48 protein-coding genes and 1 tRNA gene are annotated in these 47,310 nt (G+C 64.5%); 28 read left to right on the plus strand and 21 right to left on the minus strand.

Annotation, left to right across the window (positions count from 1 at the left end; all coding sequences use genetic code 11):
• Nucleotides 1–101 precede the first annotated feature (101 nt).
• Complete coding sequence (locus AC0L3A_RS17555; RefSeq protein WP_007599309.1) at nucleotides 102–734, minus strand: hypothetical protein; 633 nt, start codon at nucleotides 732–734, stop codon at nucleotides 102–104.
• Between the two features lie 208 nt (nucleotides 735–942).
• On the opposite strand from AC0L3A_RS17555, the gene AC0L3A_RS17560 reads away from it, so the two are divergent.
• The 8 genes from AC0L3A_RS17560 to AC0L3A_RS17595 all read left to right on the plus strand — a co-directional run bounded on the left by AC0L3A_RS17560 (nucleotide 943) and on the right by AC0L3A_RS17595 (nucleotide 7,995).
• Complete coding sequence (locus AC0L3A_RS17560) at nucleotides 943–2,460, plus strand: AMP-binding protein (protein ID WP_473254844.1); 1,518 nt, start codon at nucleotides 943–945, stop codon at nucleotides 2,458–2,460.
• Nucleotides 2,461–2,486: 26 nt separating this feature from the next.
• Nucleotides 2,487–3,125: an RraA family protein gene (locus AC0L3A_RS17565; protein ID WP_473254845.1), complete on the plus strand. Its 639-nt coding sequence runs from the start codon at nucleotides 2,487–2,489 to the stop codon at nucleotides 3,123–3,125.
• Nucleotides 3,126–3,260: 135 nt separating this feature from the next.
• Nucleotides 3,261–4,184 carry a hypothetical protein gene (locus tag AC0L3A_RS17570; protein ID WP_354200564.1) on the plus strand — a complete coding sequence of 308 codons (924 nt, stop codon included), beginning with the start codon at nucleotides 3,261–3,263 and terminating at the stop codon, nucleotides 4,182–4,184.
• A gap of 20 nt (nucleotides 4,185–4,204) precedes the next feature.
• Entirely contained in the window at nucleotides 4,205–4,576 is a 372-nt protein-coding gene (locus tag AC0L3A_RS17575; RefSeq protein ID WP_007599315.1) for a dimethylsulfonioproprionate lyase family protein, read from the plus strand.
• A gap of 46 nt (nucleotides 4,577–4,622) precedes the next feature.
• Entirely contained in the window at nucleotides 4,623–5,579 is a 957-nt protein-coding gene (locus AC0L3A_RS17580; protein ID WP_473254846.1) for a tripartite tricarboxylate transporter substrate-binding protein, read from the plus strand.
• A 97-nt stretch (nucleotides 5,580–5,676) separates the two neighbouring features.
• Nucleotides 5,677–5,753: transfer RNA gene (locus AC0L3A_RS17585), tRNA-Arg, on the plus strand.
• A gap of 117 nt (nucleotides 5,754–5,870) precedes the next feature.
• Nucleotides 5,871–6,593: a DUF2569 family protein gene (locus AC0L3A_RS17590; protein ID WP_354200562.1), complete on the plus strand. Its 723-nt coding sequence runs from the start codon at nucleotides 5,871–5,873 to the stop codon at nucleotides 6,591–6,593.
• 262 nt (nucleotides 6,594–6,855) lie between these two features.
• Nucleotides 6,856–7,995 carry an amidohydrolase/deacetylase family metallohydrolase gene (locus tag AC0L3A_RS17595; protein ID WP_473254855.1) on the plus strand — a complete coding sequence of 380 codons (1,140 nt, stop codon included), beginning with the start codon at nucleotides 6,856–6,858 and terminating at the stop codon, nucleotides 7,993–7,995.
• Between the two features lie 7 nt (nucleotides 7,996–8,002).
• Here the strand turns inward: AC0L3A_RS17595 and AC0L3A_RS17600 are convergent, their stop codons facing one another.
• From AC0L3A_RS17600 to AC0L3A_RS17610, 3 genes are read right to left on the minus strand one after another with little or no spacing between them, the layout of a single operon-like run.
• The gene (locus AC0L3A_RS17600; RefSeq protein WP_473254847.1) at nucleotides 8,003–8,599 is read right to left on the minus strand and encodes a TlpA family protein disulfide reductase; all 597 of its coding nucleotides are present in this window, start codon (nucleotides 8,597–8,599) and stop codon (nucleotides 8,003–8,005) included.
• Entirely contained in the window at nucleotides 8,592–9,053 is a 462-nt protein-coding gene (locus tag AC0L3A_RS17605; RefSeq protein WP_219684545.1) for a DsrE family protein, read from the minus strand. Before AC0L3A_RS17605 ends, AC0L3A_RS17600 begins: the two co-directional genes overlap by 8 nt.
• 19 nt (nucleotides 9,054–9,072) lie before the next feature.
• Complete coding sequence (locus tag AC0L3A_RS17610; protein WP_473254848.1) at nucleotides 9,073–9,537, minus strand: DoxX family protein; 465 nt, start codon at nucleotides 9,535–9,537, stop codon at nucleotides 9,073–9,075.
• A 70-nt stretch (nucleotides 9,538–9,607) separates the two neighbouring features.
• Here AC0L3A_RS17610 and AC0L3A_RS17615 point away from each other — a divergent pair, with 70 nt between their 5' ends.
• A complete protein-coding gene (locus AC0L3A_RS17615) occupies nucleotides 9,608–10,492 on the plus strand; it encodes a LysR family transcriptional regulator (RefSeq protein ID WP_473254849.1) in 885 nt (294 codons plus the stop codon).
• An 18-nt stretch (nucleotides 10,493–10,510) separates the two neighbouring features.
• Here AC0L3A_RS17615 and AC0L3A_RS17620 read toward each other — a convergent pair whose 3' ends face one another.
• Nucleotides 10,511–11,656 (minus strand): acyl-CoA dehydrogenase family protein, encoded by a 1,146-nt coding sequence (locus AC0L3A_RS17620; RefSeq protein WP_007604639.1) that lies wholly within the window; start codon nucleotides 11,654–11,656, stop codon nucleotides 10,511–10,513.
• Nucleotides 11,657–11,782: 126 nt separating this feature from the next.
• Here AC0L3A_RS17620 and AC0L3A_RS17625 point away from each other — a divergent pair, with 126 nt between their 5' ends.
• A complete protein-coding gene (locus AC0L3A_RS17625) occupies nucleotides 11,783–12,460 on the plus strand; it encodes an alpha/beta hydrolase family protein (protein ID WP_219684547.1) in 678 nt (225 codons plus the stop codon).
• Between the two features lie 4 nt (nucleotides 12,461–12,464).
• Here AC0L3A_RS17625 and AC0L3A_RS17630 read toward each other — a convergent pair whose 3' ends face one another.
• A complete protein-coding gene (locus AC0L3A_RS17630; protein ID WP_473254850.1) occupies nucleotides 12,465–13,439 on the minus strand; it encodes a ketopantoate reductase family protein in 975 nt (324 codons plus the stop codon).
• Nucleotides 13,440–13,593: 154 nt separating this feature from the next.
• On the opposite strand from AC0L3A_RS17630, the gene AC0L3A_RS17635 reads away from it, so the two are divergent.
• The 3 genes from AC0L3A_RS17635 (at nucleotide 13,594) to AC0L3A_RS17645 (ending at nucleotide 17,596) form a co-directional block, all read left to right on the plus strand.
• Nucleotides 13,594–14,397, plus strand: coding sequence for an enoyl-CoA hydratase-related protein (locus AC0L3A_RS17635; RefSeq protein WP_473254851.1), 804 nt, complete (start codon nucleotides 13,594–13,596; stop codon nucleotides 14,395–14,397).
• A 162-nt stretch (nucleotides 14,398–14,559) separates the two neighbouring features.
• Entirely contained in the window at nucleotides 14,560–15,543 is a 984-nt protein-coding gene (locus AC0L3A_RS17640) for a TRAP transporter substrate-binding protein (protein ID WP_354200560.1), read from the plus strand.
• A gap of 16 nt (nucleotides 15,544–15,559) precedes the next feature.
• Complete coding sequence (locus tag AC0L3A_RS17645) at nucleotides 15,560–17,596, plus strand: methyl-accepting chemotaxis protein (protein ID WP_007599343.1); 2,037 nt, start codon at nucleotides 15,560–15,562, stop codon at nucleotides 17,594–17,596.
• 45 nt (nucleotides 17,597–17,641) lie between these two features.
• On the opposite strand, the gene AC0L3A_RS17650 is transcribed toward AC0L3A_RS17645, so the two are convergent.
• Nucleotides 17,642–18,526 carry a LysR family transcriptional regulator gene (locus AC0L3A_RS17650; protein WP_007599344.1) on the minus strand — a complete coding sequence of 295 codons (885 nt, stop codon included), beginning with the start codon at nucleotides 18,524–18,526 and terminating at the stop codon, nucleotides 17,642–17,644.
• 113 nt (nucleotides 18,527–18,639) lie between these two features.
• On the opposite strand from AC0L3A_RS17650, the gene AC0L3A_RS17655 reads away from it, so the two are divergent.
• From AC0L3A_RS17655 to AC0L3A_RS17670, 4 genes are read left to right on the plus strand one after another with little or no spacing between them, the layout of a single operon-like run.
• The gene (locus AC0L3A_RS17655) at nucleotides 18,640–20,004 is read left to right on the plus strand and encodes an FAD-dependent oxidoreductase (RefSeq protein ID WP_007599345.1); all 1,365 of its coding nucleotides are present in this window, start codon (nucleotides 18,640–18,642) and stop codon (nucleotides 20,002–20,004) included.
• A gap of 33 nt (nucleotides 20,005–20,037) precedes the next feature.
• Nucleotides 20,038–21,042: an ABC transporter substrate-binding protein gene (locus tag AC0L3A_RS17660; RefSeq protein ID WP_007599346.1), complete on the plus strand. Its 1,005-nt coding sequence runs from the start codon at nucleotides 20,038–20,040 to the stop codon at nucleotides 21,040–21,042.
• 16 nt (nucleotides 21,043–21,058) lie between these two features.
• Nucleotides 21,059–21,832 (plus strand): ABC transporter ATP-binding protein, encoded by a 774-nt coding sequence (locus AC0L3A_RS17665; RefSeq protein ID WP_007599347.1) that lies wholly within the window; start codon nucleotides 21,059–21,061, stop codon nucleotides 21,830–21,832.
• The gene (locus AC0L3A_RS17670) at nucleotides 21,825–22,649 is read left to right on the plus strand and encodes an ABC transporter permease (RefSeq protein ID WP_007599348.1); all 825 of its coding nucleotides are present in this window, start codon (nucleotides 21,825–21,827) and stop codon (nucleotides 22,647–22,649) included. Before AC0L3A_RS17665 ends, AC0L3A_RS17670 begins: the two co-directional genes overlap by 8 nt.
• A gap of 111 nt (nucleotides 22,650–22,760) precedes the next feature.
• On the opposite strand, the gene gtdA is transcribed toward AC0L3A_RS17670, so the two are convergent.
• Nucleotides 22,761–23,801: a gentisate 1,2-dioxygenase gene (gtdA, locus tag AC0L3A_RS17675; RefSeq protein ID WP_007599349.1), complete on the minus strand. Its 1,041-nt coding sequence runs from the start codon at nucleotides 23,799–23,801 to the stop codon at nucleotides 22,761–22,763.
• A gap of 90 nt (nucleotides 23,802–23,891) precedes the next feature.
• On the opposite strand from gtdA, the gene maiA reads away from it, so the two are divergent.
• The gene (maiA, locus tag AC0L3A_RS17680) at nucleotides 23,892–24,524 is read left to right on the plus strand and encodes a maleylacetoacetate isomerase (RefSeq protein ID WP_007599350.1); all 633 of its coding nucleotides are present in this window, start codon (nucleotides 23,892–23,894) and stop codon (nucleotides 24,522–24,524) included.
• Entirely contained in the window at nucleotides 24,514–25,023 is a 510-nt protein-coding gene (locus AC0L3A_RS17685) for a MarR family winged helix-turn-helix transcriptional regulator (protein ID WP_007599351.1), read from the plus strand. Before maiA ends, AC0L3A_RS17685 begins: the two co-directional genes overlap by 11 nt.
• A gap of 115 nt (nucleotides 25,024–25,138) precedes the next feature.
• Here AC0L3A_RS17685 and AC0L3A_RS17690 read toward each other — a convergent pair whose 3' ends face one another.
• The 4 genes from AC0L3A_RS17690 to AC0L3A_RS17705 all read right to left on the minus strand — a co-directional run bounded on the left by AC0L3A_RS17690 (nucleotide 25,139) and on the right by AC0L3A_RS17705 (nucleotide 30,165).
• A complete protein-coding gene (locus AC0L3A_RS17690) occupies nucleotides 25,139–26,752 on the minus strand; it encodes a benzoate-CoA ligase family protein (RefSeq protein ID WP_007599352.1) in 1,614 nt (537 codons plus the stop codon).
• Nucleotides 26,749–27,888 carry an FAD-dependent monooxygenase gene (locus AC0L3A_RS17695; RefSeq protein WP_007599353.1) on the minus strand — a complete coding sequence of 380 codons (1,140 nt, stop codon included), beginning with the start codon at nucleotides 27,886–27,888 and terminating at the stop codon, nucleotides 26,749–26,751. Before AC0L3A_RS17695 ends, AC0L3A_RS17690 begins: the two co-directional genes overlap by 4 nt.
• A 269-nt stretch (nucleotides 27,889–28,157) precedes the next feature.
• Nucleotides 28,158–29,012 (minus strand): cysteine rich repeat-containing protein, encoded by an 855-nt coding sequence (locus tag AC0L3A_RS17700; RefSeq protein ID WP_007599354.1) that lies wholly within the window; start codon nucleotides 29,010–29,012, stop codon nucleotides 28,158–28,160.
• A 151-nt stretch (nucleotides 29,013–29,163) separates the two neighbouring features.
• A complete protein-coding gene (locus tag AC0L3A_RS17705) occupies nucleotides 29,164–30,165 on the minus strand; it encodes an NADP-dependent oxidoreductase (protein ID WP_007599355.1) in 1,002 nt (333 codons plus the stop codon).
• A 207-nt stretch (nucleotides 30,166–30,372) separates the two neighbouring features.
• Between AC0L3A_RS17705 and AC0L3A_RS17710 the strand changes: the two genes are divergently transcribed.
• Together AC0L3A_RS17710 and AC0L3A_RS17715 are read left to right on the plus strand one after the other, a co-directional pair.
• Nucleotides 30,373–31,668: a dicarboxylate/amino acid:cation symporter gene (locus AC0L3A_RS17710; protein WP_007599356.1), complete on the plus strand. Its 1,296-nt coding sequence runs from the start codon at nucleotides 30,373–30,375 to the stop codon at nucleotides 31,666–31,668.
• 12 nt (nucleotides 31,669–31,680) lie between these two features.
• Nucleotides 31,681–32,601, plus strand: a complete 921-nt coding sequence (locus AC0L3A_RS17715) for an amino acid ABC transporter substrate-binding protein (protein ID WP_007599357.1) — start codon at nucleotides 31,681–31,683, stop codon at nucleotides 32,599–32,601.
• A 372-nt stretch (nucleotides 32,602–32,973) separates the two neighbouring features.
• On the opposite strand, the gene AC0L3A_RS17720 is transcribed toward AC0L3A_RS17715, so the two are convergent.
• The 4 genes from AC0L3A_RS17720 to AC0L3A_RS17735 form a co-directional block, all read right to left on the minus strand.
• Nucleotides 32,974–33,339: a nuclear transport factor 2 family protein gene (locus AC0L3A_RS17720; RefSeq protein WP_007599358.1), complete on the minus strand. Its 366-nt coding sequence runs from the start codon at nucleotides 33,337–33,339 to the stop codon at nucleotides 32,974–32,976.
• Nucleotides 33,340–33,505: 166 nt separating this feature from the next.
• Complete coding sequence (locus tag AC0L3A_RS17725; protein ID WP_007599359.1) at nucleotides 33,506–33,856, minus strand: RidA family protein; 351 nt, start codon at nucleotides 33,854–33,856, stop codon at nucleotides 33,506–33,508.
• Nucleotides 33,857–33,971: 115 nt separating this feature from the next.
• On the minus strand, nucleotides 33,972–34,892 hold the full coding sequence (locus tag AC0L3A_RS17730; RefSeq protein WP_219684562.1) for an extracellular catalytic domain type 1 short-chain-length polyhydroxyalkanoate depolymerase: 921 nt from the start codon (nucleotides 34,890–34,892) through the stop codon (nucleotides 33,972–33,974).
• Nucleotides 34,893–36,551 carry an FAD-binding dehydrogenase gene (locus tag AC0L3A_RS17735; protein ID WP_035995413.1) on the minus strand — a complete coding sequence of 553 codons (1,659 nt, stop codon included), beginning with the start codon at nucleotides 36,549–36,551 and terminating at the stop codon, nucleotides 34,893–34,895.
• A gap of 292 nt (nucleotides 36,552–36,843) precedes the next feature.
• On the opposite strand from AC0L3A_RS17735, the gene AC0L3A_RS17740 reads away from it, so the two are divergent.
• From AC0L3A_RS17740 to AC0L3A_RS17760, 5 genes are all read left to right on the plus strand, one after another.
• Entirely contained in the window at nucleotides 36,844–37,365 is a 522-nt protein-coding gene (locus AC0L3A_RS17740) for a hypothetical protein (protein WP_473254852.1), read from the plus strand.
• Between the two features lie 109 nt (nucleotides 37,366–37,474).
• Nucleotides 37,475–37,669, plus strand: coding sequence for a hypothetical protein (locus tag AC0L3A_RS17745; RefSeq protein ID WP_007599363.1), 195 nt, complete (start codon nucleotides 37,475–37,477; stop codon nucleotides 37,667–37,669).
• Nucleotides 37,670–37,693: 24 nt separating this feature from the next.
• A complete protein-coding gene (locus AC0L3A_RS17750) occupies nucleotides 37,694–38,284 on the plus strand; it encodes an SCO family protein (RefSeq protein WP_007599364.1) in 591 nt (196 codons plus the stop codon).
• A gap of 91 nt (nucleotides 38,285–38,375) precedes the next feature.
• Complete coding sequence (locus AC0L3A_RS17755; RefSeq protein ID WP_007599365.1) at nucleotides 38,376–39,311, plus strand: transporter substrate-binding domain-containing protein; 936 nt, start codon at nucleotides 38,376–38,378, stop codon at nucleotides 39,309–39,311.
• A 180-nt stretch (nucleotides 39,312–39,491) separates the two neighbouring features.
• A complete protein-coding gene (locus AC0L3A_RS17760) occupies nucleotides 39,492–41,135 on the plus strand; it encodes a lysine--tRNA ligase (RefSeq protein WP_007599366.1) in 1,644 nt (547 codons plus the stop codon).
• A gap of 124 nt (nucleotides 41,136–41,259) precedes the next feature.
• Here the strand turns inward: AC0L3A_RS17760 and AC0L3A_RS17765 are convergent, their stop codons facing one another.
• Nucleotides 41,260–42,006, minus strand: coding sequence for a carbonic anhydrase (locus AC0L3A_RS17765; protein WP_007599367.1), 747 nt, complete (start codon nucleotides 42,004–42,006; stop codon nucleotides 41,260–41,262).
• 138 nt (nucleotides 42,007–42,144) lie between these two features.
• Complete coding sequence (locus AC0L3A_RS17770) at nucleotides 42,145–42,798, minus strand: S24 family peptidase (protein ID WP_007599368.1); 654 nt, start codon at nucleotides 42,796–42,798, stop codon at nucleotides 42,145–42,147.
• A gap of 290 nt (nucleotides 42,799–43,088) precedes the next feature.
• On the opposite strand from AC0L3A_RS17770, the gene AC0L3A_RS17775 reads away from it, so the two are divergent.
• Nucleotides 43,089–43,433, plus strand: a complete 345-nt coding sequence (locus tag AC0L3A_RS17775) for a DUF952 domain-containing protein (protein ID WP_473254853.1) — start codon at nucleotides 43,089–43,091, stop codon at nucleotides 43,431–43,433.
• Complete coding sequence (locus AC0L3A_RS17780) at nucleotides 43,430–44,527, plus strand: quinone-dependent dihydroorotate dehydrogenase (protein ID WP_007599377.1); 1,098 nt, start codon at nucleotides 43,430–43,432, stop codon at nucleotides 44,525–44,527. The genes AC0L3A_RS17775 and AC0L3A_RS17780 overlap by 4 nt, the downstream gene beginning before the upstream one ends.
• Nucleotides 44,528–44,627: 100 nt before the next feature.
• Here the strand turns inward: AC0L3A_RS17780 and AC0L3A_RS17785 are convergent, their stop codons facing one another.
• The 3 genes from AC0L3A_RS17785 to AC0L3A_RS17795 all read right to left on the minus strand — a co-directional run bounded on the left by AC0L3A_RS17785 (nucleotide 44,628) and on the right by AC0L3A_RS17795 (nucleotide 47,076).
• On the minus strand, nucleotides 44,628–45,959 hold the full coding sequence (locus tag AC0L3A_RS17785) for an MATE family efflux transporter (RefSeq protein WP_473254854.1): 1,332 nt from the start codon (nucleotides 45,957–45,959) through the stop codon (nucleotides 44,628–44,630).
• Nucleotide 45,960: 1 nt separating this feature from the next.
• A complete protein-coding gene (locus AC0L3A_RS17790; RefSeq protein ID WP_219684569.1) occupies nucleotides 45,961–46,695 on the minus strand; it encodes an MBL fold metallo-hydrolase in 735 nt (244 codons plus the stop codon).
• Nucleotides 46,696–46,773: 78 nt separating this feature from the next.
• Nucleotides 46,774–47,076 (minus strand): DUF6460 domain-containing protein, encoded by a 303-nt coding sequence (locus AC0L3A_RS17795; RefSeq protein WP_219684570.1) that lies wholly within the window; start codon nucleotides 47,074–47,076, stop codon nucleotides 46,774–46,776.
• Between the last annotated feature and the right edge of the window lie 234 nt (nucleotides 47,077–47,310).

Below are 47,310 nucleotides of genomic sequence, written 5' to 3' on the forward strand. Positions count from 1 at the left end.
CCCACCCCCCCCCCTGCGCGCCCCCCCGCACAAAAACCCCAAACCCCCCCCCCCCCCCCCCCCCGCCGCGCGGGCCCCCCCCCCCCCCCCACGGCGGTGACTCAGCCCTTCTTCGCGGGCTTGCTCGGCGTCGGGCTGAACAGCTTTTTGATGTCGTTCAATCCATCCGACAGCCGCGGCCATTCGCAGGAGAACGAGCCCTTGGTGCACGGGGCGCCTTTCGGCCGCGGTCGCGCGTCGCCGATGGCGGCCTGCTGGACCTTGGGCCGCTCGACCGGCACCGGCACGCGCTCGACCTCGGTTCGCAACGCGACCCGCTGGAGCTGCTGCACCTGTTGTTCCTGCTGCTCGCGCTGCTGGCGCGCGGTGGCCTGCGCGGCTTCATTGCTGCGGCGCTGATTTGCGAGATAGGCGGTGTAGGCTTCGTCGATCTTCTTCTGCTCCTCCGGTGTCGGATTGGGGCCGGCGATGTCGAAGGTGCGGTCCTGGAGGAAGTCGTAATAGGAATAGCCGCCGCCTGCCTTGCGCCGGCCGGCGAATTTGGCGTTGCAGTCTGCAAGCGCAGCCGTCTTCTCGGATTTGGTCGTCGCTTTCTCGGCGGCGTCGGCGCAGGCCTCGAAGTCAACAGGCGCGCGCTTCCACCATTGTGCCTGGGCATGCGACGGCGCCAGCAGGAAAAATCCTGCTGCGGCAACGACAAGCGCCGCACGACGCGATGCAACTACGTCCGACATTCTACGAGAGCATTCCTTGCAAAACTCAACCCGAACTGAGTCGGGCTGATTTTTGCCCCTTTATGGCCGGCTTGTCACCCATGGAACCCGGGATTTTCATGGCTGTGATGCTGACATTTTTTGCTTGACGTGGCGCAGGAGTCACAGCGTCACTTCATCCTGCGTTCGCCTCATTGGCGACGCCAAGAAAACGAAGTGGAAACGCCTGATGTTGCTGCCCCTGTCCGATGTGCCGCGCTGGTACGCCGAGCGCAAACCGCAAGGCACGATCGCCGTGCGTCACGGGCAGGATACGCTGACATGGGACGCGCTCGAACGCGGCGCCAATCGGCGCGCGCGGGCGTTCATGGCCAAGGGCGTCAAGCCCGGCGACTTCGTCGCAATCGGTTTGTCCAACGGCAATGCGTTCTTCGAGACTTCCTTTGCGGTGTGGAAATGCGGAGCGACGCCGACTTCGCTGTCATGGCGGCTGCCGCGCGGCGAAGCCGCCGCGGTGCTCGACATCCTGAAGCCGGCGCTGGTGGTCGGCGGCGAAGCCGACTGGAACGCACCGAACCGCCTGCCCGCGGATTTCGTGCCGGAAGGATTTTCGGACGAGCCGCTCGCCGCACCGGTGGCGCGCTATTGGAAAGCCATGACCAGCGGCGGATCGACCGGCCGCCCGAAGGTGATCCTCGATCACCAGCCTGCGGTGATCGACACGGTCGCCCCGCCGCCGCTCAACATCCCCTTCGGGGTCTCGCTGCTCAATCCCGGTCCGCTCTATCACAACGCGCCGTTCATCGTGTCGCACTATGCGCTGTTCACCGGCGGTCAGCTCACCGGCCTCGTCAAATTTGATGCCGAGGAGGCGCTGCGGCAGATTGCGCGCGAGCGCGTGCAATGGGTCAATTTCGTGCCGACCATGATGCACCGGATCTGGGCGCTGCCGGAGCACGTGCGCAACGCCTACGACGTGTCGAGCCTGCAAACCGTCTTCCACATGGCCGCTCCGATGCCACCTTGGCTGAAGGAGAACTGGATCGCCTGGCTTGGGCCTGAGCGGATCTGGGAGCTCTATGGCGGTACCGAGCGGCAAGGCTCCTGCATCATCTCCGGCACGGAATGGCTGACGCACAAGGGTTCGGTCGGCAAGATCGGCGAGATGGCGCGCTTGCGCATCATCGGCGAAGACGGCAACGACGTCGCGCCCGGTGAGACCGGCGAGATCTATTTCCTCAACAATGACGGCAGGGATGCCACCTATCACTATCTCGGCGCCGAGCCGAAGCGCCGCGCCGACGGCTGGGAATCGCTCGGCGATATCGGCAGGCTGGATGCGGAGGGCTACCTTTATCTCGGCGACCGCCTCGCCGACATGGTGCTGCGCGGCGGCGCCAACATCTATCCCGCCGAGGTCGAAGCCGCCGTCTCCGAGAGCCCCGGCGTGCGCTCCTGCGTTGTGGTGGGATTGCCCGATCCTGAACTGGGCCAGCGCGTGCACGCCATCATCGAGCCGGAGGGCGATGCGGACGGCCAGGCCATAGCCGACGGCATGGCGGATTTTTTGAAGGACCGGCTCAGCCGCTACAAGCATCCAGAAACTTTTGAGATCGTCACCGCCCCGCCGCGCGACGATTCCGGAAAAGTTCGCCGCACGCTGTTGCGCGACGAGCGCGCAGCATGGATGAAAGAGGGGCGCGCCTTCCGGATCTGGCCGGCGAAGGCGCGGACGCACGCCGAGTAAGAGAATTCACGGGAAGGACTGAGATTATGACCATCACCATTGCTGCGAACGCTGTGCCGAAGCCGCCGGCTGAGATCATCGAGGGTTTTCGCGGTGCGCCGACCTCGGTCATTTCGGACAATCTCGGCCGGCTGCCGGGCGCGGTGGGACTCAAGCCCTATCATCGCGGCGCCAAGCTGGTGGGCACGGCCTTCACGGTCCGCACCCGTCCCGGCGACAATCTCGCCATCCACCGCGCGCTCGAGCTGGTGGGCCCCGGCGACGTCATCGTGGTCGATGGCGGCGGCGATGAGACCCGCGCTCTGGTCGGCGAGATCATGAAGAACATCGCGCAGTGGCGCAAAGCTGAAGGCTATGTCATCGACGGCGCGATCCGCGACGTTGCGGCGTTCGCGGCCGATGACTTTCCCTGCTACGCCCGCGCGGTGATCCACCGCGGCCCCTACAAGAACGGCCCCGGCGAGATCAACGTGCCTGTTTCGATCGGCGGCAGCGTGATCTCGCCCGGCGACATCGTCGTCGGCGACGAGGACGGCGTGGTGTCGTTTGCCGCCGCCGGTGCCGCTGCGCTGCTGGACGCCGTGCGGGCCCAGGTCGCGCGCGAGGAGGCGACGCTGAAGGCGATCCGCGAGGGCCGTTATCAGGGCTCGTATGGAAAGTCCTGATCAACGCGAGGCTTAAGTCAAGCAATGGTCGGCTCGATCGCACGTCGATGTTGGCCATTGCCTCTTCAAAAGTGATCCCACAACTTTGTTTCGGTCAGACTTGCTTCATGCTTTTTGCTGCTGGGGATACTTCACGTGACGAGGAATTACGCGATCGTTCTGCCTAGCTTCTTCGTTCTGCTGGTCTCTGGCAGCAACGAGGTTGGTTCGTGGAAGATGCCGCCTATTGGCTCCGGTCGCGGGGCAGCGCCCATTTTCAATCGCGATCGCGTCACTGATAGTCATCTGGCAGTCGAGGCCGCTTCGACCGAGACAGAGCGACGACTAACTGAAGGGGTTTACGCAAAGGCCAACGGTCTCCCCCCAGGTGAGGTGGAAAAGCGCTTTGCGGCAAGTGGAGTCCTGCGATGTCCTGGTGGAGATAGCAGCGCTCAAGTGACTGGAGCGCGGGACGTGATTACCACGGCGGCTCACGCGTTTCGGGACCTTTGCAAACCGCATACGTCACCTGACAAGTGTATCTTCGAGTACTATCTCGGAGCCGAGAGGCGTACCATTCCTCTGTCAGCGACCCTATGGATGGGCACATGCGTTGAGAGTGCGCCCAAGGCGATTGTCAACGATTGGGCAGTCGCAAAGCTCGAGTCTGCCGCGGAAGTGACGCCTTACGAGATCAATGAACGGACTGAAATTGTGGTCGAGCTGGAGCGTGTCCTGGCGGTCGTCGGTTACGACATCGAAGCCTCGGGAAAGAGGGACAGGTACGGCCCCTTCAACAAGACGATTCAGGAGTGCCAGATACGCGACGTAAGGGATTGGTCGATATTCGAAACGAGCTGCGAGTTCACAGTAGGGGCATCAGGTAGCGCTTTGTTTCGTCTGTTGGACGGTCGAATGACTCTGTTCGGCGTCCTTAATGGAGACTATCACGACAAAGAATATTGCCCACGAGGCAGCTGCGAGTTCAAGAGCCGCCATTGGTCGAGCGTGTATGTTACCGTCAAGGGTGAGTTCAAGGACCGCCTTCTGGCTGCCGTGAGCCAGTCTGCTGCAAAATAAAGCGTAAAAGGGAGGATGGCGTGAGCCAGAAGGACGAATTCCACAATCTCGACGATACCGGCGACGGATTGTTTCGCGAGCTCGCGGCAGGGGTGACCACGCGCATCTTCTCCGGCGAACAGGCGATGCTGTCGGTGGTGACGCTGGCGCCGCATGCGCAAGGCACGCTGCATCATCATCCAGAGGAGCAATGGGGCGTGCTGCTCGACGGCTCCGCCATCCGCGTCCAGGGCAGTGAGGAGATTGCCGTGAAGAAGGGCGATTTCTGGCGCACGCCCGGCAACGTGCCGCACACCATGCGCGCCGGCCCCGACGGCGCCCGCGTGCTGGACATTTTCAGCCCGCCGCGGCCAGAATACAGAAAAGCGGGATCCGGTTTCGGAACGACTTAAAGCGCCAAGAGCAAAAGCCGGGCGCGAGAAAACAGGGGAGGGGACCATGACGATCACACGACGCGCGCTGCTCGCAGCGCCGGCTATTCTCGCGATGACGCCGGCATTGGCGCAGGCCTCAAAAATCACGCTGGTGGTGCCGTTTCCGCCGGGCGGATCGACCGATGCGATGGCGCGGCTGCTCCAGAGCCATCTGCAGACCAAGCTCAACCGCATCGTCATTGTCGAGAACAAGTCGGGCGCCGCCGGCGCGCTCGGCGCGGCGCAGGTCGCCAAGAGCCCGCCTGATGGCTCGACGTTCCTGGTCACCTTCGATTCACACGCGGTGATCCCCTCCATCCTCGACAAGCCGCCCGTCGATGTCGAGCGCGAGCTGATGCCGGTGTTGCTGGTCGGCACTGCGCCTTACGTGATCGCCGCCGGTGCCGGCCGTCCCTACAAGAGCTTTGCCGACGTGGTGGCGGCCTGCAAGGCGACGCCCGGCGCGGTGAAATATGCCTCCGTCGGCATCGGCACGCTCGGCCATCTCGCCATGACTGTGCTCGGCAACAAGGCCGGCGTCGAGATCATGCACGTGCCCTATCGCGGCGGCGGCCCCGCGATGAACGACGTGCTCGGTGGCCATGTCGACCTGATCGCGGGATCGGCGGCGCTGGTCGCAGCCCAGCTCGGCACCAACATGCTGCGTCCGATCCTGCAGCTCGGCCGCGAGCGGCTGCCCGGCCTGCCGGATACGCCAACCGCGATCGAGGCCGGCTTCCCGGATTTCGAGACGCTGGCCTGGTGGGGCATCTTCGCGCCCACGGGCACGCCGCCGGACATCGTCGCGGGCCTCGCGGCGGCGTCCAAGGAGATACTGAGCGAGCCCGCGACCGCCGCCCAGCTCAAGGAGACGCAGCAGATGACGCTGCTGCTCGAGGACGGTCCCGCCTTCAAGACCTTCTTCGACAAGCAGGTTGCCACTTGGGGCAAGGTGGTCCGGGACAACAATATCCGGGCGTAAGATGACCGGCAGCCCTCCGCATTGAGCAACGCGTAGGGCTTCCGATCTCCCCTCCGCTTTGATATGAAGCCCCGGTAGCCCGCTCTGCGGGTTCCGCGGTCCCGTAGCTCAGCCGGATAGAGCGACGGTTTCCTAAACCGTAGGTCGGAAGTTCGAGTCTTCCCGGGATCGCCATTTTCTCGAGAGCTAAGCGCCGCGACGGCCGCGGTACTGGTCGCCCCTCCAATTACTTTCTATCGTGACGTGTGTCGATCGCCGGCTAGGATATGGCGGGTGCAGGGGGGCGTTCGCATGGCGGATTCGTGGTTCTACGCGGAAGGTGGGCAGAAACGCGGTCCGATGCCGATATCGGAGCTCCTTCCGCTACTGGCTCGCATCGCAGATTCACCGCGCGTGTTGGTCTGGCGGGAGGGCTGGGAGAGCTGGAAGCCGGTCGCGGAGGTGCGTGAGATCACGGAGCACCTCTTTCGAACGCAGTCGCCGATGCCGGCACCGCAACCGGTCAACGCCACGCGGGAGCCGTCCGTTCCCGCAGAAGACGCTGCTGCCTTCAAGAACGTCCAACCCGAGATGACCGGTATCAGCGGTTGGCTCGCGCTACTCGCGTTCGGCCAAGTGATGGGCATTCTGCGCCTGATCTTCAACGTCGGACAATACGTGCAGTCGATCACCGACGAAACCTGGACTTACTTTCCGACGGTGATCTGGAGCGAAATGCTGATAAATGCCGCCATGATAGGCTTCTCGGTCTGGACAACGGTGCTCCTGTTCAGACACTCCCACAGATTTCCCGCCTTTTTCATCGTGCAAATGATCTGCGCTGTGCTGATGCCGCTCGTCGATCTCCTCTGCGTCGCATCGTTTTTTTCCGCCGCGCTGAACCGACCTTTCAGCGATTTTTTCATCATTGAAACGCGACAGGTCGGACAAACGGTTGTCGGTGTGATGAGTGCCGCGGTTTGGATAACGTACGTGCTTCGCTCCCGCAGAGTCGCGAATACGTTCACGAAATAAGCCGCGTTTGTGGTCCGCGTTGCGTCGGGCCTGATCCCGACCGCGATGCTGAGCTCGATGTCCGGCCGAATGATGCCGGATGCACTGGAGCGGCTGAAGGACGAGGCGCCGCGCGGATCGCAAGCCCAACGGGCACCGACTGCGGCCGATTTGCTTCGGCGGCGCGAAAATTGCTAACAGAGGTGACCAGGCTGGAAGTCTGCCTTCCAGCCTGGTCTGTTTCCCGCCTCTCACGATGCCTCAGCGATATCCGGAGACCATGATGCCTTTCGACTTGATCCTGCGCGGCGGCCGTGTGGTCGACCCGTCCCAGAAGCTCGATGCCGTGGCCGATGTCGCCTTTGCGGGTGGCAAGGTCGCTGCGATCGGCAGCGGGCTCAAGGCGGATCCGGGCACTGACGTGCGCGACGTCTCGAAGTTCATGGTGACCCCGGGGCTGATCGATCTCCACACCCATGTCTATTGGGGCGGTACGTCGCTCGGCATCGATGCCGAGGAATTCTGCCGTCTCTCCGGCGTCACCACCGCGGTCGATACCGGCAGCGCGGGGCCCGGCAATTTCGCCGGATTCCGCAAGCACGTGATCGAGCCGAGCCAGGTCCGCATTCTCGCTTATCTGCACGTCTCGCATGCCGGCATTTTCGGCTTCTCGCACCGGATCATGGTCGGCGAGAGCGAGGAGCTGCGGCTGATGAATCCGATCGAGGCGGCCAAGGTGGCCGATGCCAACCGCGACCTCATCGTCGGCATCAAGGTGCGCGTGGGGCTGCACTCCTCGGGCACGTCGGGCGTCGTGCCGCTCGACATCGCGCTCGAGGTCGCGAACGAGGTCGGCATGCCCCTGATGGCGCATATCGATCATCCGCCGCCGAGCTACGAGGAGGTGCTGGGCCGCCTGCGCCCCGGCGACGTGCTCACCCATGCGTTCCGGCCCTTCCCCAACACGCCCGCGACCGCGCAGGGCACGGTGAAGCGGGCGGTGCTGGACGCCCGCGAGCGCGGCGTGCTGTTCGATATCGGCCACGGCAAGGGCTCGTTCGCGTTCAAGACCGCGCGCGCCATGCTCGCCAACGGCTTCTATCCGGACACCATCTCGTCCGACATTCATCAACTGTGCATCGACGGCCCGGCCTTCGACCAGGTCACGACCCTGTCGAAATTCCTGTGCATGGGCATGCCGCTGTCCGACGTCATCGCAACCTCGACGGTCAACGCGGCGATGGCGCTGCGGCGGCCCGAACTCGGCAGCCTCAAGCCAGGCAGCGTCGGCGACGCCACGCTGATCTCGGTGAGGGAAGGCCAGTTCGACTATGAGGACGTGGTCGGCGAGCACCTGATCGGCGACCGCAAGATCGTCTCCGAGTGTGTCGTGATCGGCGGCCGCTGGTGGCATCCGAATTGATGCGGCGCTAGCCCCGCTCGCGATAGAATTGCAGCAGCTGCGCGCCTGCCGGAGAAAGCCAGTCGGGCGCACCGGCGATGTAGCCCTCGACGTGACCGCTCGTTCCGACGAGATAGGTGATGGGCATGCCGACGAGGGAGAATATCGCGGTCGATGCTTCTGCCGCTGCGCCATAGGCGTCGACATAGCAAGCGAGGTTCTGCACGGCGAGGCCGCTGAGAAACGTGCGGATCTTGCGCAGGTCTTTGGTATCCGTGCAGATCGCGACAACATCGAGCCGGTCCGACCGTGATCCCGCGAGACTTGCGAGCACAGGCAGATCGAGCCGGCAGGCCGCGCACCAGGTGGCCCAGAAATTGACGAGGGTGATGCGGCCCGGCTTCGCGCTCAACGCGACCTCCTTCCCGCCAATGTCTTGAAGCCTGAGCATTGGCATCGACGCGCGCGGCTGCACCAGCGTGAACTGACTGCGGCCGGCCTCGAACACCGGCGGCCAGTCTTCCTGCGCATGGGCCGCGCGGAAGGAGGCAACAAGCGCCGGCGCGGCCATCATGATCGATCGCCGCGACGGCAATGCACCGCTTTCGCGCGCGGTCTCACGCATGAATGTAGGCCCAGCCCTTGAGTTGCAGATCGACCACGCGGCCGATGCCGAACGGCACGAGGCTGGCACCTGCTATCAGCGGAATCGGGACCTGCTCCTTGGCTTCGGCGATCGCTTTTGACGATGCGCACATGCTGTAGGCGAGGTTGGGCAGCGACTGCCGCAGCGCCGCGAGCGGCTCGACCAGCGGACTCCTGTCCGCCCGGAAGACGTCGATGCCCTTACCATTGGCGACGACCTCGATCAGCAATCGCGCGCCCCTGTCCGCAAAGTGCTTCGAGAGGTTGGCCGAGTAGCTGATCGCGTGTCCCATGACATAGGGCTCGTTGCTGTCGATCAGGATCACGACGCCGTCGGCGAGACGATCCTCCTTGGCCGCGGCGGTGCCGCCGGCCGTGAGGATCGCGGTGCCGGCGAGCAGGCCCCTGCGGGACCATCCGTTGGCAGAAATCATGGCTGCGGCGTTCAGCTGTTCAGAACTGACGCGGCGCGATCGGCGCCTTGCGGTCGCGCCCCCACAGCACGAACAGGCTGAGCGCGAGCAGAACGACGTTGAGCGGCGTGACCGGCGCCTCGCCGCGCGAGATGTGGAAGACGAGCGCCAACACCTGCAACATGGAGCAGCCCAGCGCGGCCAGCACCGTCAGCCGGGGCAGGACCCGCGTCAGTGCCGGCAGCAGGATGCCGGTTCCGCCGGCGAGATCGACCAGCCCGATGAACCGGACGAACGTTGCGGAATACTGCCCGGCCCAGGGCATCATCGCGGCAAGCTCTGGAATCGGCGTCAGCAGCTTGACTAGCCCGGCTGCGGTGAAAACGAAAAAGAGCAGGGCCTGTGCGACCCAAAGGCCGATACGAATGGCGCGGCCGGGGGAGGCAGTCTCGAAGGCGGTGGTGGACACGGGTGGTTCTCCAAAAAAGGTGACGGTCGCCACCATTTGATAGTTTCCTCATATTTGATCATTATGCGTCCCGGGATTAGTTCATTTCCTGGGTGTTGATGATTTCATGGATTCCTTAGTCAGCATGAGGTTGTTCTGCCTTGTGGCCGAGCTGAAGAGCTTCGCGACCGCGGCGCAGCGCCTGCGCATCTCGCCCGCGATGGCGAGCAAGCATGTGATGCAGCTCGAGAAGCGGCTGGGCACGCGGCTGCTCAACCGCACCAGTCGGCGCGTCAGCCTGAGCGAAAGCGGAGCGCTCTATTTCGAGCAGGCGCGGCAGATGCTGGACTCCCTCGACGAGGTCGAAGCCGCCGTCAGCAATGCGACGGTCGTTCCGCGCGGCACGCTGCGGCTGACCGCGCCGGTGTGGATGGCGAACACGATCTTCGCGGGCGTGCTGGCGGACTACCAGGCGCGCTATCCGGAGGTGCGCCTCGACGTCGATCTCAGCGGACGGATGGTCAATCTGGTCGAGGAGGGATTCGATCTCGCCCTTCGCGCGACCGCCGCGCCCGACGAGGCGCTGATCGCGCGGCCCATCACCAAGGTTGCGTTCCATATGGTCGGCGCGCCCGCTTATCTCGATCGCGCGGGGCGCCCGACCAAACTTGCCGATCTCGCCGGCCAGGCGATGCTGCACTACGCGCTGTACCCGGGTGAAACCTTCTCCTTCGAGGGCGAGCACGGCACCGAGACCGTCAAGCTCAATCCGGTCCTGCGCAGCGGCAATGAAACGCTGCTGCACATGGCGGCGCTCGAAGGCATGGGCCTCGCCTTCCTGCCGAAATGGCTGGTCGCGGAGGATATCACCGCCGGCCGCCTCGAGCACGTCATGCCCGGGCAGGTCCTGTTCGAGGGCAAGCTATTCGCGGTCTATCCCAGCCGCAAATACCTTTCTGCCAAGGTCCGGACGTTCATCGACTTCGTCGCGGCCAACAAGCGGATGAGATAGCCGGCTATAGCGAGCTGATTAGAGCGACCTCGCGATCAACAGCTTCATGATCTCGTTCGTGCCGCCATAGATCTTCTGGATGCGGGAATCGATGAAGATGCGCGAGATCGGATATTCCTGCATGTAGCCGTAGCCGCCGAACAGCTGGAGGCATTCGTCGGCGGTCTCGACCTGCTTCTCCGAGCACCAGTATTTCGCCATCGACGCGGTCACGGTGTCGAGGTCCTTTGCGACCAGCCGCTCGATGCACCAGTCGACGAAGACGCGCGCGATCATCGCTTCGGTCTTGCGCTCGGCGAGCTTGAAGGCGGTGTTCTGGAAATCCATCAGCGGCTTGCCGAACGCTTTCCGCTCCTTGGTGTAGTCGACGGTGAGTTTTATGGCGCGCTCCATCGCGGCGACCGCGCCGACCGCGAGCGCGAGGCGCTCCTGCGGCAATTGCTGCATCAGCTGCACGAAGCCCTGGCCTTCTTCGCCGCCGAGCAAATTGTCCGGCGGGACCGTGACGTTGTCGAAGAACAGCTCTGAGGTGTCGGAAGCATGCAGGCCGATCTTGTCGAGGTTGCGCCCGCGCTTGTATCCATCCGCGCCTGAGGTTTCGACCACGATCAGCGAAATGCCCTTGGCGCCGACATCGCCGGTGCGCGCGACCACGATGACGAGATCGGCGGCCTGGCCGTTGGTGATGAAAGTCTTCTGTCCGTTGATGACGTAGGAATTGCCCTGCTTCCTGGCGGTGGTCTTGACGGCCTGCAAATCCGAGCCGGTGCCGGGCTCGGTCATGGCGATGGCGCCGACCATCTCGCCCGAGGCCATCTTCGGCAGCCAGCGCTTCTTCTGCTCCTCGGAGCCGTAATTGAGGATGTAGTGCGCGACGATGGCGCTGTGCACGGACACGCCGGTCGTCAGCTCCGGCACCGTGCTTTCGAGGTCGTCGAGTACGGCGGCATCATAGGCGAAGGTCGCGCCGAGGCCGCCATATTCCTCCGGCACGCTTGCCAGCAGCGCGCCCATCTCACCGAGCCCGCGCCAGGCGAAGCGGTCGACCATCTTCTGCTCGCGCCATTTTTCGGCATGCGGGGCCAGATCCTTGGCAAGATACTTCCGGAACTGATCGCGGAAGATTTCGAGCTCTTCGGTCATCCAGGAGGAGCGGTAGGACATGGTCACCTCGGTCAATGCGGCTTGCCGGCTTGGTAGGCCAGCCTTCGGCGGCAATTATTGTGTTTTCAGGCTGCGCCGGTGACGCTACCAAGGCGACCGGAAACGCGTCTTTCGGGATGGTTGATTGTGGCTGTCAAAACTCAAGAGCTCAAGCTCGACATCGCGCGCATCGGCACGGTGTCAGCGATCCTGACGCAGCCGGACAAGGCGCGCTCCTGCTACGTTCTGGCGCATGGTGCCGGTGCAGGGATGCGGCACGCATCGATGGACAAGATTGCGGAGGGGCTCGCGAACCGCGGCATCGCGACGTTCCGCTTCAATTTTCCCTACATGGAAAACAAACAGGGCCGTCCCGACCAGCCGGTGGTCGCCCATGCCACGATCCGCGCGGCAGTCGAGGAAGCCGCGCGGCTCTGCCCCGGTGTGATGCTCGTTGCGGGCGGAAAATCCTTCGGCGGGCGCATGACGTCGCAGGCGCAGTCGAAGACGCCGCTGCCTGATGTCAAAGGGCTCGCCTTCCTCGGCTTTCCCCTGCACGCCGACAAGAAGCCATCGACCGAGCGTGCCGAGCACCTCGCCCGTGTCGAGATCCCGATGCTGTTCCTGCAAGGCACCCGCGATGGGCTCGCCGATCTCGGCCTCCTCAAGCCCGTCATCGCCGCTCTTGCCCCGAAGGCGACGCTGCACGAGATCGAGGGCGGCGATCACTCCTTCGCGGTGCTGAAAAAGTCCGGTCGCAGCAACGAAGAGGCGCTTGCGGAGGTGCTCGACACGCTCGCGGACTGGATCGACAAGCTCGCCTGAAATCTCACGCCGAATATAGCCCCTTGTCGCGCGCCTTCTGGATCGCGAGCGCGGCAATGAGATCGAGGGTCGGCGTCGACAGGCCGGCGGTGCGCGCGAAGGCTTGGGGCGCCTTCACCAGGACGTCGATCTCCATGGCGCGGCCGAGCTCGTAGTCCTGCAGCAGCGACGGCTTGTGATTGGGCGCGGGACCACTGCGGCTCACGCGCTTGACCTCGGGGATGAAGTGCTGGGCGATCTCGTTGGCCTCGTTCAGCATCCGCGGGATGACCTCGGCGAATGCAGGATCGTCGCGCACGCCGCGCGCGGTCTGGCCGGTGAGCAGGCACAGCACCGACAGCGACATGTTGGTCAGCAGCTTTGACCAGATCGCCTCGCGGATCTCGGCGACCGGTGGCGATTCCAGCCGCGCGTCGGTGAAGACACTGCGGAGCGTCGTGATGCGCTGGCAATTGCGGTCGTCGCATTCGCCGATCAGCAGGCGGTTGCGGTCCGGCGTCAGGTTCTGCACCACGCCGGGTGCGATCACCTCGTTGGAGGAGAAGACCACGCCGCCGACGATCCGCTCTTTCGGGATGCAGGCCCGCAAGCGCCCGCCCGGGTCGAGGAAGGAGATGTCCGGCGGGGTCGGGTGCCGCGGCGGCAGGCCGATCCCGTACCACCAGGGAATGCCGTTCTGCGCGAACACAATCGCGGTGTCGTCCTGCAGCAGCGGCTTGAGGCTGGAGACCAGCCCGGTCAACGCGGTTGCCTTCAAGGTGCTGATCACGACGTCCTGGGGGCCGAGTTGGGCCGGATCGCCCGAGGCGTTCACCTTGGCGGAGACCTCGGAATCGCCGACGCGCAGCTTGAGGCCGTTGGCCCGTACCGCCTCCAGGTGCGCGCCGCGCATTACGCACGAGACCTCGTGGCCGGCGCGGGCCAGCCTGACCGCGAGATGGCTGCCGACGGCGCCCGCGCCGAAAATGCAGATGCGCATGTGATGTCCGTCCCTGATCCCTTGATGCCGCCCCGCGACAGCATGACACAAGCCGCCATGCGATGGACGCGGCTGCCCTACGCTCGAAAGATATGGATCAAGGTGCGGAGCCTCGGCCATAGTACGCGCCAAACAAACGAGCGGAGGAACACCGATGACCGACAGCCCCGTCCTGTGGACCCTGGATGCGCGTGGGGTTGCGACCGTCACGTTGAACCGGCCCGAAGTGAACAATGCCTATGACGGTGCATTGATCGCGGGCGTGCTCGCGGCCATGGACGATCTCGGTAGCAAGCCCAACCTTCGCTTGGTCGTGCTCAAGGGCACCGGCAAGCATTTCCAGGCCGGCGCCGACCTCAAATGGATCAACGGCGTGCGGCCGCAATCGACTGATGCGAATGAGGCCGCGTCGCGTGCGACGTTCGAGGCCGTGCAGCGGCTCAACACGCTGCCCATTCCGACGGTCGCGCTGGTGCAGGGCGGCTGCTTTGGCGGCGGCACCGGCGTGATCGCGGCCTGCGATGTCGTGATCGCGGCCGACAACGCCCTGTTCTCGATCACCGAAGTGCGCTGGGGCCTGACCGCGGCCATCATCATCCCGCAGCTCTGCGATGCCATCGGTGTACGGCAAGTCCGCCGCTACGCGCTGACAGGGGAACGTTTCGGCGCCGAGGATGCTCGCCGCATCGGCCTCGTCCACGAGGTGGTGCCGCTCGCCGATCTCGACGCCGCCGGCGCCAAGGTGGTCGAGCAGTTGCTCGCCAACGGACCGGAGGCGATGGCCGAGACCAAGCGGCTGGCACTGGAGAGCTCGTTCGGCGGAATGGCGGTGGACGATGCCGCCTACAAGCGGCTCGTGCACCTGCATTCGGTCAAGCGCCAGAGTGCGGAAGCTGCGGAGGGGCTGGCGTCGTTCGCGGAGAAGCGCGCGGCGAATTGGAGTGGCGGCAAGGCCTGAGCGCGCCGCCCAGCAGCAACCCGATACGATCTGCGTCGTGCACCATCCCCAAACCCTGGCCGCGGGACCGATTCGAATCCCCGTAATTCCGCGGGCCCGTCCTTAAGAGTTCAATCATTCCCGGCCATTATGGTTACGACAATTGTCACGCCATGGTGTCGAATGCACAGAGTTCTGGGGTTTTGGAAGGCTGGATCGATCGTCGCGGCGGCAACGCTGCTGGTCCTGCATCCGGTTGCCGCTTCACCTCGACTGGTCTCTCTGGCGTTCAATTCCCAGCTGGGGAGCCCGCAGCAGATCGGGGCGGATGAGTTTCGCCAGAAGCTGGTGGCATTGCCCGGCAAGCCCATCGTGATCGACCAGCGCGCCACCAATGCAGTCGGTAGCGAGAACGCCATTCTCGCCGCGACGCAGGCCGGCGCCGTCGATATGGCGGTGCTGTCGGGTTCGGTGGTCAGTGCGGTCGTCCCCGAACTCGGCGTGTTCGACATTCCCTTCCTGTTTCGCGATACGGCTCACGCCAAAGCCGTGGCGCAAGGTCCGGCAGGCGCCGCAATCGCCGCCAAATTCGGCGATAAGGGGCTGACCTTGCTGGCGATTGGCCGACAGGGCTTCCGCAACGTCACGAATTCCAAGCGGCCCGTTCGCAGCCCCGACGATATCAAGGGTCTGAAGATTCGTGTGATCCCGAACCCGATCTATCAGATGACGTTCAAGGCGCTCGGTGCCGAAGTGGTCCCGATGGAATTTCCGCTGGTCTATACCGCGCTCAAGGACGGCCGGCTCGATGGGCAGGAAAATCCCGTGCCGACCATTGCCGGCTCCCGCCTCTATGAAGTCCAGAAATACCTCACATTGACCGGCCACTTCTTCGCGCCGATCGTGTTCATCGCCAACCGTGCCATGTTCGAGCAGCTCACTCCGGCCGACCAGGCAACACTGATCGCGCAGGCAAAAGCGGGGGCGGAGGCGACATGGCAGGCGAAGCTCGATGCCGCGGCGCTCGAGCAGGTGCGCAGCGGCGGCATGGACGTGATCGAGAAATTCGATCGCCAACCCTTCGTCGACGCGGTCAAGCCGCTCGATCAGGAATTCGAGAAGCGGTTCGGCAAGGATCTGCTCGCCACCATCCGGTCCACCCAGTAAGAATTTCGGGATTCCCATGAAATTATCGCACATGATGTCCCGGGTCGGTGTCCGTCCGCGCGTGTTCGGCGGTTTCGCGCTGGTTCTCAGCTTTCTGGTCCTGCTCGCGGGCTTCGCCGTGGTTCAGGTCGAGCGGATCGGCGGAACGGTCAATGACCTCGTGACCAGCGCGGCTGGCGACGCCGGCATGTCGCAGGCGCGTGCCGCGCTCTTGGAAGCGAACTCGGCGGTCGAGAAATTCATCCGGACCTGGAATGTCGGCGACAAGGATGCCGCAGCCAAGGCGATCGACGGCGTGGGCAAACTGGCCGATCAGGCCGATCGGCAATTCGGCAAACTGCAAGCGATCGCGGAAGGCATCGGCCCGGTCAAGACGGCGCTGGAAACCTATCGTGCGTCGTTCACCGCGGCGGCGGATGCCGCGGATCGGCTGCGCGCCGCCACCACGAAGACCGACGCCCAGGGCGCGGCCGCCGGCCTCAATGTCGGCGGCATTCAGGTTGCGCTTGCCAATCGCCCGGAAGATGCGGAACGACTTGTCAACCCGATGCGCCTGGCCGGCGTCGTCGACGCGCTGCGCGTCACCGTGATGCGCTATGGATCCACTTTGTCGACGGGCGATGCCGACGACGCCAGGCAGGCGTTGTCCTACGCCCAATTGGCGATCGCAGACACCGAGGCTGAGCTGGCGACGGTGGACGCCCCCAAATTGAAGACGCTGGTCGCAGCACTCAAGACCGCGATCGCCGCCGACACGACGGCGCTCGAAGAGGTCATCAAGGTCGCCGCCGATCTGCGCGCCAGGCAGGCCGAATTGAAGAAGGCGAGTGCGGCGATCGACGATCAAGTCAACAAGATCAATGCGAAGCTCGGCACCGTGCGCGCCGAGCAGGGCGACAAGACCTCGGCAGCGGTCGATCAAACCAAACGGACCGTCATCGCGACCGCGGCCGGCGCGCTGCTGCTGGGAGCGGTGCTCGCATGGCTTATCGGAGCCAGCGTATCCGGCCCGATTCGCGGCATGACGGACCGGATGCAATCGCTGGCGGCGGGCGAGCTCGATGAGCCCATTCCCGGCGGCGAATCGCGCGACGAAATCGGCCGCATGGCGCGTGCCGTCGAGGTGTTCCGCGAAAATGCACTGGCGGTTCGTCGCATGGAAGGCGAGGCCACGGCACAGCGCGAAGCCACCGAGGCCGACCGTGCCCGCATGATGTCTGATCTTGCCGGCCGCTTCGAGCAGGGCATGCAGGGGGTGATTGCCGGTGTCGGTGGCCGGGCCGACGACATGGGGCGTAGCGCCGAGGAGTTGGCAAAGGTCGCCGAGCGCGGTCGCGGGCTCGCCGAAGCGGTCGCGACCCGCGCCGAGCAGGCATCGATGAACGTGCAGACCGTCGCCTCCGCCACCCAGCAGCTCGCGGCCTCGATCCGCGAAATCTCGAGCCAGGTGCACCGCTCCGTCGCGGTCTCGAACCGGGCGACCGACGAGACCAACCGAACCTCCGATTTGATCCATGGGTTGTCGGATGCGGCTGAAAAGATCGGTACCATCATTCAATTGATTCAGGCCATCGCCAGCCAGACCAATCTACTGGCGCTGAACGCGACCATCGAAGCGGCGCGCGCCGGCGACGCCGGCCGGGGCTTCGCGATCGTCGCCAGCGAGGTCAAGAGTCTCGCGACCCAGACAGCGCAGGCGACCGAGCAGATCGCCAGCCAGATTGCGACGATCCAGAGCGCGACCGGCCAATCGGTCGAGGCGATCAAGCAGTTCGGCACCACCGTCAAGGAAATGGCCGACATCGCCACCGCGATCGCCGCGGCGGTCGAAGAGCAGGGCGCGGCAACGGGCGAAATCGCGCGCAACGTCGAAGAGGCGGCCAACGGCACCACGGCGGTGACGCAGGAAATCGGTCAGGTGCGCGCGGTGGCGGGCGAGACCGACGCCGGTGCCGAAGCCGCTCTTACGGTCGCAGCGGCCCTGAAGCAGCAGGCGGATTCAATGAAGTCGAACGTCGACGACTTCCTCCACACCATCCGCTCGGCGGCCTGAATTCCCGAGAAACCGGCGATGCCGCGGGTGCCAACGAAACGGGCCTCACAGCACCGGCAACAGCGAGCTCTTCAATTCGCGCAATAACGCCTGAACCGCTGCAGCCTGGACCCGTCGCTCTGGAATGGTTGCCTTCACCCATAAATCCGGGATTGGAAAATCCGGCAACACGACCTGCAACGTGCCTTGACGTAGGGCCTCTTCCGCAAGGTAGTGCGAGATGAAGGCGATGCCGTTGCCGGCGATCGCGCTTTTCACGAGCACGTGGCCCTCGTTCGAACTCAACAGCGGCCGGACCTGAACCGTGATACGGTCGCGCGGCCCGTCGAACACCCAGTCCGGACCGGTGGGAAGAAAACTCAGGCAACGATGATCGACCAGATCGCGCGGATGTCGCGGCACGCCGTGCGCCCTGAGATAGGCCGGCGACGCGCACAACAAGCGCTTCAATCGGCATAGGGGCTCGTCGACCACACCGCCGAACGAATGCGGAAACGCGCCGATGGCGATATCGAAGCCTTCGGTCACCGGATCGACGGGACGGTCGATCAAGACGATTTCGAGTTTCAGCTTCGGGTTTTGGGTCTGGAAGGTGCTGAACACATCGGCAAGCCGGGCGATGGTCAGCGATGTCGGTGCCTTGATACGCAAATGATCGATAAGATCATGGCCTTTCTCGCCCATGCGCGACAGGAGATCGCCGACATCGGCGACCACGCTCCGCGCCCTCTGGACATATTCCTGGCCGGCCGCGGTCAGCCGCAATTGCCGCGTCGAGCGATGAAATAGCGGCGTGCCGATCCGCGTCTCCAATTGGGTGACCCGCTTTGCGACCACCGAAGTTGCGACATTGAGTTTTCTCGCCGCGGCGGAAAATCCGGCGGCGTCTGCGGTGGCGAGGAACGCCTGAAGGTTTACCAGGATGTCCATTTTCGGCCTTTCGCGATTCGAGAAAGGTGATCGCTTATTTTGGTAGATTGTAGCCCCACTTGCGTTAATTCATAGTCCGCCCAAGCAAGAGATTTTCAGGGACGGGACGCGCCATGCAGGCCACCACGATCGAAGAACCGGCGCGCCAGGTGCCGCTCTACGGCGAATATGAAGTCGTGGTGCTCGGCGGCGGTCCGGCCGGCATCGTCGCGGCGGCCTCAAGTGCACGCGCGGGACGGAAGACGCTCTTGATCGAGCGCTACGGCTTTCTCGGTGGCATGGGCACCGCTGCCGGCGTCACCAATTTCTGCGGCCTGCATGGGAATGTCTACGGCGAGGCCCACCGGCTGGTGCAGGGCATGGCGTCCGAGCTGCTGGCGCGGATCGATCATTTGAACGGCCTCAACGCGCCGCATCTGATCCTCGGCAAGGTCTTCGCCCAGGCCTACGACACCGCCGCCTACAAGATCGCGGCCGACCAGCTGCTCGCCAGTCACAAGGTGCACATCCTCTTCCACGCGCTCGGCGCCGGCGTCGTGATGGGCGATAACAGCCGCATCGATGCGCTGATGGTCGAGACCAAGGCGGGCCGGCAGGCGGTGCGGTCGGAGATCTTCATCGATTGCTCCGGCGACGGCGATCTTGCGGTGTGGGCCGGCGCGCCGTTCGAATTCGGCGACGAGCACGGTCATCCGATGTATCCCTCGATGATGCTCCGTCTCAACGGCATCGATCCCGCGAAGGCGGGCGATGCCTGGCGCACCATCCCGCAATTGATGGAGCAGGCCACCGCCGCCGGCACCCACACATTCCCGCGCAAGAGCGCGATCGTGCGGCCGCAAAAGTCCGGCATCGAATGGCGGGTGAATTTTACGCAAGTGGCGCGCGAGGACGGCCATGCCATCAACGGCATCGTGCCCGACGATCTCACCCGCGGCGAGATCGAGGGCCGCAAGCAGGCGCTCGCCGCGTTCGAATTCCTGCGCACCGTGCCGGGCTTTGAAAAATCCTACATCGTCGACCTGCCGCCGCAGCTCGGCATCCGCGAAACCCGCCGCATCAATGGCGGCTATCAGCTCAGCGGCGAGGACGTGCTCGGTTGCGCCTCGTTCGAGGATTCCATCGGGGTCAATGGCTGGCCGATCGAGGCCCATGTCCCCGGCGACGTCGTCTTCACCTTCCCGCCGATCCCGGAATCGCGCGGCTATAACGAGCTGCCTTACCGGATGCTGGTGCCCGAAGGCGTCGACAATCTGCTGGTCGCCGGCCGCTGCGCCTCGATGACCCATGAGGGCCAATCGGCGGCCCGGGTCTCCGGTGCCTGTTTCGTGATGGGGGAGGCCGCCGGTTCCGCCGCCGCGCTGGCGCTCTCCGGAAACCGGATCCCGCGTGACATCCCGGTTGAAAAGCTGCAGGAAACGTTGAAACAACAGGGCGCCTTCATCGGACGGGACCAGCCCGTGCCCGAGGGCCTGTAACCGACTGCAAGATAACGACGGCGAGGAAACGAAATGACCGGGATTGTGCGGCTCGCGCTAGCTAGCCTGATGGCGATCACAGCGATGGGCACGGCCCGAGCCGAGGACGCGCTGAAGGCCAGGATCGGCGTGCTCAGGCTGTCCTCCTCCGCGCCCGTCTTCATCGCGCAGGACAAGGGCTATTTCCGCGAGGCCGGCCTCGACGTCGAGCTGAAATTCTTCGATGCGGCGCAGCCGATCGCGGTGGCCACCACATCCGGCGATATCGATTTCGGCGTCACCGCCTTCACCGCCGGTCTTTACAATCTCGCCGGCAAGGGCGTGCTCAAGGTGATCGGCGGCATGAGCCGCGAGAAGGCCGGCTATCCCCTGATCGGCTATTTCGCCAGCAACAACGCCTATGCGAGCGGTCTGAAGACGCCGAAGGACCTCGCGGGCAAGCGCGTGGCGATGACGCAGGTTGGCTCGTCCTTTCACTATTCGCTCGGCCTGCTTGCCGACAAATACGGCTTCAAGCTTGCCGACGTGAAGATCGTGCCGCTGCAATCGCTGTCGAATGCCGCGGCCGCGCTGAAGGGCGAGACCGTGGATGCAGCGCTGCTGCCGATCTCCACGGCGCGAAAGCTGATGGACGACGGCGGTGCGAAGTTTCTCGGCTGGGTCGGCGACGAGACACCCTGGCAACTGGGCGCGGTGTTCGCTTCGCCGAAGACGCTGACTAACAAGGTGCTGGTGACGAAGCTGCTCAGCGCTTTGGCAAAAGCCGACCGCGAATATCACGACGTCATCCTTGCCGCGATGAAGGACGGTGTCGCCCCGATCAACGACAAGACAAAGCCACTGCTGGAGATCATCGCAAAATACACCAATTTGCCGGTGGAGCAGGTGGTCGGCAATTGCGCCTATATCGATCCCGACGGCAAGCTGGATGTGAAAAACGTCGACAACCAGATCAAATGGCTCCAGGAGCAGGGTTTTGCCGACAAGGGCTTCGACGCGAACGCGATCATCGCAAAGGACTTTGTGAAGGCGGATTGAGAGTAGAACGCAACGCATGGACCTGATCGCCAACCACATCACCCATCGCTTCGGCGAGCTCGCCGTGCTCGACGACGTCTCGTTCACGGTCAGCGCGGGCGAGGTGGTGGCGATCGTGGGGCCGTCGGGCTGCGGGAAGAGCACGCTGCTGTCGATCCTTGGTGGGCTGTTGCTGCCGACCTCCGGCGCGCCCGAGCTGCGTGGATCGCCGCCGGCGGACAGTCTCAATCCGCTCACCTTCGTGTTCCAGGACTTTGGGCTGCTGCCCTGGGCCAATGTGGAGGAGAACGTCGAATTCCCGCTGCTGCACACCCAGCTCTCGCCCGTGCAGCGCCGCGCGCTGGTCGACGACGCCTTGCGCCGCACGGGCTTGACCGATTTTCGTAAAACCTATCCAAAGCAGCTGTCCGGCGGCATGCGCCAGCGCGTCGGCATTTCGCGCGCGCTTGCGGTCAGGCCGGCCATTCTCCTGATGGACGAGCCGTTGTCGGCGCTGGATTCGCAGACCCGCGAACTGCTGATGGAGGATTTCGTCCGGCTGCTCGCCGATGGCGGCATGGGCGCGGTCTATGTCACCCACAATCTCGAAGAGGCGGCGCGGCTTGCCGACCGCATCGTGGTGCTGTCGCGGCGTCCTGGCCGCATTCGGGAGGTCGTCAGCGTGCCGATGACGCGCACCGAGCGCGGTGACATTGCAGCCCGTGAAAAGCTGCTCGCGCTTCAGAACCAGATCTGGTCGCTGATCCGCAACGAGGCGATCGATGCCGAGCGCGAGGTTCAGCATGCTTGATCGCGCTCCGGCGGGACCATCTGCGAAGGATGAAGCGGTCCGACGCGTCCGCTTTCGCGGCGCCGGCTTCGTGCCGGCGAGCAGCCGTTTCGGCGGCTGGATCGCGCTCGCGCTGGTCATTGCGATCTGGCAGGCGGCCGGCAGCACCGGCCTCGTCAATCCGCTGTTCCTGCCGCCGCCATCGGCGATCGCGCGTGCAATTTACCAGCTCGCGATCTCGGGTGCGCTGTGGCAGCACCTTTCCGCGTCGCTCCTGCGCATCGGTGTCGGCTGGCTGCTCGGCACGGCGGCCGGTGTCGCGGTTGGCTTTGCCATCGGCCTCTCGCGGCTGGCGCGCAGCGTCGGCATCACCTTCATCTCGGCGCTGTTCCCGATCCCGAAGATCGCGCTGCTGCCGCTGTTGATCCTCTGGCTCGGCATCGGTGAAGAGCCGAAGATCGCGACCATCGCGCTCGGGGTGTTCTTCTCGACCGCGATCTCGGTCTATAGCGGCGTCGACGCGGTGCCGCGCAACCTGATCCGCATGGCGCAGAGCTTCAACGTGCCGTTCGCCACCATCGTGCGCAAGGTGGTCTGGCCGGGCGCGCTGCCCGCGATCCTCGCCGGCTTCCGCATCACGTCGTCGGTGGCGCTGCTGCTCGTCGTCAGCGCCGAGATGATCGGCGCGCAGTACGGCATCGGCGCGTTCGTGCTTCAGGCCGGCAATTTGATGCAGACGGATCAGCTGCTCGCGGGCGTGGTGATTTTATCGGTGTTTGGGTTGATCGTGGGGCGGGTGATCAACTGGCTGGAGATACGGCTCTTGCACTGGCGATAGCCGCAGTCACTGCAGCCGTAGGGTGGGTTAGCGAAGCGTAACCCACCACCTTGTGTCGCCGTGGAGAAACCGATGGTGGATTACGCCTTCGGCTAATCCACCCTACGACATTCACGCGTTCCCGCGATCCTCCCGGAACAAATCCAGCTTCTGCTGCACGGGGCGATCCGAGAAGCTGAACAGCACCGCATCCATGTCGGCCTCGTGCGTGACCCATTGCCAGCTCGGCACCACGAACAAATCGCGCGGGCCCCATTCGAAGGTCGAGTCCCCGATGCGGGTACGGCCGTGGCCTTCGATCGGACAGAACACCGTTGCGTCCGTCGAACGATAGCGCGCGGTCTTGAAGCCCTTCGGCAGCAACTGGATGAACGTGCCGATGGTCGGCATCGCGAAGTCGCCGGTCTCGGGGTTGCTGAATTTCAGCTTCAGCCCGTGACAGGCGTCCCACTCCTGGCTCGTGCGGGCTTTCTCCAGTGCCTCGCGCGTGTAGGCATAGGGATAGCTGAAGATCGGCGACGTCTTCGAGCTCCGCTTCACGTCGACCGGCAGTAAATTGTGGCCGTAGCGCGCAAAACTGTCGCCGGCGGGCCTTGTGATCTTCTGCTGGTCCTCGTTGGAGCCTTCCGCGAAAGAGCAGTCGAAGAACTGCACCAGCGGAATGTCGAGACCGTCGAGCCAGAACATCGGCTGGTCGGTCTCGTTGGAATGATCGTGCCAGGTCATCGACGGCGTGATGATGAAGTCGCCGGGCTCCATCGCGGTGCGCTCGCCGTCGACCGCGGTGTGGGCGCCCTTGCCTTCGAGCACGAAGCGCAGCGCCGATTGGCTGTGCCGGTGCGCGGGCGCGACGTCGCCGGGCACCACCATCTGCACGCCGGCATAGAGCGACGTGGTGATTTTCGACTGCCCGCGCAGGCCGGGATTTTCCAGCACCAGCACGCGCCGCTCGGCTTCTTTCGCCGTGATCAGCTTGCCGGCCTCGGTCATGTAGTCGCGGATGATGTCGAACTTCCACAGATGCGGCCGGCAGGCGCTCTTCGGCTCCGGCGTGATCAAATCGCTCATGACCGTCCAGAGCGCGGTGAGGTTCTCGCCGTCGATCTTCTTGTAGAACGCCTCGCGTTCCGGCGTCTTGGTCACGGCTTCCATGGTGCGGCTCCCGTCGTTTTGTTGATTGACAGTATACTTACGATCTAGGTAGCGTCAACGTGCGAACAAGAACGAAACGGGAGGGTTCCGATGAAGCTGCACGGCTATTTCCGCTCCAGCGCCGCCTACCGGGTACGGATCGCACTGAACCTGAAGGGTCTCGGTGCTGAGCACCTGCCGCATCACCTTCGTAAGGGCGAGCAATGCGCGCCGGCCTATCTCGCCATCAATCCGCAGGGCCTGGTGCCCGCGCTCGAGAACGATGCGGGCGCAGTGCTGACCCAGTCGGTCGCCATCATCGAATGGCTCGACGAGACCCATCCCAACCCGCCGCTGTTGCCGGGGGATGCGTTGCAGCGCGCCAAGGTGAGGGCGTTTGCGCTGGCGATCGCCTGCGACACTCACCCCGTACAGAATCTGAAGGTGCTGGCGCGGCTGCGCGAGCTTGGCCTTGCCGAGGAGAAGGTTCAGGACTGGGCGGCCTGGGTCAACCGCGAGGGCCTCGCGGCCTGCGAGACGCTGATCAGGGCCGAGCCGGGCCCGTTCTGCTTCGGGGATGCGCCGACGCTCGCCGATCTCTGCCTGGTGCCGCAGCTCGCCAATGCGCGCCGCTTCGGCGTCGACGTCTCGGCCTATCCGCGCCTGCTTAAGGCGGAAGCCGCGGCCAAGGCGCTGCCGGCGTTCGTCAACGCCGCGCCGGAGAACCAGCCCGATGCCGAGTAAGCCGCCTCCGATCACGATAGACGCAGTCTATGCCGCGCCGGGCTATCTGTTCCGGCGCATGCAGCAGATCGCGGTCTCGATCTTCATGGAGGAGTGCAAGGCGTTCGACCTCACGCCGGTGCAATACGCGGCGCTGATCGCGATCCACACCCACCCCGGCATCGACGCGACGCGACTGTCCGCGGTGATCGCCTTCGACCGCTCCACGCTCGGCAGCGTGATCGAGCGGCTTCAGGCCAAGGATTTCGTCGAGCGCAGGCCGGCGCCGGAAGACAAGCGGATCAAGCTGCTCTATTTGACCAAATCAGGCGCGGCGATCCTGCGTGACATCATTCCCGCCGTCGAACGCGCCCAGATGCGGATGCTGGAGCCGCTCAAGCCGGCGGACCGCAAGGCACTGATGGGGCTCCTGGCGCAGCTCGTCGATCTCAACAACGAGGCGTCGCGGGTGCCGCTCCGGGCGGAGGACGCGCTGGAGCATCTGGGGAAGGCGCCTTAATCCTGGTTGTCATTCCCCGCGAAGGCGGGGAATCCAGTACGCCGCAGCTTCTCTGCATAACTCGCCGTCTCGGAGTACTGGATCGCCCGCCTTCGCGGGCGATGACAGCGGAGGCTCACATCCGCAACAGCGCTTGCCGGTCGATCTTCCCCGTGCCGGTCTTCGGCAGCTCGTCGATGAAGATCACCTCGCGCGGATATTTGTACGGAAGCAGCTTGCCCTTCACGTAATCCTGCAGCCTGCGGGTCGCTTCGCTTTGATCCGCCGCGCGGCTGTTCATCACCACGACCGCCTTCAGCGTCATGCGCCGGTCCGGCAGCTCGGCGGCGAACACCGCGCATTCGCGGATGTCCGGGTGGTCGGCGAGGCACAGCTCGACCTCGAGCGGGTAGACCCACTGGCCGGAGATCTTGATGAGATCGTCGGCGCGGCCGCGGAAGAAGTGAAAGCCGTCGGCATCGCGGACGAAGCGGTCGCCGGTGTAGATCCAGCCGCCTTCGCGGATGGTCTCGGCGGATTTGTCCGGCCGGTTCCAGTATAGCGGCGTGTTGGAATCGCCGCGCACCCACAAGATGCCTTCCTCGTCGTCGGCGACATCGCGGCCGTCCTTGTCGCGCAGCGCGACCTCGTAGCCGGGCACGCGCAGGCCGGCGGCGCCAAGCTTCTTCCGCTCGGGACGGTTGGAGAGATAGATGTGCAGCACCTCGGTCGAGCCGAGGCCTTCGACGATCTCGAGACCGGTGAGCGTCTTCCAGCCGTTGAAGACGTCGGCCGAGAGCACCTCGGCGGCCGAGAGCGCCATGCGCAGCGACGAGAAGTCGGTCTTGTCGGCCCCCTCGGCCTTGGTCAGCGATGTATAGAGCGTCGGCAGGCCGAAGAAGACCGTCGGCTTGTACTGCTCGATCGCCGAAAAGATCGCCGCGGGCTTGGGCTGGCCCGGCAACAGCAGCGTCGTCGCGCCCGCCGAGAACGGGAAGGTGATCGCGTTGCCAAAGCCATAGGCGAAGAAGATTTTCGGCACCGAGAAGCAGATGTCATCCGGCGTCAGCTTCAAGACGTTCTGCGCAAAGGCGGCCTCACTATAGGCCATGTCGTGCTGGAGATGCACGATGCCCTTGGGCCGGCCGGTCGATCCGGACGAGTACATCCAGAACGCCATCTCGTTGCGATGCGTGTCGGCTTCCGCGAGTTCGGCCGGAAATTGCGGGAGCCAGCCGGCGGCAGAGACGGCGTTCGGTGCGGCGTGATCGCCCACCGCGCCATTGACGACGATCAGCGTCTGCAGGCCCGTGTCCTTGCAGGCCTCGGCGTTGAATCGTGCACAGAACTCGGCATCCGCCACCGCAACAGAAGCGCCGGAATCGGCGAGATAGAATTGCAGCAGATCCGGCGGCGTCAGCGTGTTGATGAGCAGCGGCACGAAGCCGGCACGTACCGCGCCGAAGAACGCGGCCGGATGAGCCGGGGTATCGTCGAGGAACAGCAGTACGCGGTCGCCGCGCTTGAGGCCGAGCGAGGCAAAGCCGTTGCCCCAGCGGCAGGCTTCCGCGCAGAGCTCCGCGTAGCTGCGCGTCCCCGCGGGGCCAATGAGTGCGAGCTTGTCGCCGCATCCTCTTGCGAGATTGTCGAATAGAACGCGGCTGGCATTGTAGACCTGCGGAACGGAAAAGCCGATCTCGCGCGCGCCCGCGCAGTCGGCGGGCACCTGATCGTTAATCTGCCCGCTCATGCCTCGTCCCCACCGTTCTTGGCGGCTTCGTAGCGCGCCATGAAGGCCGGCGACATCGCGCGCAGGCGGGAGTCGTCGATGCGGCCCGAACGGGTGATGTAGCTGTAGGCAAAGTCCATCAGGCCCTGCTGCATGTGCTGAGCAAAGTGCTCGTACCAGAAAGCGCTGGTCCGCGCGGCGTTGACGAGCTTCTGCACCACCGGCTTTCGCGCGGCCTGGTAGCGATGCAGGGCAGTGGACAGGTGCGCATCCGATTCCAGCGCCTTGACCAGCGCAATGGCGTCCTCGATCGCGAGCCGCGTGCCCGAGCCGATCGAGAAATGCGCCGAATGCAGCGCGTCGCCGAGCAACACCATGTTCTTGAACGACCAGTGCTCGTTCCAGACCCAGGGGAAGTTGCGCCAGACCGATTTGTTGGAGACCAGCGAGCGGCCGCCAAGCGTGTCGGCGAACACCTCCTCGCAGACACCCTTGGACTGCTCCACGTCCTTGTAGGCGAAACCGTAGGCCTGCCAGGTCGCGTGATCGCATTCGACCAGGAACGTGCTCATGGTCGGTGAGTAGCGGTAGTGGTGGGCGTTGAAGGCGCCGCGGTCGGTCTTCACGAAGGTCTGCGACAGCGTGTCGAAGCGCTTCGAGGTGCCGTACCAGACGAACTTGTTGGAGGAGTAGGACAGCGAGGTGCCGAAATCGCCCTCGAAGGCGCGGCGCACCAGCGAGTTCAGCCCGTCGGCAGCGACGATCAGATCGTGGCCGTTGAGCTGGTCAATCGCATGAATTGGCGTGTCGAAGCGCGGGGTGACGCCGACATCGAGTGCGCGCTGCTGCAGGAACCGCAACAGCTCGAGCCGGCCGATCGAGGAGAAGCCGACGCCGTCGATGGCGACGCTGTCGCCGCTCAGGTTCAGGGTGATGTTCTCCCAGCTCTCCATATGCGGCGCGATCGCGTCGACCGTCTCGGGGTCGTCGGCGCGCAGGAATTCCAGCGCCTGGTCAGAAAACACCACGCCAAAGCCCCAGGTCGCGTCGGCCGGGTTCTGTTCGAACAGGTCGACTTGATCCTCGGGGTGACGCTTCTTCCAGAGATAGGCGAAGTAGAGCCCACCGGGCCCCCCGCCGATCACGGCGATCCGCAACGTCTGTCCTCCCTGATTGACAGTATACTTACTATCTAGGGGTAGACTAATGTGCTCGGGTCGCCCGCGCCAGCGGAATTATCGGCAAGGCGCGCGGCACGCCGAAGCTCACGTCCGGACGCGCGTTTGGCGCGTGTCCGGAGCAGTGACCTTGCGAAGCATAGCCAAACCGTGGCGGCTTGGCCATCCGCCCCGTCAGACGCAGCGCTTCACGTAGACCCCGTCCACCAGCACCCCTGGTAAAGCGGACCACCGGATGGCACGCTTCTCTAGCGCGCAGCGAACGGCGCCAGCACGTCCTTGCAGGCGGGCGACAGCGACGCGGCGTTGCTGGCAATGCATTGGATGATCCGACCGCCACCTGGCGCCACGCTGCCGCACAGCGTGCGGACATCCTCGCGACATGCGGACTGGACGATGAACAGCTCTTCGCGTGGCCGCAGCGGGCGCAGCACGATCACGGCGGGCGCGGCTGCCGGTGCAGCTGCCGCAGGAGCTGCGCCCGCAGGTGCCGCCGTTGCTGCCGCGCCACCGCCGGCCGCGGCGCTCACGGCCTTCTCGCAGGCCGGCGAAACCTTTGCCTTGTTCTTCTCCAGGCATTCGAGCGCAGGCGCGCCGCCCGGTGGCACGCTGGCGCACACCGTGGGATAATCGGCGCGGCACGCGCTCTTGACGGCAGCGACCTGCGCGCTGCTCGGCTGTTTGGCTGCAGCGGCGGCTGCAGCAGCCTTGGGCGCGGCCGCCGCAGCCGGCTTTGCGGCGGGAGCGGTTTCAGCCTTCGGCGCGGCAGGCGCGGCCTCCGCCTTGGGTGCGGCCTCCTTGGGTGCAGCCTCGGTCTTCGGCGCGGCTTCGGTCTTCGGCGCCGCAGCAGGCTCGACCGCGCGAACCGCGGTTTGGCATCCCGATGACAAGCTGGACATGTTCTTCTGCAGGCATTGATAGGCTTCCACGCCGCCGGGCGTGACGCTCGAACAGTGCGCCATGAAGTCCGAGCGGCATGCGGAGCGGATCGCGCTCTTCTGCGCCTCGGTCGGTGCCTGTGCGAATGCGCCTGCTGCAGTTGCGAACAGAGCCGCCGCCAGCAACGCCCCGCGTGCTGATGCATGTTTCAACGTGTTGAACATCCGAGTGAATCCTGCCCTGTCGGTAACGCCGACATTTTTTCAAAAGTGATGCAAACAATCGTCGCGGGTGATGCCGCGCGCGACATCATTGGCCGCCGCGACCTCTACCGCAAGTAGATATTGGCGTTGCAATTGCGACGTAACTAGGTCGTCAGAGCTTGACCATCCGCTTGCCGCGGTTCTCGCCCGCCAGCAATCCGATCAGCGCCTTCGGCGTGTTCTCGAGGCCGTCGATGATGTCCTCCTGCACCTTCAGTTTGCCGGACGTGACCCAGGCCTGGAGATCGGCGAGCGCACGCTGGCTTTCCTTCATGTAGTCCATCACGATGAAGCCCTGCATGACGAGCCGCTTCACCACGATCAGGCCGGGCACGCCGCGCGGGCCGTGTGCCGAGGGCGCGCCGTCATATTGCGAGATCGCGCCGCAGCACGCGATGCGGCCGTAATTGTTCATCTGCGGCAGGCAGGCTTCGAGAATGTCGCCGCCGACATTGTCGAAATAGACGTCGATGCCCTTCGGAGCCGCCGCGCGCAGCGCCTTGAACACCGCGCCGTCCTTGTAGTCGACGGCGGCATCGAAGCCGAGCTCGGAGGTCAGCCAGTTGCACTTGTCGGCGCCGCCGGCGATGCCGACCACGCGGCATCCCTTGATCTTCGCGATCTGCCCGACAATCGAGCCGACCGAGCCCGCGGCCGCGGAGACTACGACCGTCTCGCCCTCTTTGGGCTTGCCGATCTCCAGCAGGCCGAAATAGGCTGTGAGGCCGGCGATGCCGAACACGCTGAGCAGATGCGTCATCGGCTCGAGCTTCGGCATCTTGGTGAGATGTTTGGCGGGCACTGCCGCCAACTCCTGCCAGCCGGTGTCGCCGAACACGATGTCGCCGGGCGCAAGCCCCGGCGCCTTCGAGCTGATGACCTCGGCGATGGCGCCGCCGGCCATCACGCTGTTGGCTTCGACCGCTGAGCGATAGGTCGCGCCGTGCATCCAGGCGCGGTTGGCGGCGTCGAGCGAGATGTATCGCACGCGCAGCAAGGCCTCGCCGTCCTTCGGCTCAGGCACCACACCCTCGACCATCTTGAAGTGCTCGGGACCGAGCTTGCCGCTGGGCTTTTCCACCAGAAGAATCTGACGATTGACGCTGCCGCTCATGATGTTTCCCCTCGGTCGTTGACGATTATTGATGCAGCTGCCGCAAGAAAAACGTGCAAGCCGCTTTCGTTGTGCGCTGCATGCAGGCTAGATCGCGGGCGCCAGTTTCGCAACGGGAACATCCGCCCCGACGGTCGCACGCCAAGCGTGTTGCGCAGCCGTCATATCTGCGACATCATGAAGCGATCGGTGTAGCGGGGGTGTTCAATGTCGAACAGGTTTACGCAATTCATTCTGGTGGCGATGGTGCTGGGCATCATCATGGGCGCGGCGATCTACAATTTCCTGCCCGACACGCGGGGCGACTGGGCCTCGTCCATCAACCTGATCGCCGTGATCTTCCTGCGCCTGATCAAGATGATCATCGCGCCGCTGGTGTTTGCGACCCTGGTCGGCGGCATTGCTCATATGGGTTCGGGCTCCAAGCTCGGCCGCATCTTCGCCAAGACCATGGGCTGGTTCGTCAGCGCCTCTTTCGTCTCGCTGATGCTCGGCCTCGTGATGGTCAATCTGCTCCAGCCCGGCGCGAACTTCCCCGGTACGTTGCCTGACAAGGCGCAGTCGACGGGCCTGCCGGTTTCCGCCTTCTCGATCGAAAAATTCCTGACCCATCTGATCCCGACCTCGATCGCGGATGCGATGGCGCAGAACGAGATCCTGCAGATCGTGATCTTCGCCGTGTTCTTCTCGGTGGCGATGGGCTCAATGCCCGAGCGCTCCAAGCCGATCCTGGCGCTGATCGACGACATCGGCCATATCATGCTCAAGGTGACGGGCTATGTGATGCTGTTCGCGCCGTTCGCTGTCTGGGCCGCCATCACCGCGACGGTTGCCAAGAACGGCCTGCTGGTGCTCTGGAAGCTCATCGTCTTCATGGGTGGCTTCTATCTCTCGCTCGCGCTGCTGTGGGGCATCCTGGTGGTCGTGGGCTTCATCGTGATCGGGCCGCGCTACGCCCATCTGCTGAAGCTGATCCGCGAGCCGCTGATGATCGCGTTCTCCACTGCGAGCTCTGAAGCGGCCTATCCGAAAACCCTGGAGGGGCTGAACAAGTTCGGCGCCTCGTCGCGGATCTCGAGCTTCGTGCTGCCGCTCGGCTATTCCTTCAATCTCGACGGCACGATGATGTACTGCACCTTCGCGAGCATCTTCATCGCGCAGAGCTATCACATCGACATGCCGCTCGGCACGCAGCTCGCGATGCTGGCGACCCTGATGATCACCTCGAAGGGCGTCGCCGGCGTGCCGCGCGCCTCCCTCGTGGTGATCGCCTCGACGCTGTCGCAATTCGGCATCCCCGAGGCGGGGCTGTTGATGATCATGGGTATCGATACATTCCTCGACATGGGCCGCAGCGCCACCAACGTGATCGGCAACACACTCGCGACCTCGGTCGTGGCCAAGTGGGAAGGCGAGCTCGGGCCCGAGCACGAGCTTGGAGCGGGCGATGCCGTGCCGGGGGACATGATCCCTGGCGAAGTGCCCGCGATGGCCAGCCATTGATCGGAGTGCATCATGCGCCTTTCAATGGCGATATCGGGCGGCCTCTTGCTGGCAGCGTGCCAGCTGGCCACGGGTGCCTCCGCCCAGACCGGTGGCAGCGAAGGGCTTAGCCCGACGCTGTCAGCGATCAAGACCGCGCACACCGTGCGGCTCGGCTATCGCGAGAGCTCGCCGCCGTTCTCCTTCCTCGACCAGGCCAACCGGCCGATCGGCTACAGCCTCGAGCTCTGCGAGGCGATCGTCGAGGAGATCGGCGTCGAGGTCGACGATCCCAATCTCAAGATCGCCTACGTCAAGGTCACCTCGGATGACCGCATCGACGCCGTGCTCCAGAACAAGATCGACCTGGAATGCGGCTCGACCACGGCCAATGCCGAACGCGCCAAGCGCGTCGCCTTCTCGCCGCTGATGTTCGTCGCCGGCACCAAGTTGATGGTGCCGAAGGCCTCCAGCGTCCAGTCACTGACTGATCTGAAGGGCAAGACCATCGTGGTGACGAAGGGCACCACCAACGAGCAGGCGATCCAGGCGGCCGACAAGAAGTCCTCGTTGGGACTGACCATCGTTGTCGGTGCCGATCACGAACAGTCATACCAGATGCTCGTCGACGGCAAGGCCGATGCGTTCGCGACCGACGATATCCTGCTGTCCAGCCTGATCGTGCGCCACAAGGCGCAGGACAAGTTCCGCGTCACCGGCGATTACCTGTCCTACGACCCCTACGGCATCATGTTCCGCAAGGGCGAACCGCAACTGGCGGCGGTGGTCGACCGTACCTTCCGCAAGCTCGGCTCCAACCACGACCTCGTTCCGCTCTACAACAAATGGTTCACCGCACGGCTTCCGACCGGCGAGCGGCTGAACGTGCCGATCTCGCTGCAGTTGGAGGAAGCCTTCAAGGCGATGGACGATTCCGCGAGCGCGAATAACTAGCGCTTGTGCGATGAGCGCCGCTGCGCCCTCTCTCCTTACAAGGCAGGGCAATTGCATATCGCGTGCACGATGCGGCCCCATCGGCAGTGGGCTCCCTCTCCCGCTTGCGGGGGAGGGCTGGGGTGGGGGTGTCTCCGCGTCGGGATTGCTGAGAATTGCGCAGGATGTCCCTGTGTGGTGAGAGCCCTCACCCGCCGCGCGCGGGACGATGCTGCGCATCGCCCGGGGCGCGTCGGCCTCTCCCGCAAGCGGGAGAGGCGTCGGCCTCTCCCGCAAGCGGGAGAGGCGGAGCAAGCCCGCGGTCCTCGTGAAATCCATATGCGATTGCCCTGCCTTACCAGCGGAGAGGGCGCAGCAACGATCAGCGCGCGCTCACGCGCCGGCGGGCACCTGGTCCAGAAATCCCGTGATGCTCCTGATGCGGCCGTCCTTCAGCACGGCGAAATCCGTCCCCTTGATCGGGCTGTCGATGCCATCAGGACCAAGGCCCCAACTGAAGCGGACATGGTCGCCGTAGCCGTTGGGCTCGCCGATCAGCTTGAACTTGAAATCGGGAAAGCGCTGCTGCACGCCTGCGATCAGCGCATCGACGCCGTCATGGCCGTCGCCCTTCATCAGGGGATCGACATAGCTCGCATCCGCCGTCCAGTTCTGGCTCAGCAGTTCGCGCCGGCGATCGGCTGCACGTTCGTTCCAGAGGTCGATATAGCGGCGGGCGATGGTGATCGGGTCGGTCATTGTCGTCTCCTTCGATGGCGCCGTGTCGTTCGGCTGACCTGACTATCGAAGGTTCACGCGCGCTGATCGATTACCTCGGAGGTCATGCGCATGATCCGGGAAAGTGTGAAGCGGTTTCCCGATCGGATCATGCGCCGACAAGCGCGCGCAAATGTTTGTCGCGAACTTACTTGGCCGCAGTGACCATGATTTCGACGGTGTATTGTGCTGCCGCGAGCTTGGCTTCGACGGTGGCGCGCGCCGGCGTGTTGCCGGGCGAGACCCAGGCGTCCCACACCGCATTCATCTCGCCAAACGTCTTCATGTCGGTGATGTAGATCGTGGCCGAGAGCAGTTTCGACTTGTCGGTGCCGGCCTTGGCGAGATGGCTGTCGATGGTCGCCAGGATGTCCTGGGTCTGCTTCGTCACGCTTTCGCCGGCGGCGTTGTTGGCGACGACACCGGCGAGATAGACGGTGTTGCCGTGCACGACGACCTGGCTCATGCGCGGGCCGGTTTCAAGACGCTGAATGCTCATTGGGAGTCTCCTTTGAATGGCGGCCCTGTCTAGCGCAGCGGCTTGCCCTGTGCCACCCCAGGCACGCATGCATTGCAAGGCACGCATGCGTCGCCGGCTATGCATGCGTTGCACTTCAAGGAAACTGGCCGAAGAACGTCCAGATCGTCTCGGCTGCGTCGATGTCGCCGTTCTGCGTCCCGAGCAAGCTGGTTGCGACCTTCGGGAAGCGGGCATCCGGAGAAAATCCGGGCATGCGATGGCCGCCTTGATTGATCCGATAAAGCACGACCTCGTGCCCCTCAGGACAGCGCGAGGAGATTCGTGTCACCGTCGACTGGTCTGCGGGCGCCCTGTCGGGCAGATCGGTCATGTCGGAATTATCGATCTCGCAGCCGTTGAGCTTGCGCCAGAACGCAAGCGTCTCGTCGGTGGACCAGAAACCGTCTGCGGCATAATAGCTCGATCCGCGGCCGCCCTCGTAGGGGACCAGCGGATCGGCCGTGCCGTTCATCAGCAGCATCGGCAGCGGCCGCGACGGATGGCACGTGACAGCGGCCTCATCGGTGAGATTCATGCTCACGCTCGCGCCGGCAGCAAACAGATCGGCGCGGGCGCAGACGAGCGTCATTGCCATGGCGCCGCCATTGGAAATGCCGGTGACATAGACGCGGCGAGGGTCGGCGGTGCCGTTCGCCACCAGCTTCTCGACCAGCTTTGCGATGAAGGCGACGTCGTCGGTGCCCGCGCGCGGACCACGGAGCGCCGGTCCCGCCTTGGTCCGCGCATCGACCCATGCGTGGTTGAGGCCATCAGGAAAGACCACCGCAAACCCTTCGCGCTTTGCGACCTGCGGCCACGCCGTCCGCGTCATCATGTCGGCGCCGCGCTGGGTCTTGCCGTGCAGCACGACGACGAGCGGCACCAGCCGCTTCGCCGGCAATTGCACAGCGTAGGACCGCTTCACGCCGTCGATATCGATCGTATCGGCGGACGCAGCCGGGGCGGCGGCCAATGCCGCAACAAGCGCCGCGATGCGCAGCCGCCGCCGCATCATCTAGCCCACGGCTTTCGCCGCGGCCCGGCCTGCATTGCGGCCCGAGAACAGGCAGCCGCCGAGGAACGTGCCTTCCAGCGAACGATAGCCGTGCACGCCGCCGCCGCCGAAGCCGGCAGCTTCGCCCGCTGCATAGAGGCCGGGAATGACGCTGCCCTCCTCGCCGAACACGCGCGAAGAGAGGTCGGTCTCGAAACCGCCCAGCGTCTTGCGGGTGAGGATGTTGAGCTTGACCGCGATCAGCGGCCCTTGCGCGGGATCGAGGATGCGGTGCGGGGAGGCGGTGCGGATCAGCCTGTCGCCGATATAACGCCGCGCATTGTGAATGTTCATCACCTGCGCATCCTTGACGTAAGGGTTGGCGATCTCACGGTCGCGCGCCTCAATCTGCATCTTGATGTGCTCGAGCTTGAGGAGGTCGCTGCCGGCCAGCTTGTTCATGGCCGCAACGAGATCCTCGATCTTGTCGCGCACGATGAAGTCGACACCATGGCTTTTGAACGCTTCCACCGGCGCCGGTGCGCCCTTGTTGGTGGCGCGCTTGATTGTCATGCGCCAGCTCTTGCCGGTGAGGTCGGGATTCTGCTCCGAGCCCGACAGCGCAAACTCCTTCTTGATGATGCTCTGGGTCAGGATGAACCAGGAATAATCGTAGCCGGTGGACATGATGTATTGGAGCTGGCCGAGCGTGTCGGAGCCGGGAAACAACGGCGCCGGCAAGCGCGTGCCGGTGGCGTCGAACCACATCGAGGAAGGGCCGGGCAGAATGCGGATACCGTGGCGCGGCCAGATCGGTGACCAGTTCTGGATGCCTTCGACATAATGCCACATGCGGTCGCGGTTGATCAGCCGCGCGCCTGATTTTTCGGTGATGCCGATCATGCGGCCGTCGACATGCTCCGGCACGCCGGAGATCATGAATTTGGGCGGCGCGCCGAGCCGCTTCGGCCAGTTCTGCCGCACCAGCTCGTGATTGCCGCCGATGCCGCCCGAGGCGACGATCACGGCTTGCGCCTTCAACGCAAACTCGCCGATGACGTTGCGCGAGGAGCTTTTTCCCCGCTCGACATTATCCGGGGCGAGAATGGCACCGCTGACGCCATCCACCGTGCCGTTGGTGATCGAGAGCGCATCGACGCGATGGCGGAACCTGAAGCTCAGCCGGCCGCTCCTGAGGGCCTCGCGCGCGCGGCGCTCGAACGGCTCGACGATGCCGGGCCCGGTGCCCCAGGTGACATGAAAGCGCGGCACCGAATTGCCGTGGCCCATCGCATCATAGCCGCCGCGCTCGGCCCATCCGACCACGGGAAAGATGCGATGGCCCATCGCGCGCAGCCACGCACGCTTCTCGCCGGCCGCGAACGCCACATAGGCCTCGGCCCATTGCCGAGGCCAGAAATCCTCGTCGCGGTCGAAGCCGGCGGTGCCAAGCCAGTCCTGCATCGCAAGGTCGAAGGAGTCCCTGATGCCGAGCCGGCGCTGCTCCGGCGAATCGACCAGGAACAATCCGCCGAACGACCAGAACGCCTGGCCGCCGAGCGACTGCTCGCCCTCCTGGTCGACCACGATCACGCGCTTGCCGGCGTCCGCGATCTCGGTTGCGGCCACGAGGCCCGACAGTCCTGCGCCGACAACGATGACGTCAGTCTCTTCAGCCATCTGTTCGGCCATATGTTGCCCCCTCCATGTGTTCCCCCTCCACAGGTTCCTCCCTGTAGTTGCCCGGATTGAAGCCGGCGGTTGCAACTGAGATCAAGAGTACGGCGCGTAAGACATCGTTAACTTGTTCCACTTCGGGAAAAAGACCGGCTGAGTGCAGCGCCGGCGCAACACTGGATTTGAATTTGTTTTGAGCGAGCCGGCATGCCTAGACAAAACCGCGGTTACGACGGACCCTAGCAGGGCATCACCACCTGACACACAGATTCGAATTCGACTGGGGCGGGGGCCAATGAAGTTTCTGACGGGGTTGTTTGCGGCGGTTCTCCTGATCGCGAGCATGGGCGCTTCTCACGCGGTGGTTCGGATCGCGGATGACCGCGGCGGCCGGATCGGAACCTACGTCGACAAATACCAGGACCTGCGACAGTCGGGCGACACCGTCATCATCGACGGTCTCTGCGCCTCTGCCTGCACCATCGTCCTCGGCGCCATCCCGCCCGACCGCATCTGCGTGACGTCGCACGCGACATTGGGCTTCCACGCAGCGTGGGATTTCGGCAGCAACGGCCGTGCCGTCACCAATACCGAAGCGACCCAGATGCTCTATGCGATGTATCCCTCGCAGGTGAAGCGCTGGATCAATCAGCGCGGCGGGCTCACCCCGCATATGCTGTTCCTGAAGGGCCGGCAGCTCCAGGCCATGTACAAGCCCTGCTACCTCGACGCGCAGGCCTCGGCCAACAAGCCGTCGCGCGCGCCACTCCCGCAAGCGGATCGGCTCGAATCCGCCCGGGGCCAGCTCTTGCACTGACGTCCTCGGCCTGACGGGATTCTTTGCCAGCCGGTGCTGCCTTGCCCGCAGGCGGGGCAAAGCTTATCTGAACGCTCGGGAAACTCACGTTTTCACCCCGATCGTTGTCATGGCTCAACCACTGCACCCCGCCCATCCTGTATCGGACAATTCGCCCACTGCCGGCCGGATGCCGTTCGTGCTGCTGTTGGCGGGTGCCGGCGTCGGCAGCCTGGTCGTGCTCGGTGCGCTCGCGCTCTGGTTCCACTATGGCAGCCAGGTGTTCTTCGAAATGATCAGGACCGGTTTTGCCGCCTGCTTCTGACCCGCGACAGGAAGTTTTCCGCCCATGAGTTCCACCGCCCGTCCGCTGGTGATCGCGACCGCCTTCGCCGCAAGCCTCGTCCTCGGGCTCCTGATCGTATTCTGGGCCATGGGCGGGGTCAGCAAGGTGGCGCAGCCGGCCGCGATCGGCGGCCCGTTCCAGCTCACCGACCAGAACGGCAAGCCCGTCACCGACAAGAACCTGAAGGGCAAGCCGACCTTGATCTTCTTCGGCTACACCCATTGCCCCGATGTCTGCCCAACCTCGCTGTTCGAGATCTCGGAAGTGCTGCGCGCGATGGGCAAGGACGCCGACAAGGTCAACGCCGTCTTCATCTCGGTCGATCCCGAGCGCGATACGCCGGGGACGATGAAGGATTATCTGTCGAGCTTCGACCCGCACCTCGAAGGCCTCAGCGGCGATCCTGCCGAGACCGCCAAGGTGATCACCTCCTACCGGGTCTACGCCAAGAAAGTCCCGACCAAGGACGGCGACTACACCATGGACCACACCGCGCTGATCTATCTGATGGACCGCGACGGTCGCTTCGTCTCGCCGTTCAACCTGAAGCGCACGCCGGAAGAAGCCGCAGTGGACTTGAAGCGGTATCTGTAGGCTCCCTATTCGCCGCAATCGGCGCTCGCGTTCCCGGCCGGATGGGCTATAAGGCCCTCCGATCCCAACGAAAATCGTTCATTTTCAGCCGATGGCTCCATCGCAACAGGCGAAATCGTCCAAATCCGCCCGTGGCTTGCTGACCGGGCTGGTCGTCGGCGTCTGCCTGCTCGCTGCCGCGCCGTGCGCGCAGGCGCAGGCTCCGGCCAAGCAGCCCCCAACGGCGCCGCAAGCCTCACCTCAGGTCGCGCCGCAAGCCGCACCCCAGGCCGTGCCGGGCTTCTGGGACCCACGGCGGCGGCCGGAGCGGCCGGACCTGTCGCGCCTGACAGTGATCCGTTTCCTGACCGAGACCGACTATCCGCCGTTCAACTATACCGGCGCCGACGGCAATCCGGCCGGCTTCAACGTCGACTTCGCCCGCGCGCTGTGCGAGGAGATCAAGGTCACCTGCACGGTGCAGATGCGCCGCTTCGAGACGCTGGTCGATGCACTCGCCTCCAACCGGGGCGACGCCATCATCGCCTCGATGGCGGTGAGCCCGCAGCTCCGCGCCCGGGTCGACTTCACCGATCCCTATTACCGCGTGCCGGCGCGCTTCGTCTCGCGCAAGGACGCGGTGATGCCGGAGATCCGGCCCGAATATCTCGAAGGCAAGAAGGTCGGCGTCATCGCCGGCTCCGCGCATGAAGCCTATCTCAAGGCGATGTTCACCGACGCCGAGCTGCACCCCTATCCCAACGACGATGCCGTGCGCGCCGCCTTGCGCAAGGGCGAGGTCGACTTCATCTTCGGCGACGCCATCGCGCTTGCGTTCTGGATCAACGGCACCGATTCCGGCGATTGTTGCGCCTTCTCCGGCGGTCCCTTCGTCGAAAGCCGCTTCTTCGGCGAAGGCATCGGCATCGCCGTGCGCAAGGGCAACGACGTGCTGCGCCAGGCCCTGAACTGGGCGATGTTCCGCGTCTGGGAAAAGGGCCGCTACACGGATCTGTGGCTGCGGTACTTCTCGGTGAGCCCGTTTTAGTTCGCTGCCTCCTCGTTGTCATTGCGAGGAGCGCAGCGACGAAGCAATCCAGAGTGCTTCTGCGCGAAGATTCTGGATTGCTTCGCTTCGCTCGCAATGACGGTGGGTGCGGTTGCACCGTCTCGCAAAATTGCATTCTGCCCGGAAATCGCTATTTTCCGCGCCCCGGAGGCCCCTTAGATGTCCGTTATCGATCTTGCCGCGAACCCGAGCGATCTGCGTGCGCTCGCCGAACAATCCAACGCCTGGCCGTTCGAGCAGGCGAAGGCCATTGTCGCGCGGCTGAAGAAAAGCCCGAAGGACGAGGTGCTGTTCGAGACCGGCTACGGGCCATCAGGCCTGCCGCATATCGGCACCTTCGGCGAGGTCGCGCGCACCTCGATGGTGCGGCACGCCTTTCATGTGCTGACCGAGAACAAGATCAGGACCCGCCTGCTCGCGTTCTCCGACGACATGGACGGGTTTCGGAAAGTGCCCGACAACGTCCCCAACAAGGAGATGCTGGCCGCGCATCTCGGCAAGCCGCTGACGCGCGTGCCGGACCCGTTCTCCAACGAGTACCCGTCGTTCGGGCACCACAACAATGCGCGGCTGCGCGCCTTCCTCGATCATTTCGGCTTCGACTACGAATTCGCGAGCTCGACCGACTATTACACGTCCGGCCGTTTCGACGCGACGCTGCTTAAAATGCTCGCGGCCTACGACAAGGTGATGGCGATCATCCTGCCGACGCTCGGCCCCGATCGCCGCGCGACCTATTCGCCGTTCCTCCCCATCAGCAAGACCACGGGTGTGGTGCTGCAGGTGCCGATGATCCGCCGCGACGTTGCGGCCGGCACCGTGACCTATCTCGATCCCGATACCAACCAGGAAGTCGAGACGCTGGTCACCGGCGGCAACGTCAAGTGCCAATGGAAGGCCGACTGGGCGATGCGCTGGGTTGCGCTCGGCGTCGATTACGAGATGGCCGGCAAGGATTTGATCGACTCGGTCAAACTCTCCGGCGCGATCGCGAGGGCACTCGGCGCCACGCCGCCGGAGGGCTTCAACTACGAGCTCTTCCTCGACGACAAGGGCCAGAAGATTTCGAAGTCGAAGGGCAACGGGCTGACCATCGACGAATGGCTGCGCTACGCCTCGCCGGAATCGCTGTCGCTGTTCATGTATCGCGAGCCGAAGGCGGCCAAGCGGCTGTATTTCGACGTCATCCCGCGCAACGTCGACGACTACCAGCAGTTCATCGACGGCTTTGCCAAGCAGGACGCCAAACAGCAGCTCGGCAATCCGGTCTGGCACGTTCACAGCGGCCATCCGCCGAAGTTCGATATGCCCGTCACGTTCCAGCTCTTGCTGACGCTGGTGTCGTCGTCGAATGCGGAGAATGCCGAGACGCTGTGGGGTTTCATTGGCCGCTATCGGCCTGGCGTGAGCCCGCAGACGCATCCCAAGCTCGACGCGATGGTCGGCTATGCCATCAACTATTATCGCGACTTCGTCGCGCCGACGAAGACGTTCCGCGAACCGACCGAGACCGAGCGCGCGGCGCTGCAGGATTTGCGCGATGCATTATCGCAGCTGCCGCAGGATGCCACGGCCGAGGACATCCAGAACGTCGTCTACGAGATCGGCCGCCGCGAGCCGTTCCTCGATCCGGTCAAGAAGGGCAAGGACGGCCGTCCCGGCGTGACACTCGACTGGTTCAACATGCTCTACCAGGTGCTGCTCGGCCAGGAAAAGGGCCCGCGCTTCGGCTCCTTTGTCGCGGTGTATGGCGTGCAGAACGCGGTGAACATGATCGACGGCGCACTGGCGCGGAGTGCGTGAGGCGGTTGTAGCGAACGCGTAGCCCGGATGAGCGAAGCGACATCCGGGGTTTTCGCTAGTTAGCCGCACCAGCGGTCCCGGATGTCGCTTCGCTCATTCGGGCTACGGACCTTCAGCCCCCCGCTCAGGTCGACCGCAGCACGTAGCGCCGGTTATCCTTCTGCACCGGGCGCGCGTTCATCGGGTAGAGCTTTGCGAATGCGGCGACGTCGGTGGCCGACGCCTGGATGGGGGTCGTCAACAACAGCCACTCGACCACTTCTGAGCAAGGCGGCGTCGTCAGCGAGCCGGGATAGCGGAAGTAGCTGAGCCTCGTGGGCAGCATGGCGTGGGGATCGATGGTCGAATCCGCCTTCACGGCGGGGCCTTCCGCGGCCGGCATGGTCTTGACGATCTTGCCGAAGGCAGGGTTCGGCCTGCCCTCGGCCATCAGCACGCCGACCACGGCGAGCCCGCCGGCATCGTTGCGGTGGACGAAATGCGCCTCCATCGGAAAATTCTTGCCGCCGATCATGTGCTCGCTCGGCCGGTGGAAATGCACCTGGAGCAGCTTGTATTTGACGTCGCCGAGCGTGAGCGTGCTGCCCTCGGTGAAGTTGAGCTGGATCGTGTGCCCGTTGTTGACGATGGTGTCGGCGCTCTTGCCCCAGTTCAGCTTCAGCGCGGGCAGTTGCGATTTGACCGTCGCCTCGATGTCGATCGGCGATTGTTGCAGGCCGACCGCGCAGGCCTTGTTGGCCGCGTCGAGATCGCCCCATTTGGCGCCGGCGCCTTCATAACTCCAATGCGCACCTTCGGCGGCGAAGGCCGGCTTGCAGAGCGGACAAAGCGCAAGACCTGCGAGGGCCTTCAATGCGTGACGGCGATCCATCATATTCCCCCTGACATGAATTTGCTCGGCAATGAGTGGCCGCAACCTATGCGAGAGAGATGCTGAGTCGCAAGGATGCCCGCGGCGAATGCGGCGCGGCTGAAATCATCGCCCGGTCACGACGCAGGCGAGACGTGATCACTGGCTCGCCCACACGATCCGCGCGATCCAGCCGACCTCGCTCGCTGCCATCCTGCGTTCGGCCTGGGAGGCATCGAGCGGCTGCAAATCCACAGCCTTTGCCGTGCGGCGCTTCAGCGTCGCCACCGTCACCTCGCCTGCCCTGGTCTTCACCACCACGCGATCCCCTTTGCGGATCGGCGCGCCGGGTGCGACCAGGATGATGTCGCCGTCGCGATAGGCGGGCGCAAGCGCTTCGCCGGAAATCTGCAGCGCGAAGCTGTGGTTGTCCTCGGCGGCGGGAAGGGCAAATTCGGTCCAGCTCTTGCCGATGGGAAGGCCGGACTCGTCGAAGGCGCCGCTCGCGCCCGCCAGTGCCAAGCCGAGCAGCGGCACCGAGCGGCCGCCGCCTGCCTCGTCGCCGACCAGCCTGGCAAAAATGTCGATCGAGGAATCTGCCGCCGCCAGCGCTTTCGCGATCGATTCGGTCGAGGGCCAGCGCTCGCGGCCGTCGGAGGTGACGCGCTTGGACTTGTTGAAGGTGGTGGGATCGAGCCCGGCGCGCTTGGCGAGGCCCGACGGCGACAAGCCGGCGCGCGCCGCCAGCCGATCCAGCGCGCCCCAGATCTGGTCGTGAGTGAGGATCCTCTGCGCTTTGGCCTGCCTGACCATGAAAGGTCCAGCCCGTCGCAACTCAGGAAAACTATCCTCGAATCAACCGGTTTTCCGCTTTTTGCGCAAGGGGCACGCTGAGCGTGTTTTCAAGCGAACCGGTTACCGGTTCGCACCAGGAAACGCGTCAAAGCAGGAATTTGGCGCTCCGCTTCGATTTCATCGGAACGGAAATGGCTCTAAGTCTTGAGTTCGGAGGGGGCGGCCATTACGGTCGCGCCCGGGTTTCAGGGACCCGCACGACCCAAAAACCCCAAAAGACTCAACGAGCAAACAGGGCTGCGTAAGCGGTGGTCAAGATCTACAAAATCTGTCCGGCCTCGGCCTGGCGTGAGGCGGAACGGCAGGGCGTCTACCGCGGCAGCGCGGACGATTCGCGCGACGGATTCATCCATTTCTCCACCGCCGTCCAGGTTCCCGAGACCCTGCGCAAGCATTATCTCGGGCAGCGCGCGCTGTTCCTGGTCGAGGTCGACGGCGATGCGCTCGGCAGCGCATTGCGCTGGGAGCGTTCGCGCAATGAGGAGCTGTTTCCGCATCTCTATGGCGAACTCGATCTCGGTGCGGTGATTGCCGTGATGAACCTCAACACGCGCTCCGACGGTGGCCACGATGTTCCGGAGCTTGCCCCGTGATCCGCGCTTTCGACGCTCTCTCGCTGCCGGTGTTGCGTTGGCTCGATCCGGAGGATGCGCATCGCCTCGCGATCCAGGGCCTGCGCTTCCTGCCGCCGGGCAAGCCGCACGCTGACGATCCCAAGCTTGCGGTGCGTGCGTTCGGGCTCAACTTCCCCAATCCGATCGGCATGGCCGCGGGCTTCGACAAGAGCGCCGAAGTGCCGGATGCGCTGCTGCGGCTCGGCTTCGGCTTCGTCGAGATCGGCTCGGTGACGCCGAAGCCGCAAAGCGGCAATCCGCGACCGCGGCTGTTTCGTCTGGAACGCGACGAAGCCGTGATCAATCGCATGGGCTTCAACAATGACGGCGCGGAGACAGCGCTGCGCAGGCTCGCGGCGCGCGCGCAGCACGGCGGCATCGTCGGCGTCAATGTCGGCGCCAACAAGGATTCGCCCGACCGCGTCAATGACTACGTCAAGCTGATCGAGACATTTGCGCCGGTCGCGAGCTATTTCACCGTCAACGTGTCCTCGCCGAACACGCCGGGCCTGCGCAATCTGCAGGAAGGCGCGCTGCTCGACGATCTCCTCGCCAGGGTGATCGACGCGCGCGAGCGGGTGCGGCAAAAGGCCGGCGACACGCCGGTGCTGCTCAAGATCGCGCCGGATTTGAGCCTCGCCCAGCTCGACGACGTCGTGCAGGTCGCACGCTCGCGCCGGGTCGACGGCATGATCGTGTCGAACACCACGATCGCGCGGCCGAGCACGCTGCGCGAGGAGATGCGCGCCAAGGAGCAGGGCGGCCTGTCCGGCCGGCCGCTGTTCCGGCTGTCGACGCGGATGGTCGCGGAAACCTATGTGCGCGTCGAGGGCGCATTCCCCCTGATCGGCGTCGGGGGTGTGGACTCGGGCGGCGCCGCGCTGACGAAAATCCGCGCCGGCGCGAGCCTGATCCAGCTCTATTCGTCGCTGGTCTACAAGGGCCTCGGCCTCGTCGACGAGATCAAGCGCGATCTCGCCTCGACCCTATTGCGCACCGGGCGGGATTCTCTCTCCGAGATCGTCGGCTCCGACGCCGCCACGTTGACGGCGGAAGCCTGGCCGGGGATGTAGCTCTTCGCCGCGTAGCCCGGATGGAGCGAAGCCCAATCCGGGATTCTATCCGCGGACGCGAAGGTCCCGGATTACGCTTTCGCTCCATCCGGGCTACGCGTTACAGCGACTGCTTCGAAAACGTCTTCCTGTACAGCGCCGGATAGCGCGCGGCCTGCAAGCCGCCGCGCGAGACGTAGGAGGCGATCAGCGCGCTCCACAGCCCGGCATTGCCGAACGATTGCAGCGCCCACCAGGTGGCGAGGAAGATCGCGAGTGAGGCCAGCATCAGATTGCGCATCGCGCGCGCCCAGGTCGCGCCGATATAGATGCCGTCGAAGCCGAAGGCGAACACGCCGGGAATGGGCGCAAGCACGACGAACGGCAGGAATTCCCGGGCGCCGCGACGGACGGCTTCGCTCGTCGTCATGAAATCGATCAAGTTCGGTCCGAACAGCGCAAACAGCGCGGACACGACCAGCGCGAAGCCGAGCCCCCATAGCAGCACCAGCCGGGTCGAATCCGCAAATCCCCTGGCGTCGCGTGCGCCAAGCGTACGGCCGCAAAGCTGCTGGGCTGCGTTGGCAAGACCGTCGAGGAAGAAGGCGCTGACCAGCAGAAAATTGTTGAGCACGGAATTGGCGGCCAGCGTGACGTCGCCGGCCCGCGCGCCCTTGGCGGTGAAAAACAGAAACACCGCGATCAGCGCCGCGGTGCGGATCAGGATGTCGGAATTCACCGCCAGCAGCCGCATCAGCTTGGCCCGGTCGAACAGCTCTGCGTATGACACCGCGAACCCACCGTCCGCATAGCGGCGGCAGACCATCATGCCGAGCCCGAATCCGGCCGCTTCGGACAGCAGCGCGGCGATCGCAGCACCGGCGATGCCGGTGTCGTAGACCAGCACCAGCAGGATCGTCGCGGCCGCGTTGACGAGATTGATGACAATTTGGAGCGCGAGCGCCGGATTGGCGCGGGCCTGGCCGACCAGCCAGCCGAGGATGACGTAATTGGCGAGCGCCAGCGGCGCCGACCAGATCCGGATCACGAAATAGGTCTTCGCCGCGCGCGTGACGCCTTCGCTGCCGCCCATCAGGTCGAACAGCACGGCGGCCAGCGGCAGTTGCAGCGCGATCAGGGCCATGCCGATCAGGCCCGCGACGATGAAGCCGCGCACCAGGATCGCGGTCAGCTCGCGCGTCTCGCCGGCGCCGAGCGCCTGCGCCGTGAAGGCGAGCGTGCTCATGCGCAGGAAGCCGAACAGCCAGAACAGGCAATCGAAGATGACGGACGCTATTGCGACGCCGCCGAGCAGCGCGGCATCGTCGAGCCGTCCGATCGCGGTGGTCGAGACCACCCCGATCAACGGCGTGGTGAGGTTGGCGACCATCGCCGGGCCTGCGATGGCGAAGACCTGACGGGAACCGATCTTCAAGTGAACGGGTGCGTGCATGTCAGAACACGAGCACCATGCCGTCTTCGGCGGCGAGATGGGCGATGTCGTCGAGGCGCGACAGCACGTCTTCGCTCATATGGGTGAGGACGAGGCGTTTTGCGCTAATTTCGGGCAGGTGCTGTTCCAAGGTCTTCAGGCTGAGGTGATTCTTGACCACCTTCTCGTACATATAGGCCTCGACGATGAAAAGGTCCGCGCTATGCGCCAGCGGAATGAGCGTCTCCGTCCATTCGGTATCGGCGCTGTAGGCCAGCGTGCGGCCCTCGGCCTCGATGCGATAGGCGAGGAACGGTCCGCCGGATTCGCCGTGCACGACGGGATAGGGCGTCACCGTCACCGCGCCGAAGCTTTGGCTCTGCCCGGGCGCGAGCTCGACGACCGACAGCTCGAAGCGCCGGTCCGTCTTGGAGGAATGCTCGAACAGAGCCTCCATCACCGTACGCAGCCGCGTCTCGATGCCTTTGGGGCCGGCGATGGTGAGCGGCCGCGTCCGCCGCGAGAATTGCGCGTCGAGCAGGACAAACGGCAGCCCGGCAAAATGGTCGCCGTGGAAATGCGTGATCAGGATGAGATCGATCTCATTGCAGTCGATCTCGAGTCGCTTCAGCGCCGGCAGAGCCGACGCGCCGCAATCGATCAGGAAGTTGGCCTCGCGCCCCGAGACGTGGAAGCAGGTGTTGAGCCTGCCGCCCGATCCGAAGGCGTCGCCGCAGCCGACAAAGCGCAATTGCATCGGCCGCGAGCTCCCTAGAGCATGATCCGGAAAAGTGTGAAGCGGTTTTCCGACAAGATCATGCTCAAAACTAACGACTTACCTGCGCGGCGCACCGAAAACGCGCATCAGCAGCCAGATCGGAATCACGATGACAGCGCCGAGCAGGAAGTAGCGCCACAGCCAGTTCACGGTGTCGAAGCCGAGATCCCACAAACGCTGGAACAGAAGACGAATGCTTAAGATGATATTCCAGGGATCGAAGCCGATCGCCGCCAGCACGACGCCGACAAGGATCGAGAGCAGCACCAGGCGAAACGCGACCGCCAGCGGCGAGCCGCCGAGAAAGCGGTTCAGGCCGTCACCGCGGCCGGCCGGCAAATCTCTGACGTCGTGGGCCATCTCAAACTCCTCAGGGGATTCGACCCTATCATAGGGCAAGGCGGGGGACATGGGGAACCCGCAACGGGGCGTCAATCGGCTTACGGGATTTTAATTCGGGCAGGGCGGGTACGCCTTCGTTGCGAGATGATCGTGCCGCAGGCTCGCTGCAACCTCTCCCGCTTGCGAGGGCTTTGCGTAAATCGCGAATCTGCGATTCTCTAAGAGACATCTGAAGAGGATCTGGGGATGGCA

The sequence above is a fragment of the Bradyrhizobium sp. MI1.3 genome (assembly GCF_055811695.1).

Coding starts and splice junctions, on each gene's coding strand:
- AC0L3A_RS17685 (WP_007599351.1), top strand. CDS start 24,514: ATGCCGAGTAAGCCGCCTCCGATCACGATAGACGCAGTCTATGCCGCG.
- AC0L3A_RS17555 (WP_007599309.1), bottom strand. CDS start 734: ATGTCGGACGTAGTTGCATCGCGTCGTGCGGCGCTTGTCGTTGCCGCA.
- AC0L3A_RS17620 (WP_007604639.1), bottom strand. CDS start 11,656: ATGTCCTACCGCTCCTCCTGGATGACCGAAGAGCTCGAAATCTTCCGC.
- AC0L3A_RS17785 (WP_473254854.1), bottom strand. CDS start 45,959: ATGCACGCACCCGTTCACTTGAAGATCGGTTCCCGTCAGGTCTTCGCC.
- AC0L3A_RS17590 (WP_354200562.1), top strand. CDS start 5,871: ATGGCGGATTCGTGGTTCTACGCGGAAGGTGGGCAGAAACGCGGTCCG.
- AC0L3A_RS17560 (WP_473254844.1), top strand. CDS start 943: ATGTTGCTGCCCCTGTCCGATGTGCCGCGCTGGTACGCCGAGCGCAAA.
- AC0L3A_RS17655 (WP_007599345.1), top strand. CDS start 18,640: ATGCAGGCCACCACGATCGAAGAACCGGCGCGCCAGGTGCCGCTCTAC.
- AC0L3A_RS17745 (WP_007599363.1), top strand. CDS start 37,475: ATGGCTCAACCACTGCACCCCGCCCATCCTGTATCGGACAATTCGCCC.
- AC0L3A_RS17735 (WP_035995413.1), bottom strand. CDS start 36,551: ATGGCTGAAGAGACTGACGTCATCGTTGTCGGCGCAGGACTGTCGGGC.
- AC0L3A_RS17740 (WP_473254852.1), top strand. CDS start 36,844: ATGAAGTTTCTGACGGGGTTGTTTGCGGCGGTTCTCCTGATCGCGAGC.
- AC0L3A_RS17635 (WP_473254851.1), top strand. CDS start 13,594: ATGACCGACAGCCCCGTCCTGTGGACCCTGGATGCGCGTGGGGTTGCG.
- AC0L3A_RS17750 (WP_007599364.1), top strand. CDS start 37,694: ATGAGTTCCACCGCCCGTCCGCTGGTGATCGCGACCGCCTTCGCCGCA.
- AC0L3A_RS17690 (WP_007599352.1), bottom strand. CDS start 26,752: ATGAGCGGGCAGATTAACGATCAGGTGCCCGCCGACTGCGCGGGCGCG.
- AC0L3A_RS17650 (WP_007599344.1), bottom strand. CDS start 18,526: ATGGACATCCTGGTAAACCTTCAGGCGTTCCTCGCCACCGCAGACGCC.
- AC0L3A_RS17605 (WP_219684545.1), bottom strand. CDS start 9,053: ATGATTTCTGCCAACGGATGGTCCCGCAGGGGCCTGCTCGCCGGCACC.
- AC0L3A_RS17600 (WP_473254847.1), bottom strand. CDS start 8,599: ATGCGTGAGACCGCGCGCGAAAGCGGTGCATTGCCGTCGCGGCGATCG.
- AC0L3A_RS17565 (WP_473254845.1), top strand. CDS start 2,487: ATGACCATCACCATTGCTGCGAACGCTGTGCCGAAGCCGCCGGCTGAG.
- AC0L3A_RS17720 (WP_007599358.1), bottom strand. CDS start 33,339: ATGACCGACCCGATCACCATCGCCCGCCGCTATATCGACCTCTGGAAC.
- AC0L3A_RS17795 (WP_219684570.1), bottom strand. CDS start 47,076: ATGGCCCACGACGTCAGAGATTTGCCGGCCGGCCGCGGTGACGGCCTG.
- gtdA (WP_007599349.1), bottom strand. CDS start 23,801: ATGGAAGCCGTGACCAAGACGCCGGAACGCGAGGCGTTCTACAAGAAG.
- AC0L3A_RS17580 (WP_473254846.1), top strand. CDS start 4,623: ATGACGATCACACGACGCGCGCTGCTCGCAGCGCCGGCTATTCTCGCG.
- AC0L3A_RS17610 (WP_473254848.1), bottom strand. CDS start 9,537: ATGGTGGCGACCGTCACCTTTTTTGGAGAACCACCCGTGTCCACCACC.
- AC0L3A_RS17730 (WP_219684562.1), bottom strand. CDS start 34,892: ATGATGCGGCGGCGGCTGCGCATCGCGGCGCTTGTTGCGGCATTGGCC.
- AC0L3A_RS17700 (WP_007599354.1), bottom strand. CDS start 29,012: ATGTTCAACACGTTGAAACATGCATCAGCACGCGGGGCGTTGCTGGCG.
- AC0L3A_RS17660 (WP_007599346.1), top strand. CDS start 20,038: ATGACCGGGATTGTGCGGCTCGCGCTAGCTAGCCTGATGGCGATCACA.
- AC0L3A_RS17760 (WP_007599366.1), top strand. CDS start 39,492: ATGTCCGTTATCGATCTTGCCGCGAACCCGAGCGATCTGCGTGCGCTC.
- AC0L3A_RS17595 (WP_473254855.1), top strand. CDS start 6,856: ATGCCTTTCGACTTGATCCTGCGCGGCGGCCGTGTGGTCGACCCGTCC.
- AC0L3A_RS17705 (WP_007599355.1), bottom strand. CDS start 30,165: ATGAGCGGCAGCGTCAATCGTCAGATTCTTCTGGTGGAAAAGCCCAGC.
- maiA (WP_007599350.1), top strand. CDS start 23,892: ATGAAGCTGCACGGCTATTTCCGCTCCAGCGCCGCCTACCGGGTACGG.
- AC0L3A_RS17755 (WP_007599365.1), top strand. CDS start 38,376: ATGGCTCCATCGCAACAGGCGAAATCGTCCAAATCCGCCCGTGGCTTG.
- AC0L3A_RS17725 (WP_007599359.1), bottom strand. CDS start 33,856: ATGAGCATTCAGCGTCTTGAAACCGGCCCGCGCATGAGCCAGGTCGTC.
- AC0L3A_RS17770 (WP_007599368.1), bottom strand. CDS start 42,798: ATGGTCAGGCAGGCCAAAGCGCAGAGGATCCTCACTCACGACCAGATC.
- AC0L3A_RS17640 (WP_354200560.1), top strand. CDS start 14,560: ATGCACAGAGTTCTGGGGTTTTGGAAGGCTGGATCGATCGTCGCGGCG.
- AC0L3A_RS17715 (WP_007599357.1), top strand. CDS start 31,681: ATGCGCCTTTCAATGGCGATATCGGGCGGCCTCTTGCTGGCAGCGTGC.
- AC0L3A_RS17615 (WP_473254849.1), top strand. CDS start 9,608: ATGGATTCCTTAGTCAGCATGAGGTTGTTCTGCCTTGTGGCCGAGCTG.
- AC0L3A_RS17790 (WP_219684569.1), bottom strand. CDS start 46,695: ATGCAATTGCGCTTTGTCGGCTGCGGCGACGCCTTCGGATCGGGCGGC.
- AC0L3A_RS17670 (WP_007599348.1), top strand. CDS start 21,825: ATGCTTGATCGCGCTCCGGCGGGACCATCTGCGAAGGATGAAGCGGTC.
- AC0L3A_RS17665 (WP_007599347.1), top strand. CDS start 21,059: ATGGACCTGATCGCCAACCACATCACCCATCGCTTCGGCGAGCTCGCC.
- AC0L3A_RS17710 (WP_007599356.1), top strand. CDS start 30,373: ATGTCGAACAGGTTTACGCAATTCATTCTGGTGGCGATGGTGCTGGGC.
- AC0L3A_RS17630 (WP_473254850.1), bottom strand. CDS start 13,439: ATGCGCATCTGCATTTTCGGCGCGGGCGCCGTCGGCAGCCATCTCGCG.
- AC0L3A_RS17765 (WP_007599367.1), bottom strand. CDS start 42,006: ATGGATCGCCGTCACGCATTGAAGGCCCTCGCAGGTCTTGCGCTTTGT.
- AC0L3A_RS17645 (WP_007599343.1), top strand. CDS start 15,560: ATGAAATTATCGCACATGATGTCCCGGGTCGGTGTCCGTCCGCGCGTG.